Annotated in this window: 59 protein-coding genes (1 of these 59 running past the window's edge); 17 read left to right on the top strand and 42 right to left on the bottom strand. The window is 61.8% G+C overall.

What is annotated here, in order from left to right; all coding sequences use genetic code 11:
- Positions 1-81: 81 nt before the first annotated feature.
- From HX792_RS03520 to HX792_RS03555, 8 genes are all read right to left on the bottom strand, one after another.
- Complete coding sequence (locus HX792_RS03520; protein ID WP_176994790.1) at positions 82-1,083, bottom strand: PleD family two-component system response regulator; 1,002 nt, start codon at positions 1,081-1,083, stop codon at positions 82-84.
- Between the two features lie 51 nt (positions 1,084-1,134).
- Positions 1,135-2,145 (bottom strand): chemotaxis response regulator protein-glutamate methylesterase, encoded by a 1,011-nt coding sequence (locus HX792_RS03525; RefSeq protein ID WP_176994791.1) that lies wholly within the window; start codon positions 2,143-2,145, stop codon positions 1,135-1,137.
- Entirely contained in the window at positions 2,142-4,427 is a 2,286-nt protein-coding gene (locus HX792_RS03530) for a hybrid sensor histidine kinase/response regulator (RefSeq protein WP_176994792.1), read from the bottom strand. The genes HX792_RS03525 and HX792_RS03530 overlap by 4 nt, the downstream gene beginning before the upstream one ends.
- Positions 4,424-5,125 carry a chemotaxis protein CheW gene (locus tag HX792_RS03535; protein WP_176994793.1) on the bottom strand — a complete coding sequence of 234 codons (702 nt, stop codon included), beginning with the start codon at positions 5,123-5,125 and terminating at the stop codon, positions 4,424-4,426. Before HX792_RS03535 ends, HX792_RS03530 begins: the two co-directional genes overlap by 4 nt.
- On the bottom strand, positions 5,122-6,384 hold the full coding sequence (locus tag HX792_RS03540) for a protein-glutamate O-methyltransferase CheR (protein ID WP_176994794.1): 1,263 nt from the start codon (positions 6,382-6,384) through the stop codon (positions 5,122-5,124). Before HX792_RS03540 ends, HX792_RS03535 begins: the two co-directional genes overlap by 4 nt.
- Entirely contained in the window at positions 6,381-6,893 is a 513-nt protein-coding gene (locus HX792_RS03545; RefSeq protein ID WP_176994795.1) for a chemotaxis protein CheW, read from the bottom strand. The genes HX792_RS03540 and HX792_RS03545 overlap by 4 nt, the downstream gene beginning before the upstream one ends.
- Positions 6,893-8,515, bottom strand: coding sequence for a methyl-accepting chemotaxis protein (locus HX792_RS03550; RefSeq protein WP_176994796.1), 1,623 nt, complete (start codon positions 8,513-8,515; stop codon positions 6,893-6,895). The genes HX792_RS03545 and HX792_RS03550 overlap by 1 nt, the downstream gene beginning before the upstream one ends.
- 212 nt (positions 8,516-8,727) lie before the next feature.
- On the bottom strand, positions 8,728-9,435 hold the full coding sequence (locus HX792_RS03555; protein WP_176994797.1) for a tellurite resistance TerB family protein: 708 nt from the start codon (positions 9,433-9,435) through the stop codon (positions 8,728-8,730).
- Between the two features lie 168 nt (positions 9,436-9,603).
- On the opposite strand from HX792_RS03555, the gene HX792_RS03560 reads away from it, so the two are divergent.
- From HX792_RS03560 to HX792_RS03600, 9 genes are all read left to right on the top strand, one after another.
- The gene (locus HX792_RS03560; protein ID WP_101267138.1) at positions 9,604-10,515 is read left to right on the top strand and encodes a LysR family transcriptional regulator; all 912 of its coding nucleotides are present in this window, start codon (positions 9,604-9,606) and stop codon (positions 10,513-10,515) included.
- Positions 10,516-10,648: 133 nt separating this feature from the next.
- Positions 10,649-12,106 (top strand): gamma-aminobutyraldehyde dehydrogenase, encoded by a 1,458-nt coding sequence (locus tag HX792_RS03565; protein WP_176994798.1) that lies wholly within the window; start codon positions 10,649-10,651, stop codon positions 12,104-12,106.
- Between the two features lie 71 nt (positions 12,107-12,177).
- Positions 12,178-13,329, top strand: a complete 1,152-nt coding sequence (ydcS, locus tag HX792_RS03570) for a putative ABC transporter substrate-binding protein YdcS (protein ID WP_176994799.1) — start codon at positions 12,178-12,180, stop codon at positions 13,327-13,329.
- Between the two features lie 216 nt (positions 13,330-13,545).
- On the top strand, positions 13,546-14,580 hold the full coding sequence (locus HX792_RS03575) for an ABC transporter ATP-binding protein (RefSeq protein WP_176994800.1): 1,035 nt from the start codon (positions 13,546-13,548) through the stop codon (positions 14,578-14,580).
- A gap of 1 nt (position 14,581) precedes the next feature.
- Positions 14,582-15,511, top strand: a complete 930-nt coding sequence (locus tag HX792_RS03580; protein ID WP_176994801.1) for an ABC transporter permease — start codon at positions 14,582-14,584, stop codon at positions 15,509-15,511.
- Positions 15,501-16,310 carry an ABC transporter permease gene (locus HX792_RS03585; RefSeq protein WP_176994802.1) on the top strand — a complete coding sequence of 270 codons (810 nt, stop codon included), beginning with the start codon at positions 15,501-15,503 and terminating at the stop codon, positions 16,308-16,310. Before HX792_RS03580 ends, HX792_RS03585 begins: the two co-directional genes overlap by 11 nt.
- A gap of 149 nt (positions 16,311-16,459) precedes the next feature.
- Entirely contained in the window at positions 16,460-17,884 is a 1,425-nt protein-coding gene (locus HX792_RS03590; RefSeq protein WP_176994803.1) for a gamma-aminobutyraldehyde dehydrogenase, read from the top strand.
- A gap of 135 nt (positions 17,885-18,019) precedes the next feature.
- Entirely contained in the window at positions 18,020-19,882 is a 1,863-nt protein-coding gene (locus HX792_RS03595) for an FAD/NAD(P)-binding protein (RefSeq protein ID WP_176994804.1), read from the top strand.
- A gap of 296 nt (positions 19,883-20,178) precedes the next feature.
- Positions 20,179-21,804 (top strand): glucan biosynthesis protein D, encoded by a 1,626-nt coding sequence (locus HX792_RS03600; RefSeq protein ID WP_176994805.1) that lies wholly within the window; start codon positions 20,179-20,181, stop codon positions 21,802-21,804.
- Between the two features lie 110 nt (positions 21,805-21,914).
- On the opposite strand, the gene HX792_RS03605 is transcribed toward HX792_RS03600, so the two are convergent.
- The 4 genes from HX792_RS03605 to HX792_RS03620 form a co-directional block, all read right to left on the bottom strand.
- Positions 21,915-22,100 carry a hypothetical protein gene (locus HX792_RS03605; protein WP_176994806.1) on the bottom strand — a complete coding sequence of 62 codons (186 nt, stop codon included), beginning with the start codon at positions 22,098-22,100 and terminating at the stop codon, positions 21,915-21,917.
- A gap of 195 nt (positions 22,101-22,295) precedes the next feature.
- The gene (locus HX792_RS03610) at positions 22,296-22,841 is read right to left on the bottom strand and encodes a GNAT family N-acetyltransferase (protein ID WP_176994807.1); all 546 of its coding nucleotides are present in this window, start codon (positions 22,839-22,841) and stop codon (positions 22,296-22,298) included.
- 102 nt (positions 22,842-22,943) lie between these two features.
- Positions 22,944-24,050: an NADH:flavin oxidoreductase/NADH oxidase gene (locus HX792_RS03615; protein ID WP_176994808.1), complete on the bottom strand. Its 1,107-nt coding sequence runs from the start codon at positions 24,048-24,050 to the stop codon at positions 22,944-22,946.
- 123 nt (positions 24,051-24,173) lie between these two features.
- Positions 24,174-26,075, bottom strand: coding sequence for a potassium transporter Kup (locus tag HX792_RS03620; protein WP_176994809.1), 1,902 nt, complete (start codon positions 26,073-26,075; stop codon positions 24,174-24,176).
- Between the two features lie 289 nt (positions 26,076-26,364).
- Between HX792_RS03620 and rimO the strand changes: the two genes are divergently transcribed.
- The 5 genes from rimO (at position 26,365) to tsaA (ending at position 30,411) form a co-directional block, all read left to right on the top strand.
- Positions 26,365-27,705, top strand: coding sequence for a 30S ribosomal protein S12 methylthiotransferase RimO (gene rimO / locus HX792_RS03625; protein ID WP_017254931.1), 1,341 nt, complete (start codon positions 26,365-26,367; stop codon positions 27,703-27,705).
- Between the two features lie 110 nt (positions 27,706-27,815).
- Positions 27,816-28,310: a GNAT family N-acetyltransferase gene (locus HX792_RS03630; protein ID WP_176994810.1), complete on the top strand. Its 495-nt coding sequence runs from the start codon at positions 27,816-27,818 to the stop codon at positions 28,308-28,310.
- Between the two features lie 159 nt (positions 28,311-28,469).
- Entirely contained in the window at positions 28,470-29,180 is a 711-nt protein-coding gene (locus tag HX792_RS03635; protein ID WP_176994811.1) for an rRNA pseudouridine synthase, read from the top strand.
- A gap of 70 nt (positions 29,181-29,250) precedes the next feature.
- Positions 29,251-29,712, top strand: a complete 462-nt coding sequence (locus HX792_RS03640; protein ID WP_071487504.1) for a DUF1456 family protein — start codon at positions 29,251-29,253, stop codon at positions 29,710-29,712.
- Positions 29,713-29,715: 3 nt separating this feature from the next.
- Complete coding sequence (tsaA, locus tag HX792_RS03645) at positions 29,716-30,411, top strand: tRNA (N6-threonylcarbamoyladenosine(37)-N6)-methyltransferase TrmO (protein ID WP_176994812.1); 696 nt, start codon at positions 29,716-29,718, stop codon at positions 30,409-30,411.
- A 163-nt stretch (positions 30,412-30,574) separates the two neighbouring features.
- Here tsaA and fpr read toward each other — a convergent pair whose 3' ends face one another.
- The gene (gene fpr, locus HX792_RS03650; protein ID WP_003189055.1) at positions 30,575-31,354 is read right to left on the bottom strand and encodes a ferredoxin-NADP reductase; all 780 of its coding nucleotides are present in this window, start codon (positions 31,352-31,354) and stop codon (positions 30,575-30,577) included.
- 124 nt (positions 31,355-31,478) lie between these two features.
- Between fpr and HX792_RS03655 the strand changes: the two genes are divergently transcribed.
- On the top strand, positions 31,479-32,405 hold the full coding sequence (locus HX792_RS03655) for a LysR family transcriptional regulator (protein ID WP_010212678.1): 927 nt from the start codon (positions 31,479-31,481) through the stop codon (positions 32,403-32,405).
- Positions 32,406-32,408: 3 nt separating this feature from the next.
- Here HX792_RS03655 and HX792_RS03660 read toward each other — a convergent pair whose 3' ends face one another.
- The 3 genes from HX792_RS03660 to HX792_RS03670 form a co-directional block, all read right to left on the bottom strand.
- Complete coding sequence (locus HX792_RS03660; RefSeq protein WP_017137081.1) at positions 32,409-32,771, bottom strand: diacylglycerol kinase; 363 nt, start codon at positions 32,769-32,771, stop codon at positions 32,409-32,411.
- Positions 32,772-32,846: 75 nt separating this feature from the next.
- Complete coding sequence (gene erdR / locus HX792_RS03665) at positions 32,847-33,497, bottom strand: response regulator transcription factor ErdR (protein ID WP_176994813.1); 651 nt, start codon at positions 33,495-33,497, stop codon at positions 32,847-32,849.
- A 252-nt stretch (positions 33,498-33,749) separates the two neighbouring features.
- The gene (locus tag HX792_RS03670; protein WP_176994814.1) at positions 33,750-34,469 is read right to left on the bottom strand and encodes a tRNA-uridine aminocarboxypropyltransferase; all 720 of its coding nucleotides are present in this window, start codon (positions 34,467-34,469) and stop codon (positions 33,750-33,752) included.
- 179 nt (positions 34,470-34,648) lie between these two features.
- On the opposite strand from HX792_RS03670, the gene HX792_RS03675 reads away from it, so the two are divergent.
- Both HX792_RS03675 and HX792_RS03680 read left to right on the top strand, forming a co-directional pair.
- Positions 34,649-35,089, top strand: a complete 441-nt coding sequence (locus tag HX792_RS03675) for a PA3611 family quorum-sensing-regulated virulence factor (protein ID WP_176994815.1) — start codon at positions 34,649-34,651, stop codon at positions 35,087-35,089.
- A gap of 293 nt (positions 35,090-35,382) precedes the next feature.
- Positions 35,383-36,495 carry a TIGR00730 family Rossman fold protein gene (locus HX792_RS03680; RefSeq protein ID WP_176994816.1) on the top strand — a complete coding sequence of 371 codons (1,113 nt, stop codon included), beginning with the start codon at positions 35,383-35,385 and terminating at the stop codon, positions 36,493-36,495.
- Positions 36,496-36,558: 63 nt separating this feature from the next.
- Here HX792_RS03680 and recX read toward each other — a convergent pair whose 3' ends face one another.
- From recX to HX792_RS03810, 26 genes are all read right to left on the bottom strand, one after another.
- Positions 36,559-37,026 (bottom strand): recombination regulator RecX, encoded by a 468-nt coding sequence (gene recX / locus HX792_RS03685; protein WP_176994817.1) that lies wholly within the window; start codon positions 37,024-37,026, stop codon positions 36,559-36,561.
- A gap of 8 nt (positions 37,027-37,034) precedes the next feature.
- Positions 37,035-38,093, bottom strand: coding sequence for a recombinase RecA (recA, locus tag HX792_RS03690; protein ID WP_016970800.1), 1,059 nt, complete (start codon positions 38,091-38,093; stop codon positions 37,035-37,037).
- 84 nt (positions 38,094-38,177) lie between these two features.
- Positions 38,178-38,678, bottom strand: a complete 501-nt coding sequence (locus HX792_RS03695) for a nicotinamide-nucleotide amidohydrolase family protein (protein WP_176994818.1) — start codon at positions 38,676-38,678, stop codon at positions 38,178-38,180.
- An 81-nt stretch (positions 38,679-38,759) separates the two neighbouring features.
- On the bottom strand, positions 38,760-39,260 hold the full coding sequence (locus HX792_RS03700; RefSeq protein WP_176994819.1) for a lysis system i-spanin subunit Rz: 501 nt from the start codon (positions 39,258-39,260) through the stop codon (positions 38,760-38,762).
- A complete protein-coding gene (locus tag HX792_RS03705; protein WP_176994820.1) occupies positions 39,248-39,799 on the bottom strand; it encodes a glycoside hydrolase family 19 protein in 552 nt (183 codons plus the stop codon). The genes HX792_RS03700 and HX792_RS03705 overlap by 13 nt, the downstream gene beginning before the upstream one ends.
- Before the next feature lie 18 nt (positions 39,800-39,817).
- On the bottom strand, positions 39,818-40,195 hold the full coding sequence (locus HX792_RS03710) for a phage tail assembly chaperone (protein ID WP_176994821.1): 378 nt from the start codon (positions 40,193-40,195) through the stop codon (positions 39,818-39,820).
- Between the two features lie 8 nt (positions 40,196-40,203).
- The gene (locus HX792_RS03715; RefSeq protein ID WP_176994822.1) at positions 40,204-41,418 is read right to left on the bottom strand and encodes a carbohydrate-binding protein CenC; all 1,215 of its coding nucleotides are present in this window, start codon (positions 41,416-41,418) and stop codon (positions 40,204-40,206) included.
- An 11-nt stretch (positions 41,419-41,429) separates the two neighbouring features.
- On the bottom strand, positions 41,430-42,029 hold the full coding sequence (locus HX792_RS03720; protein ID WP_176994823.1) for a YmfQ family protein: 600 nt from the start codon (positions 42,027-42,029) through the stop codon (positions 41,430-41,432).
- Positions 42,017-43,057 (bottom strand): baseplate J/gp47 family protein, encoded by a 1,041-nt coding sequence (locus tag HX792_RS03725; protein ID WP_176994824.1) that lies wholly within the window; start codon positions 43,055-43,057, stop codon positions 42,017-42,019. Before HX792_RS03725 ends, HX792_RS03720 begins: the two co-directional genes overlap by 13 nt.
- On the bottom strand, positions 43,047-43,445 hold the full coding sequence (locus HX792_RS03730) for a phage GP46 family protein (protein ID WP_176994825.1): 399 nt from the start codon (positions 43,443-43,445) through the stop codon (positions 43,047-43,049). Before HX792_RS03730 ends, HX792_RS03725 begins: the two co-directional genes overlap by 11 nt.
- On the bottom strand, positions 43,445-43,954 hold the full coding sequence (locus HX792_RS03735; protein ID WP_176994826.1) for a phage baseplate assembly protein V: 510 nt from the start codon (positions 43,952-43,954) through the stop codon (positions 43,445-43,447). Before HX792_RS03735 ends, HX792_RS03730 begins: the two co-directional genes overlap by 1 nt.
- Before the next feature lie 16 nt (positions 43,955-43,970).
- Complete coding sequence (locus HX792_RS03740; RefSeq protein WP_176994827.1) at positions 43,971-45,008, bottom strand: phage baseplate assembly protein; 1,038 nt, start codon at positions 45,006-45,008, stop codon at positions 43,971-43,973.
- A 3-nt stretch (positions 45,009-45,011) separates the two neighbouring features.
- Positions 45,012-46,250, bottom strand: a complete 1,239-nt coding sequence (locus HX792_RS03745; protein WP_176994828.1) for a DNA circularization protein — start codon at positions 46,248-46,250, stop codon at positions 45,012-45,014.
- Positions 46,237-47,412 (bottom strand): hypothetical protein, encoded by a 1,176-nt coding sequence (locus HX792_RS03750; protein ID WP_176994829.1) that lies wholly within the window; start codon positions 47,410-47,412, stop codon positions 46,237-46,239. Before HX792_RS03750 ends, HX792_RS03745 begins: the two co-directional genes overlap by 14 nt.
- Before the next feature lie 130 nt (positions 47,413-47,542).
- Positions 47,543-47,839 carry a phage tail assembly protein gene (locus tag HX792_RS03755; protein WP_176994830.1) on the bottom strand — a complete coding sequence of 99 codons (297 nt, stop codon included), beginning with the start codon at positions 47,837-47,839 and terminating at the stop codon, positions 47,543-47,545.
- Complete coding sequence (locus HX792_RS03760) at positions 47,836-48,183, bottom strand: phage tail tube protein (RefSeq protein WP_176994831.1); 348 nt, start codon at positions 48,181-48,183, stop codon at positions 47,836-47,838. Before HX792_RS03760 ends, HX792_RS03755 begins: the two co-directional genes overlap by 4 nt.
- 64 nt (positions 48,184-48,247) lie before the next feature.
- Positions 48,248-49,744, bottom strand: a complete 1,497-nt coding sequence (locus HX792_RS03765; RefSeq protein ID WP_176994832.1) for a phage tail sheath subtilisin-like domain-containing protein — start codon at positions 49,742-49,744, stop codon at positions 48,248-48,250.
- A complete protein-coding gene (locus tag HX792_RS03770) occupies positions 49,744-49,926 on the bottom strand; it encodes a DUF2635 domain-containing protein (RefSeq protein WP_176994833.1) in 183 nt (60 codons plus the stop codon). Before HX792_RS03770 ends, HX792_RS03765 begins: the two co-directional genes overlap by 1 nt.
- Complete coding sequence (locus HX792_RS03775) at positions 49,923-50,507, bottom strand: hypothetical protein (RefSeq protein WP_176994834.1); 585 nt, start codon at positions 50,505-50,507, stop codon at positions 49,923-49,925. Before HX792_RS03775 ends, HX792_RS03770 begins: the two co-directional genes overlap by 4 nt.
- 63 nt (positions 50,508-50,570) lie before the next feature.
- Positions 50,571-51,578, bottom strand: a complete 1,008-nt coding sequence (locus tag HX792_RS03780; RefSeq protein WP_176994835.1) for a contractile injection system protein, VgrG/Pvc8 family — start codon at positions 51,576-51,578, stop codon at positions 50,571-50,573.
- A gap of 9 nt (positions 51,579-51,587) precedes the next feature.
- Entirely contained in the window at positions 51,588-51,800 is a 213-nt protein-coding gene (locus HX792_RS03785; RefSeq protein ID WP_176994836.1) for a tail protein X, read from the bottom strand.
- Positions 51,793-52,176, bottom strand: a complete 384-nt coding sequence (locus HX792_RS03790; protein ID WP_176994837.1) for a phage tail protein — start codon at positions 52,174-52,176, stop codon at positions 51,793-51,795. Before HX792_RS03790 ends, HX792_RS03785 begins: the two co-directional genes overlap by 8 nt.
- Complete coding sequence (locus HX792_RS30280; RefSeq protein WP_256349796.1) at positions 52,176-53,453, bottom strand: hypothetical protein; 1,278 nt, start codon at positions 53,451-53,453, stop codon at positions 52,176-52,178. The genes HX792_RS03790 and HX792_RS30280 overlap by 1 nt, the downstream gene beginning before the upstream one ends.
- 128 nt (positions 53,454-53,581) lie before the next feature.
- Positions 53,582-54,154 (bottom strand): phage tail assembly protein, encoded by a 573-nt coding sequence (locus HX792_RS03800; protein ID WP_176994838.1) that lies wholly within the window; start codon positions 54,152-54,154, stop codon positions 53,582-53,584.
- Between the two features lie 181 nt (positions 54,155-54,335).
- Positions 54,336-54,842 (bottom strand): phage major tail tube protein, encoded by a 507-nt coding sequence (locus HX792_RS03805; RefSeq protein ID WP_176994839.1) that lies wholly within the window; start codon positions 54,840-54,842, stop codon positions 54,336-54,338.
- On the bottom strand, positions 54,842-55,390 hold the final stretch of the coding sequence (locus tag HX792_RS03810; protein WP_176994840.1) for a phage tail protein. 618 nt of this gene lie beyond the right edge of the window; 549 of the gene's 1,167 nt are visible here — the last part of the coding sequence; its start codon lies off the right edge, out of view — the gene reads right to left on this strand; the stop codon is at positions 54,842-54,844. The genes HX792_RS03805 and HX792_RS03810 overlap by 1 nt, the downstream gene beginning before the upstream one ends.

Below are 55,390 nucleotides of genomic sequence, written 5' to 3' on the forward strand. Positions count from 1 at the left end.
GCTCTATCAAAAGTGAGCCGCCGTAAGGGCGGAACCCATATCAGCCGTTACCGCAGCAACGGATATGTACTCAAAGGCGCCCTACTCAATCCCCACCTGATTACGCCCATTATGCTTGGCCGTATACAACCCCTTATCCGCCGCCATGATCAGTTGCCGGCAATCGGTCCCCTGCTGCGGGGTCACCGTCGACAAGCCAATGCTGATAGTCAGGCTGGAACCCTCGGCCGGGGCAATATGCGGAATCTTCAACGCCGCCACCGCCATGCGCAGTTTCTCGGCGACCAACCGCGCACCACCCGGCGAGGTGTTCGGCAATACCAGGGCAAACTCTTCACCACCATAACGCGCCGGCAGATCCGAAGGCCGGCTGCTGGCTTCACGGATGGTCGCCGCGACCTTGCGCAGCGCCTCATCACCTTCGACGTGGCCGAAGCTGTCGTTGTAGGTCTTGAAGAAGTCCACATCGATCATCAGCAGCGACAACTGGGTCTGGTCACGCATGGCACGACGCCACTCCAGCTCCAGGTACTCGTCAAAGTGGCGACGGTTGGACAGCCCGGTCAGGCCATCGGAGTTCATCAGGCGTTGCAGCACCAGGTTGGTGTCGAGCAGTTGCTGCTGGCTGACCCGCAACGCACGGTAAGCCGCGTCACGCTGCAACAGGGTCATGTAGGAGCGCGAGTGATAGCGAATGCGCGCCACCAGCTCGATGTTGTCCGGCAACTTCACCAGGTAATCGTTGGCCCCGGCCGAGAACGCCGCGCTCTTGATCAGCGGGTCTTCCTTGGTGGACAGCACGATGATCGGGATATTGGCCGTGGCCGGGTGGTTGCGGTACTCGCGCACCAGCGTCAGGCCGTCCAGGCCGGGCATCACCAGGTCCTGCAGGATCACGGTCGGCTTGATGCGGATCGCCTGGGCAATCGCCTGGTGCGGGTCGGCGCAGAAGTGGAAGTCGATGTTTTCTTCGTGGGCCAGGCCACGCCGCACGGCTTCGCCGATCATGGCCTGGTCGTCGACCAGCAACACCATGGCGGCGTTTTCGTCGGTCTTGATGTCGTCGATCTGTAAATCATTCATGTGCAGTCACCTGAATTACTACCAGCAAGCCAGCACTGCGGGAGGTCGCGTTCATTTTGCAAAGACCTCCATCAGTCGGGGCGCAATTCTATCCAGTGGGCGAATTTCAACAGCAGCGTCAATCGCCGCCGCCGCTTTGGGCATGCCATACACCGCCGAGCTCTGCTGATCCTGGGCGATGGTCAAATATCCTTGTTCACGCAGCAACTTGAGGCCCTGGGCACCGTCGCGCCCCATGCCCGTCAGCAGTACGCCGACGGCGTCACCGTCCCAATGGCTGGCGACGCTCTCGAAAAACACGTCGATGGACGGCCGGTAAATCTCGTTCACCGGCTCTGCGGTATAGGCTAGCGTGCCATTTTTCAACAGGCGAATATGATGGTTGGTGCCGGCCAGCAACACTACGCCGCTTTGTGGCGGTTCGCCTTCGCGGGCCAGGCGTACCGGCAGGCCGGAGGCGCTGCCCAGCCACTCGGCCATGCCCGCAGCGAACACCTGGTCCACATGCTGCACCAGCACAATGGCGGCCGGAAAGTCCCGGGGCAACCCCTTGAGCAGGATTTCCAGGGCAGCCGGGCCGCCCGCCGAAGAACCAATGGCCACCAGGCGCTGGCGTTTGCCGCCGGTGCGCTGAGGCGCGGTTTCGGCGCGCACGCGGCTGCCACGCTGGCCGATCAGCCAGCCAATATTGAGGATCTTGCGCAACAACGGCGCCGCCGCATCCTTGGGGTTGCCCACGCCGAGCGCCGGGGTGTCCACCACGTCCAGCGCGCCGTGGCCCATGGCCTCGAATACCCGGCTCATATTGGCCTGGCGGTCGACCGTCACCAACAGAATGGCGCACGGCGTCTCGGCCATGATCTGTCGGGTGGCCTCCACACCATCCATCACCGGCATGATCAGGTCCATCAGGATCAGATCCGGGGTCAGTTCAGCGCAGCGTTGCACGGCCTCCAGGCCATTATTGGCCACCCAGGCCACCTCGTGCGCGGGCTCGAAACTCAGGGCACGACGCAACGCCTCTACTGCCAGGGGCATGTCATTGACGATCGCAATCCTCATGCCCGGGCTCCTCCAATCAGCTCGACCACGGCGTCCAACAGGGCGTCATCGTGGAAACTGGCCTTGGCTAAATAATAGTCGGCACCGGCGTCCAGTCCACGGCGCCGGTCTTCTTCGCGATCCTTGTACGACACCACCATCACCGGCAACGATTGCAGGCGACTGTCACGGCGCAAGAGTGTGACCAATTCAATACCGTCCATACGAGGCATATCAATGTCAGTGATGAGCAGGTCGAAGTCTTCGGACCGCAACGCGTTCCAGCCGTCCATGCCATCGACCGCAACGGCCACTTCATAACCACGATTAAGTAACAATTTGCGTTGCAGCTCGCGCACAGTCAGCGAGTCATCCACCACCAGCACGCGTTTGCGCGGCGCCTCGGTGGCCTGCTGGCTACGCCGGGCGATGCGTTCCAGGCGCCCGGTGTTGAGCAGCTTATCCACCGAACGCAGCATATCTTCAACGTCGACGATCAACACCACCGAGCCGTCGTCCAGCAACGCCCCGGCAGAAATATCCTGGACCTTGCCCAGGCGATCATCCAGCGGCAACACCACCAACGTGCGTTCGCCGATAAAGCGCTCCACCGCAATGCCATACACCGCGTCGCGCTCGCGGATCACCACCACCTTCAGCGTTTCTTCATTGCTCTGCCCCGCCGGGCGCTGCAACAACTGGCTGGCGGCAACCAGGCCGACATGCCGGCCCTCATGCCAGAAGTGCTGGCGGCCTTCCAACTGCACAATGTCATCGGGTGCCAGGTCGCACATGCGTTCGATATGCGCCAGCGGGAAGGCATAGGCCTCTTCGCCGACTTCCACCACCAGGCTGCGCACCACCGACAAGGTCAGCGGCACCTCCAGGTGGAAGCGGCTGCCCTGCCCTGCCGTCTGCTCCAGCACCACGGCGCCGCGCAGCTGGCGGACCATATGCTGCACCGCATCCAGGCCCACGCCACGCCCGGACACTTCGGTGACTTTGTCACGCAGGCTGAAGCCCGGCAGGAACAGGAACGTCAGCAGCTCCTCTTCGCTCAGGCGCAACGCCGTTTCCAGCGGTGACAAGTGCCGGTCGACGATAGTGCCGCGCAGGCGCTCAAGGTCGACACCATTGCCATCGTCGCTCAACTCCAGCACCAGCAAGCCGGCCTGGTGGGAGGCGCGCAGACGAATCAGGCCTTCCGCCGGCTTGCCCGCCAGTATCCGTTGCTCAGGCATTTCGATGCCATGGTCGACGGCATTGCGCAGCAAGTGGGTCAGCGGCGCTTCGAGCTTTTCCAGTACATCACGGTCGACCTGGGTCTTTTCGCCCTCGATCTCCAGGCGCACCTGCTTGCCCAGGCTGCGGCCGAGGTCGCGCACCATGCGCACTTGCCCGGCCAGCACATCGGCAAACGGGCGCATGCGACAGGCCAGCGCGGTGTCGTAAAGCACCTGGGCACGCTGCCCGGCCTGCCAGCCGAACTCATCCAGCTCGGCGGTTTTTTCCGCGAGCAAGGCCTGGGCCTCGCTCAACAGCCGACGGGTATCGGCCAGGGCTTCCTGGGCTTCCAGGTTCAGGTCCAGTGTCTTGAGCTGGCCATCCAGGGTGTCCAGGGCACGTACACCCTGGCTCTGGATACGCTTGAGGCGCTGCATGCTGGCCAGGTAAGGCTTGAGCCGTTGGGTTTCCACCAGGGACTTGCTGGACAAATCCAACAAGCTGTTCAAGCGCTCGGCAGTGACCCGCAACACCCGCTCGCCACCTTCGGTCATGCGCTTGTTCTGGCGCGCCGGTTCGCTGCTGACCGGCGGCGCCGGTTCTGGCTCCGCGGGCAGCTCCTCAACAACAGGCGCCGAGACCGGCGCCGGCTCGGGCGGCGGGGGTGCAACGGTTGGCACCGGCGCCTGGGACGGGTCGAGCAAACGCTCCATCAGCGCGACATAGCCTTCAATGTCTGCCGGCCCCACATCGTTGCCGGGGGTGGCGATACGCATCAGCAGGTCGGTGCCTTGCAGCAGCGCATCGATATGTTCGGGTTGCAGGTACAGGCGGCTTTCCTGGGCACTGACCAGGCAGTCCTCCATCACGTGGGCCACGCTGACCCCGGCGTCCACCCCGACAATCCGCGCCGCGCCCTTGAGCGAGTGCGCCGCACGCATGCAGGCTTCAAGCTGGTCGGCCTGGGTGGGGTTGCGTTCCAGGGCCAGCAGACCCGCGCTCAACACCTGGGTCTGCGCATCGGCTTCCAGGCTGAACAGTTCCAGCAGCGAGGCGTCGCGCATCTGGTCGGGGGTCATGTGAGGCTCCGGGTCACGGCAGACAACAATTGCGCCTCATCCAGCCAGCGCAGGCTGCGGCCTTTCCACTGCAACACACCCTGGGTGTAACGCGCACTGGCCTGGGTGCCCGAGGCCGATGCGGCTTTTAGTGTGCGTTCGTCGATGGCATGGATACCGTCGACTTCATCCACTGGCACTACCACCGGGCCATCCTGCGCGGCGATGATCAACATGCGTGGCATGACGCGTCCGCCCGTGGTGCCGGGGCTGGTGCTGTCCAGGCCAAGCAATTCCACCAGCGACAGGCACGCCACCAGCGCACCGCGCACGTTGGCCACGCCGAGCAAGGCACGGGAGCGTTGGTGCGGCAGGGAGTGAATCGGCTGCAACGGCGCCACTTCCACCAGGCAACGTGTGGCGATACCCAGCCACTCCTCGCCGAGGCGGAACATCAACAGGGAACGAGTGACCACATCCGTGGCCACTTCGGCCTCGGCCTGGGGGCGACGGTCGTCCTGTTGCAGGGCATAACGGTCCAGCAGGCGCGTGGCCGCCGCCGAATACACCGCGCAGTTACGGCAGTGAATGTGCTCCGCCAGCAACGGGCAGGACTTGTCACCGTGGATGCCGATGCGGTTCCAGCAGTCGTCGATGGCTTGGGTGTCGGCCAGGGTCAGGTCCAGGCCTGCGGTATCGAGCGCGTCGGGGCTACTCATCGTTTGGACTCACTGTCAGCTCGCTCGCTACGGGCGGCCCGCGCCTGCAGCCGGCGTGCCCCCGCACTGTCGCCCTGGGACTCGAGCAACGCAGCCAGGTGCATCAAGGCCTGCGGATGCTGGGGTTCCAGGTACAAGGCTTTTCGGTAATACCCCTGGGCTTCCAGGGCGCTACCGGCCACATCGCTGAGCAGCCCGAGCCAGTAGAACACCTGGGCGGCAGGCGGGTGGTTGCTTAAATACTGTTCACACGCCGCACGGGCCTCGGCACTTTTGCCTTCGTTGGCCAGGGTGGCGATCTGGCTGAGCAGGTTACCCGCATCGGTTTGCGCGGTTTTGATCGGCGTCACGGGGGGCGTGACGAGGCTGAACGGTCGCGGCTTGGGCGCAATCGGCGCCGCACTGCGCTGCTGCGGCACCGGCGCGGGCATCGGCACGAACACCGGCTCGGCCTTGACCGGCTCCGCATGCCGGCTGAACGCGAAAGACTGCGGCACGCCAATCGAGCGCATGCCGTGGCGCCCCAGCAGGCTGCCCTCGGCCGGGCCGATAAACAGCACGCCGTCCACATGGGTCAGGCCCTTGAGCACGTCGAACACTTGTTTCTGGGTCGGCTGGTCGAAATAGATCAGCAGGTTGCGGCAGAACACAAAGTCGTAGGTGGGCTCATTGGCCAACAGGGTCGGATCCAGCAAGTTGCCGACTTGCAGGCGCACCTGCTCGCGCACGCGGTCGTCGATGCGATAGCCGTCGGCCTGTTCGGTGAAATGGCGCTCACGAAAGCCAATATCGCCACCGCGAAACGAATTCTTGCCGTACACCCCACGCCGGGCGCGCTCCACCGACAGCGGGCTGACGTCCAGGCCCAGCACCTTGAATTGGTGCGGCGCCATCCCGGCATCCAGCAACGCCATGGCGATCGAATAGGGTTCTTCGCCGGTGGAGCACGGCAGGCTCAAAATGCGCAAGGCGCGCATCTGCTTGATCTCGGCCAGGCGCGCCACCGCGAGCCGGGCCAGGGTGGCAAATGATTCGGGGTAACGAAAGAACCAGGTCTCGGGGACGATCACCGCTTCGATCAGCGCTTGCTGTTCGTCATGGGAGCTTTGCAGGTGCTGCCAGTACTGGTCGGCCGTCTGCGCTTGCAGGGCCTGGCTGCGCTGGCGCACCGCACGGTCGATGATCGCTTCACCCACCGAGGCCACGTCCAGGCCGATGCGTTCCTTGAGGTAGGCCGAAAAGCGCGGGTCGCTGCTCATAGGCTCAGCTCGGCAGAAAACAACAGGGTACGCACGTCGTCGTTCAACAAGTCGTTGACGCCGATCCACTGCATCAAACCCTGGGCATCTTCGCGCACCGGGCCCAGGTACGGCGCCTGCGGGTTATCCAGGCCGTAGGGCTGGAACTCGGCGGGGTCGCAACGCAGGGTGTCAGTGGCTTGTTCCAGAATCAGCCCCAGCCAGCGGGCTTCGAGCCACGGTTGCGGCTGATAGTTGACCAGCACCAGGCGAGTGCTGGTGCGGGCCTGGGCGGCAGCACCGAACGTGAGGGCGCTGAGGTCGATGACCGGCACCAGCACGCCCCGGTGGGCAAAGATTCCCGCCACCCACACCGGCGCATGGGCGATGGGTTTGAGGGGCAGGCGAGGCAATACCTCGGCCACTTCCGTGGCCTTGAGGGCATAGCGCTCCTGGCCGATCCGAAACACCAGGTACAACGCCTTTTTCGCTGCCGGGACGGCGCCGCGTTTAGCCGCGAGGTCGCTCATCAGACTTTGAAACGCGACACGCCGCTGCGCAGACCGACCGCAACCTGGCTCAGTTCATCAATGGCAAAGCTGGCCTGGCGCAGCGACTCCACGGTCTGGCTGCTGGCATCGCCCAACTGCACTAGCGCGTGGTTGATCTGCTCGGCACCGGTGGCCTGGGCCTGCATGCCCTCGTTGACCATCAACACCCGCGGCGCCAGCGCCTGGACCTGGTGGATGATCTGCGACAGCTGTTCGCCCACTTGCTGCACTTCAAACATGCCACGGCGGACTTCTTCGGAGAACTTGTCCATGCCCATCACGCCCGCCGAGACCGCCGACTGGATCTCGCGCACCATTTGTTCAATATCGTAGGTGGCCACGGCGGTCTGGTCAGCCAGGCGGCGCACTTCGGTGGCCACCACGGCAAAGCCGCGCCCGTACTCACCGGCCTTCTCGGCCTCGATGGCCGCGTTGAGCGACAACAGGTTGGTCTGGTCGGCCACCTTCACGATGGTCACCACCACTTGGTTGATGTTGCCGGCCTTCTCGTTGAGGATCGCCAGCTTGGCGTTCACCAGGTCGGCGGCGCCCATCACCGAGTGCATGGTTTCTTCCATGCGGGCCAGGCCTTGCTGGCCGGAACCGGCGGCCACCGAGGCCTGGTCGGCGGCGGTCGACACTTCGGTCATGGTGCGCACCAGGTCCTTGGACGTGGCGGCAATCTCGCGGGACGTGGCACCAATTTCGGTGGTGGTGGCAGCGGTTTCAGTAGCGGTGGCCTGTTGCTGTTTGGAAGTGGCGGCAATCTCGGTGACCGAGGTGGTCACCTGCACCGAGGAGCGCTGGGCCTGGGACACCAGTGCGGTCAGCTCGGTCATCATGTCGTTGAAGCCGGTTTCCACCGCGTTGAACTCGTCTTTGCGCTCCAGGTTCAAGCGCTTGCTCAGATCGCCGTCACGCATGGTGCCGAGGATCGACACGATGCGCTGCATCGGCGCCATGATTGCGCGCATCAGCAGCAGACCGCACAGGCCGGCAGCGAGGACGGCGAACGCCAGCGACACAAACATGCTGACCTTGGCGGCGGCCACAGCGTCATCAATGGCGTTGGTCGCACGGTCAGCGACGTCCTTGTTTTCAGTGATGATGTCATTGAGCTTCATGCGCCCTGCCGTCCAGGCGGGCGTTAGAGTCGTGTTGAATTCCTTGCGCGCAGCGGCGAGGTCATTGCGCTGCAGGCTGTCGAGCACCACGGCCAGGCTCTTGTTGTAGGCCTGGTGCATGGCTTCGAATTTATCGAACTCGGCCTGATCGTCACGCCCGTTGATGGTTTTCTGGTAATTGGCCATCTGCGTCAGGATGCGCGCTTCGTAGGACTTGAAGTCGGCCTTGTCGGCGTCGGTCAGGCCCTTGTCGTCGCGCAGGCCGAGCAATTCCAGGGTTTGCAGGTAGCTGTCCACCCAGGCACTGCGGATCATCGAACTGAGATAAACCCCCGGCACGGCGTCATCGCGCACCGCCTCCTCACTGACCTCGATCTTGAGCAACCGTGAATAGGAGACCACAACCATTAACAGCATGATGGCGATAATGACCGCAAAGCTTGCCAAGATCCGTTGGCGCAAGGTCCAGTTCTTCACAGTAATTCCTCGAAGGGCCGATCAAATGCCGGGGAGTATAGCTGAGCAGAAGCCCTCATTTATCAATGGGTTTTGATGTAGCGATCACAGAAAGCAAATGTGGCAGCGGGCTTGCTCGCGAATGCGGTGGACCAGTCGGTAGATAGATGACTGATAAACCGCATTCGCGAGCAAGCCCGCTCCCACATTTTTGATCGGCGCGAGTCTGGAGTTTACTGATTCAGGCGCACCTGTTTTTCCAGTTCGGTCTTGAGGCCGGGCTCAAGCCTGAGCTGGCGCGCCAATTCGTCGAGGTAGGCCTTTTCCATGAAGTTTTCCTCATCCACCAGCATCACGCTGGCGATGTACATCTCGGCCGCCATTTCCGGGGTGCCCGCCGCTCGCGCCACGTCGGCCGGGTCCAGGGGCTTGTTCAGCTCGGCGTGCAGCCAGCTTTGCAGCTCACGGTCGTTATCCAGCTTGGTGAATTCGCCTTCGATCAGCGCACGTTCACGTTCATCCACATGGCCGTCGGCCTTGGCTGCCGCCACCAGTGCCTTGAGGATCGCCTGGCTGTGCTGCTCAACCTGGGCCGGCGGCAGGCGGTCGAGGGTCTGCGGCTCGCCCTTCGGCGCATTCGCCTGCTGCGCCTGCCAGTTGCCATAGGCCTTGTAGGCAATCACGCCCAGCGCTGCCAGCCCCCCGTAGGTCAGGGCTTTTCCGCCAAACTTGCGGGCTTTTTTATTGCCCAGCAGCAGCCCCATGGCGCCCGCCGCCAGGGCCCCGCCACCGGCGCCGCCGAGCAGGCTGCCCAGCCCGCCACCGCCGAGCAAGCCGCCAAGGGCGCCTTTATCCTCCTGTTTACGCGAGTCCCCGGCCTTGTTCTGCAGCATGTCCTGACCGGATTTGAGCAACTGATCGAGCAATCCACGGGTGTTCATAAGGAGCCTCCAGGCACTTGGGTACGTAGGACTAATAGGCCCCCAGCGTAAAACCAAGTGCCAAAAAGCCCCGATCTAGAGTGCTTCCAGATGTAACGCCACGGCCTTTCGATTAAAACGATATACACTCGAACAAATCTATAAAAATACCCCACTGGTAATTCCAGCATGATGACCTTGCGTCAAATCCGGCACTTTATCGCCGTGGCCGAGACAGGCTCGATCTCCGCCGCCGCGCAGACCGCCTTCATTTCCCAGTCGACCCTGACCCTGGCGATCCAGCAACTGGAGCAGGAAATCGGCGTCAACCTGTTCAACCGCCACGCCAAGGGCATGACCCTGACCCACCAGGGCCACCAGTTCCTGCGCCAGGCGCACTTGATCCTCGCCACCGTCGACAACGCCAAACGCAGCCTGCAACAGAGCACCGACCAGGTAGCCGGGCAGTTGATCATCGGCGTGACCAGCCTGGTGGCCGGCTATTACCTGGCTGACTTGCTCACCCGCTTCCAGCGCGCCTACCCCAATGTGGAAATCCGCGTGATGGAAGACGAGCGCCCGTATATCGAGCATTTGCTGGTCAGCGGCGAAATCGATGTGGGTGTGCTGATCCTCTCCAACCTCGAAGACCGCCACGCCCTGCAGACCGAAGTGCTCACCCACTCGCCCCACCGCCTATGGCTGCCGGCGCAGCACCCACTGCTGGAGCACGACAGCATCAACCTGGCCGACGTCGCCCGCGAGCCGCTGATCCAGCTGAACGTCGACGAAATGGGCCATAACGCCCAGCGCATGTGGGCCGGCGCCGGCCTGCAACCGCGCGTCACGTTGCGTACCGCCTCTACCGAAGCCGTACGAAGCCTGGTGGCGGCAGGGCTCGGCGTGTCGATCCAGCCGGACATGACTTACCGCCCGTGGTCGCTGGAGGGGGACATCATTGAAGCGCGACCGATTGCCGACCTCAGCCAGACCCTCGATGTAGGCTTGGCCTGGCGCCGTGGCACTGCGCGGCCGGCGCTGGTGGACCCGTTCCTGACGGTCGCCCGCGAACAGCCGCACCCACGCAAGCCATCTATTTAATCGAATGCTGCATTCAGTATTTAGTATTTGTTGACCTCGCGCCTGACCTCTAGTCTCTGCTTATCCCATAAGAGAAAGGTCAGGCGCTCGTAAGAGAACGCCCATGGCCATACAAGAAAAGAGATCGCGAAAAATGTCCGGCGCGCCCACCCCGCTGCTCACTGCGTTGCTGATCGACGGCGAACTGGTCCAGGGCCTGGGCTTTGCCGAGCCGATCCTCAACCCGGCCACCGGTGAAGTCCTCACCCAGATCGCCGAAGCCAGCACCGAACAGGTGGAAACCGCGATCCTCGCCGCCCACCGCGCCTTTGCCGGCTGGTCGCGCACCACGCCCCAACAACGTTCGAACATCCTGCTCGGCATCGCCGACGCCATCGAAAAACAAGCCGACTATTTGGCCCGCCTGGAATCCCTGAACTGCGGCAAGCCGTTGCACCTGGCGCGCCAGGATGACCTGAGCGCCACGGTCGACGTGTTCCGTTTTTTCGCCGGCGCCGTGCGCTGCCAGACCGGGCAACTGAGCGGCGAATACCTGCCGGGCTATACCAGCATGGTGCGCCGCGATCCTATCGGGGTGGTGGCGTCGATTGCGCCGTGGAACTACCCGTTGATGATGGCCGCATGGAAGATCGCGCCGGCCCTGGCCGCCGGCAATACCCTGGTGTTCAAGCCGTCGGAACATACGCCGCTGTCGATCCTGGCCCTGGCCCCCGCGCTTAAAGAGCTGTTGCCACGCGGCGTGATCAACATTCTGTGTGGCGGCGGCGAAGGCGTCGGCAGCCATCTGGTGAGCCACGCCAAAGTGCGCATGGTCTCGCTGACCGGCGATATCGTCACCGGGCAAAAGATCCTGCAAGCCGCGTCGAAAACCCTTAAACGCACGCACCTGGAACTGGGCGGCAAGGCCCCGGTGATCGTGTGTAACGACGCCGACCTGCAAGCCGTGGTCGAGGGCGTGCGCGCCTACGGTTATTACAACGCCGGCCAGGACTGCACCGCCGCGTGCCGCATCTACGCCCAGGCGGGTATCCACGACAAGTTGGTCGCCGAACTCGGCGCCGCCGTGAGCAGCCTGCGCTTTGCCGGCAAACGCGACGCCGACAACGAACTGGGCCCGCTGATCAGCACACGCCAGCGCGACCGCGTGGCCAGTTTTGTCGAACGCGCCCTCGGCCAGCCGCATATCGAACGCATCACCGGCGCCGCCGTGCATTCGGGCGCGGGCTTCTATTACCAGCCGACCCTGCTGGCCGGGTGCAAGCAGAACGATGAAATCGTGCAGCGCGAAGTGTTCGGCCCGGTGGTCACCGTGACCCGCTTCGACGAGCTGGAACAAGCCGTGGACTGGGCCAACGACTCCGAATACGGCCTGGCCTCGTCGGTGTGGACCCAGAACCTGGACAAGGCCATGCAAGTGGCCGCACGCCTGCAATACGGCTGCACCTGGATCAACAGCCATTTCATGCTGGTCAGCGAAATGCCCCACGGCGGCTTGAAGCGCTCGGGGTACGGGAAAGATCTGTCCAGCGATTCGCTACAGGACTACAGCGTGGTGCGGCACATCATGGCCCGCCACGGCCAGCATCTTTAAAACAACAACTAAGCTCATGCGTCACGGCTTCACACACTGCCCCGACCATAATTAAAGAAGAGGGAATCCCCATGTCTGCGCACAAGACCGCACTGCTCAGTGCCCTGACCACCGCGCTGCTGGCCAGCGCCAGCCTCCAGGCCGCCGAACCGCTCAAGGCGGTCGGCGCTGGCGAAGGCCAACTGGATATCGTCGCCTGGCCCGGCTACATCGAACGTGGCGACAGCGACAAGGCCTACGACTGGGTCACCGGGTTCGAGAAGGAAACCGGCTGCAAGGTCAATGTGAAAACCGCCGCCACCTCTGACGAAATGGTCAGCCTGATGGCCAAGGGCGGTTATGACCTGGTCACCGCTTCGGGCGACGCGTCGTTGCGCTTGATCGGTGGCAAGCGTGTGCAGCCGATCAACACGGCGCTGATTCCCAACTGGAAGAACATCGACCCGCGCCTCAAGGATGCACCGTGGTACGTGGTCGGCCAGCAGACCTACGGCACCCCGTACCAGTGGGGCCCGAACGTGTTGATGTACAACACCAACGTGTTCAAGACCGCGCCCACCAGCTGGAATGTGATTTTCGACGCGCAGAACCTGCCGGACGGCAAGCCGAACAAAGGTCGCGTGCAGGCCTATGACGGCCCGATCTACATCGCCGATGCGGCGCTCTACCTCAAGAGCACCAAGCCGGAGCTGGGTATCCAGAACCCCTATGAACTGACCGAAACCCAGTACAAGGCCGTGCTTGAACTGCTGCGTGCCCAGCAGCCGTTGATCCACCGCTACTGGCACGACACCACCGTGCAAATGAGCGACTTCAAAAATGAAGGCGTGGTGGCCTCCAGCGCCTGGCCGTACCAGGTCAACGGCCTGGTCAACGAGAAGCAGCCGATTGCCTCGACCATTCCGAAGGAAGGCGCCACCGGCTGGGCGGACACCACCATGCTGCACACCGACGCCAAGCACCCGAACTGCGCCTACAAGTGGATGGACTGGTCGCTGCAGCCGAAGGTCCAGGGTGACGTCGCCGCCTGGTTCGGCTCGTTGCCGGCGGTACCGGCGGCCTGCAAGGAAAGCGAACTGCTGGGCGCCGAAGGCTGCAAAACCAACGGTTTCGACCAGTTCGACAAGATCGCTTTCTGGAAAACCCCGCAGGCTGAAGGCGGCAAGTTCGTGCCGTACAGCCGCTGGACCCAGGATTACATCGCGATCATGGGCGGCCGCTAGCTCCTGGCTCCCCTGTGGAAGCTGGCTTCTGTGGGAGCTGGCTTGCCTGCGATGGCATCACCTCGGTGTAACAGACACACCGAGGCGCCTGCATCGCGGGCAAGCCCGGCTCCCACAGAAAAGCACCCATATTTGAGTTGCGATTACAGATTTTGTTTTTTCAGAAGTCCAGGCCGGGCCGCTGCGACGACCCGCGCCTTTTTGGAGCACCGCACCATGACGCTTGCAGTCCAATTCACCCACGTTTCCCGTCAGTTCGGCGAAGTGAAAGCCGTTGACCGGGTTTCCATCGATATCCAGGACGGCGAGTTCTTTTCCATGCTCGGCCCTTCCGGCTCCGGCAAGACCACTTGCCTGCGCCTGATTGCCGGTTTCGAGCAACCGAGCGCAGGCTCGATCCGTATTCATGGCGAGGAAGCCGCGGGCTTGCCGCCGTACCAGCGTGACGTGAACACCGTGTTCCAGGATTACGCGCTGTTCCCCCACATGAACGTGCGCGACAACGTGGCCTACGGCCTCAAGGTCAAGGGCATCGGCAAGACCGAACGCCTGAACCGCGCCGAAGAAGCCCTCGGCATGGTCGCCCTCGGTGGCTACGGCGACCGCAAGCCGGTGCAACTGTCTGGTGGCCAACGCCAACGGGTCGCCCTGGCCCGCGCCCTGGTCAATCGTCCACGGGTGTTGCTGCTGGATGAGCCGCTGGGCGCCCTCGACCTCAAGCTGCGCGAACAAATGCAAAGCGAGCTGAAAAAGCTGCAGCGCCAGCTCGGTATCACCTTTATTTTCGTGACCCACGACCAGACCGAAGCGCTGTCGATGTCCGACCGCGTGGCGGTGTTCAACAAGGGCCGCATCGAGCAGGTCGACACCCCGCGCAACCTGTACATGAAGCCCGCCACCGCGTTTGTGGCCGAGTTCGTCGGCACCTCCAACGTGATTCGCGGCGAACTGGCTCAACGCCTCAGTGGCAGCGCGCAAGCGTTCTCGATCCGCCCCGAGCACGTGCGTTTTGCCGAAGGCGCGCTGGGTGCCGGCGAAGTGGAAGTCAGCGGCCTGCTGCATGACATCCAGTACCAAGGCAGCGCCACCCGCTATGAACTCAAGCTGGAAAACGGCCAGGCGCTGAACATCAGCCAGGCCAACAACCAGTGGCTGGACACCAGCAGCGGCTACCAGGTGGGCCAGTCCATCACTGCACGCTGGGCACGGGAAGCAATGACGACCCTGACCGACAGCGCAGGTGAGGTGTGACATGAGCCTGGCCCTTTCCCAACCGCCGATGCGCAGGTTTTCCAACCTGCTGTACCGCAAGCCCAACCTGTACCTGGCGATGTTGCTGGTGCCGCCGCTGATCTGGTTCGGCGCCATTTACCTGGGCTCGTTGCTGACCCTGCTGTGGCAAGGTTTCTACACCTTCGACGACTTCACCATGGCGGTCACGCCGGACCTGACCCTGGCCAACTTCGCCGCGCTGTTCCAGCCGTCGAACTTCGACATCATCGTGCGCACCTTGAGCATGGCGATCGTTGTATCGATCGCCAGCGCCGTGGTCGCCTTCCCGATCGCCTACTACATGGCGCGCTACACCACGGGCAAGACCAAGGCGTTTTTCTACATCGCGGTGATGATGCCGATGTGGGCCAGCTACATCGTCAAGGCCTATGCCTGGACCTTGCTGCTGGCCAAAGGCGGTGTGGCGCAGTGGTTCGTGCAGCACCTGGGCCTGGAGCCGGTGTTGCAGTTCGTGCTGGGCATTCCGGGTGTGGGCGGCAGCACCTTGAGCACTTCGCACCTGGGGCGGTTCATGGTGTTCGTCTACATCTGGTTGCCGTTTATGATCTTGCCGATCCAGGCCTCCCTGGAGCGCCTGCCACCCTCCTTGCTGCAGGCTTCGGCCGACCTGGGCGCCAAGCCGCGTCAAACCTTCATGCAGGTGATTCTGCCGCTGTCGGTGCCGGGAATTGCGGCCGGTTCGATCTTCACCTTCTCGCTGACCTTGGGCGACTTCATCGTGCCGCAGCTGGTGGGCCCGCCCGGCTATTTCGTCGGTGGCATGGTGTACGCCCAGCAAGGCGCCATCGGCAACATGCCCATGGCCGCAGCGTTCACCCTGGTGCCCATCGTGCTGATCGCGGTTTACCTCTCCATCGTCAAACGCCTGGGGGCCTTCGATGCACTCTGAGAAATCATCATTAGGCCTGAAGATCGCAGCCTGGGGCGGCTTGGTGTTCTTGCACTTCCCGATCCTGATCATCTTCCTCTACGCCTTCAACACCGAAGAAGCCGCGTTCAGCTTTCCGCCCCAGGGCTTCACCCTGAAGTGGTTCAGCGTGGCCTTTGCCCGGCCGGACGTGCTGGACGCGATCAAGTTGTCGCTGCAGATCGCGGCGATTGCCACGCTGATCGCCATGGTGCTCGGTACCCTGGCCTCAGCGGCGCTGTATCGCCGTGAGTTCTTCGGCAAACAAGGCGTGTCGTTGATGCTGATCCTGCCGATTGCATTGCCGGGGATCATCACCGGTATCGCACTGCTGGCAACGTTCAAGACGCTGGGCATCGAGCCCGGGATGTTCACCATCATCGTCGGCCACGCGACCTTCTGCGTGGTGATCGTCTACAACAACGTGATCGCGCGTTTGCGCCGCACCTCCCACAGCCTGATCGAAGCCTCGATGGACCTGGGCGCCGACGGCTGGCAGACCTTCCGCTACATCATCATGCCCAACCTGGGCTCGGCACTGCTGGCCGGCGGCATGCTCGCCTTTGCGCTGTCGTTCGACGAAATCATCGTCACCACCTTCACCGCCGGCCACGAGCGCACCTTGCCGCTGTGGCTGCTCAACCAGCTGAGCCGCCCACGGGATGTGCCGGTGACCAACGTGGTGGCGATGCTGGTGATGCTGGTCACGATGTTCCCGATTCTCGGTGCCTATTACCTGACACGCGGTGGTGAAAGCGTGGCGGGGAGTGGCGGTAAATAACGGACAACACATAGCCACTGTTGAAACACGGTCATTGTAGGAGCCGGCTTGCCGGCGATCGCGGTGGGTCAATTGAAACCGCCATCGCTGGCAAGCCAGCTCCTACAGGTGAACCGGTTTCTTCAGGGAATTTTGAGGAGGATTGAACCATGCAAACCAAATTACTGATCAACGGCCACCTGGTCGCAGGCGAAGGCCCGGCCCAAGCCGTCTTCAACCCGGCACTCGGCCGTGTGCTGGTAGAAATCAACGAAGCCAGCGAAGCCCAGGTCGACGCCGCCGTGCGTGCTGCCGATGCGGCGTTTGAAAGCTGGTCGCAAACCGCGCCCAAGGACCGTTCGCTGTTGCTGCTGAAACTGGCGGACGTGATCGAAGCCCACGGCGAAGAGCTGGCCAAGCTGGAGTCGGACAACTGCGGCAAGCCCTACAGCGCCGCGCTGAACGATGAGATCCCGGCAATTGCCGACGTGTTCCGCTTCTTCGCCGGTGCCAGCCGTTGCATGAGTGGCTCGGCCGGTGGGGAATACCTGCCGGGGCACACCTCGATGATCCGCCGCGACCCGGTGGGCGTGATCGCCTCCATCGCGCCGTGGAACTACCCCCTGATGATGGTCGCCTGGAAAATCGCCCCCGCCCTCGCAGCCGGTAATACCGTGGTGCTCAAACCGTCGGAACAAACCCCGCTGACTGCGCTGCGCATGGTCGAGTTGGCCGCTGAAATCTTCCCGGCCGGCGTCCTCAACCTGGTGTTCGGCCGTGGGCCAACCGTGGGCAGCCCGCTGGTGAACCACCCGAAAGTGCGCATGGTGTCGCTGACCGGCTCCATTGCCACCGGTGCGAACATCATCTCCAGCACCGCCGACAGCGTGAAGCGCATGCACATGGAACTGGGCGGCAAGGCGCCGGTGATCATCTTCAACGACGCGGACATCGACGCTGCCGTGGAAGGTATTCGCACCTTCGGTTTCTACAACGCCGGCCAGGATTGCACCGCGGCGTGCCGCATCTATGCCCAAGCCGATATCTACGACGCGTTTGTCGAGAAGCTTGGCGCAGCGGTCGCCAGCATCCAGTACGGCTTGCAGGATGATCCGGCCTCCGAGTTGGGCCCGCTGATCACCGCGCAACACCGCGACCGCGTGGCCGGTTTTGTCGAGCGCGCGGTGGCGCAACCGCACATTCGCCTGGTCACCGGGGGCAAGGCGGTGGAAGGCAATGGCTTCTTCTTTGAACCCACTGTATTGGCCGATGCGCAGCAGGACGACGAAATCGTACGTCGCGAGGTGTTCGGGCCAGTGGTGTCGGTCACCAAGTTCAATGACGAAGCACAGGTGCTCGGCTGGGCCAACGATTCGGACTACGGTTTGGCGTCGTCCGTCTGGACCGCCGATGTCGGCCGTGCCCACCGCTTGGCCGCACGCCTGCAATACGGCTGCACGTGGGTGAACACCCACTTCATGCTCGTCAGCGAAATGCCTCACGGCGGTCAGAAACTGTCGGGCTATGGCAAGGACATGTCCATGTACGGGCTGGAGGACTACACCACCGTTCGCCATGTGATGTTCAAGCACTGACCCGCAAAACGCCCTTGTAGGAGCCCGGCTTGCCGGCGATGAGGCCCTTGAGCCTTGTGGTGTTCTTGCGAATGCCATCGCCGGCAAGCCGGGCTCCTACGGGCTCACATAACAATAAAATTCAGGTTCTTCCCCATGGATATCACCCGCCGCGACTTCCTCAACGGCGTCGCCATTACCGTTGCCGCCGGCATGACCCCGCTGCAACTCTTGCAAGCCGCGCCCGATGGACGCTACTACCCTCCCGCCCTTACCGGCCTGCGCGGCAGCCATGTCGGCTCGTTCGAGGTGGCGCACCAGATGGGCTGGGAAAAGAAGGTGTTCGATACCGAGAAACTGCCGATCACCGAGGACTATGACCTGGTGGTGGTCGGCGGCGGCTTGAGCGGTTTGTCGGCGGCGTGGTTCTACCGCGAGAAGCACCCCAAGGCGAAGATCCTGATCCTGGAAAACCACGACGACTTCGGCGGCCACGCCAAGCGCAATGAATTCCAGGCCGGTGGTCGCATGATCATCGGCTACGGCGGCAGCGAGGCGTTCCAGTCGCCGAACCATCTGTACAGCAAGCAAGTGAATGGCCTGCTGAAAAAACTCGGGGTGAACATCAAGCGCTTTGAAACCGCCTTCGACCGCCAATTCTATCCGGGCCTGGGGCTGTCGCGCGGGGTGTTCTTCGACAAGGAAAACTTCGGCGAAGACAAGCTGGTGACCGGCGACCCCACGCCGATGGTGGCCGACGATATCGCGCCAGACCAACTGAACGCGCGCGCCCTCCGCGACTTCATCAATGACTTCCCATTGCCACAGGCCGATCGCCAGGCCTTGATCGAGCTGCACACGGCGCCCAAGGACTACCTGCCGGGCAAGACCGCCGAGGAAAAGGCCAGCTACCTCGCGGCCACCAGCTACCGGGATTTCCTGCTGAAAAACGTGGGCTTGTCGGAAGGTGCGGTGAAGTACTTCCAGAGCCGTACCAACGACTTCATGGCCCTGAGCATTGATGCCGTGGCGTCGGCTGACGCCTACAACGTGGGCTTCCCAGGCTTTGGCGGGATGAACCTGGCGCCGATCAGCGAAGAAGCCGCTGCGGAAATGGAAGAACCCTACATCTATCACTTCCCGGATGGCAATGCGTCGGTGGCGCGCTTGCTGGTGCGCAGCCTGATCCCAGGCGTGGCGCCGGGGCACACCATGGACGATATCGTGCTGGCGGCCTTTGACTACGCCAAGCTGGACCAGCCCAAGGCCTCCGTGCGGTTGCGCTTGAACAGCACCGCCGTCAGCGTGCGCAACGTCGGCGACGGCGTGCATATCGGCTACAGCCGTGGTGGACAACTCGCACAGGTGCGCGGCAAACGCTGCATCCTGGCCTGCTACAACATGATGATCCCCTACCTGCTCAAGGACTTGCCGGCGCCCCAGGCCCACGCTCTGAGCCAGAACGTGAAATACCCGCTGGTGTACACCAAGGTGGTGATCCGCAACTGGCAGTCGTTCCAGAAACTGGGGGTGCATGAGATTTATGCAGCGACCCAGCCCTACAGCCGGATCAAGCTGGATTACCCGGTGAGCATGGGCGGCTACGACCACCCCCGCGACCCGACGCAGCCAATCGGTTTACACATGGTCTACGTGCCCACCAGCCCCAACAGCGGCATGAACGCCCGCGACCAGGCCCGCGCCGGGCGGGGCAAGTTATATGGGCAGACCTTCGAGCAACTGGAAGCACAGCTGCGCGACCAGTTGCAGCGCATGCTGGGCCCGGGCGGTTTCAACCATGAGCGCGATATTCTGGCGATCACTGTCAACCGCTGGTCACACGGTTATGCGAGCTTCTCCAACAGTTTGTATGACGATGCGGATCAGACCGAAGCGTGGATGAAACTGGCGAAAAAACCGCTGGGGCATGTGAGCATCGCCAACTCGGATGCCGCATGGAGCGCGTATGCCCATGCGGCGATTGATGAGGCTTACCGGGCAGTCGGCGAAATCGCCTAACCCTTGTAGGAGCCGGCTTGCCGGCGATGGCGACCTTGAATGTTGCGCTGACGTCAAGGGCCTCATCGCCGGCAAGCCGGCTCCTACAGTGGAATTGTGTCAGTTGGAAATGTCTTGTCGCACTTGCAACGCCATCGTCCCGCCATCAATCATTTTTCCTACGTCACCGAACCGCTTAAGCTATCCGGCGTCTGTTTATTGTTCGTTGCGTTTGGTCGAAGGCATGTCCGAACCGTAATTTCTGATCCAGTACGTGCCAGGAACGGCGCAGGATTTGCTCACGACAGGTTGTCTCTATGCACCGCAGGAATTTGCTCAAAGCGTCCATGGCCATTGCGGCTTACACCGGTTTATCGGCCAGCGGCCTGCTCGCTGCGCAAGCCTGGGCCGGCAACCGCGCCGCCGACGGCAAGGCCATCGCTTTCGATTTTGAATCGCTCAAGGCCCAGGCCAAGCAATTGGCCGGCACGCCTTACAAAGACACCAAACAGGTGCTGCCGCCGACCCTGGCGACCATGACCCCGCAGAATTTCAACGCCATCGGCTACGACGGCAAGCACTCGCTGTGGAAGGAATTGAACGGCCAACTGGACGTGCAGTTCTTCCACGTCGGCATGGGTTTCAAGACGCCGGTGCGCATGCACAGCGTCGACCCCAAGACCCGTGAAGCCCGCGAGGTGCATTTCCGCCCGTCGCTGTTCAACTATGAAAAAACCACCGTCGACACCAAGCAACTGACGGGCGACCTGGGTTTCTCCGGCTTCAAGCTGTTCAAGGCGCCTGAGCTGGACCGCCATGACGTGCTGTCGTTTCTGGGCGCCAGCTACTTCCGTGCCGTGGATTCCACCGGCCAGTACGGCCTTTCTGCCCGTGGCCTGGCCATCGATACCTACGCGAAAAAACGCGAGGAATTCCCTGACTTCACGCAGTTCTGGTTCGAAACCCCGGACAAGGACGCGACCCGCTTTGTGGTCTACGCCTTGCTCGACTCGCCAAGCGCCACCGGTGCCTACCGCTTCGACATCGACTGCCAGGCCAACCAGGTGGTGATGGCCATCGACGCGCACATCAATGCGCGTACCGCCATCGAACAACTGGGCATCGCGCCGATGACCAGCATGTTCAGCTGTGGCACCCATGAACGCCGCATGTGCGACACCATCCACCCGCAGATCCACGATTCCGACCGCTTGGCCATGTGGCGCGGCAACGGCGAGTGGATCTGCCGCCCGCTCAACAACCCGGCCAAGCTGCAATTCAACGCCTTTGCCGACAAAGACCCGAAAGGCTTTGGCCTGGTGCAGACCGACCATGAGTTCGCCAGCTACCAGGACACCGTGGACTGGTACAGCAAGCGTCCAAGCCTGTGGGTAGAACCAACGACGGCGTGGGGCGAAGGCTCGATCGACCTGCTGGAAATCCCGACTACCGGCGAAACCCTGGACAACATCGTGGCCTTCTGGACCCCGAAAACGCCGGTGGCTGCCGGTGACTCGCTGAACTACGGCTACAAGCTGTACTGGAGCGCCCTGCCGCCTGTGAGCACGCCGCTGGCACAGGTCGATGCAACCCGTTCCGGCATGGGTGGCTTTACCGAAGGTTGGGCACCGGGCGAACACTACCCTGAGGTGTGGGCACGTCGCTTTGCCGTGGACTTCAAGGGGGGCGGCCTCGACCGCCTGCCGGCCGGCACCGGGATTGAGCCGGTAGTGACCTGCTCCCACGGCCAGGTGAAGGATTTCAGCGTGCTGGTGCTCGACAACATCAAGGGCTACCGCATCCTGTTCGACTGGTACCCGACCAGCGACAGCGTGGAACCGGTGGAACTGCGGCTGTTCATCCGCACCCAGGACCGCACCTTGAGCGAGACCTGGTTGTATCAATACTTCCCGCCAGCGCCAGAGGCGCGTAAATACACCTGATACCCCCTTGTAGGAGCTGGCTTGCCAGCGATGCAGACACCTCGGTTTCTCGGCTGTACCGAGGCGATGCTATCGCGGGCAAGCCCGCTCCCACAGTGATGCCCCTTCATCTAGAACCGCGAAACACTCTTCATCGCCCCAATCAAATAGCGCATCGCCACCTGATCGTTTTCGGTCAACGCCCGGTACTGCGCCAGCAATTCAGCTTCATCGGAACTCAGCCTTCGCCCCCACAACGACAACCTGCGACCCACATAAGCCGCCACCGCACCCGCTACACCATAGGACTTGGCCATGGACCGTTACTCCTGATATCGATCAAATACTGTCGGTGCCCATCACCCGCCTCCCGCAAAGCGCAATGCCTGCGTGAACAAACCGACTGACTCCCTGGGCCAGAAATCAGACTTACCCTAAGCGTAGAAACTATCTCGCCAGACGTGGGATTTTTTTAGAGTATTAACTTAAAAAAATTCAGCGGTAACAAAGACCTACAGCCCTTTCTCACGCAATGGCCGATACAGGTGAATGTCGTGGGGTTCCTGTGCAAACAGTCCGGGGTCGGGGTGTTGCAGCCTCTGGCAGCCATGACGCAGGTAAAAGTCCACGGTATTGCGCGACTCCGTAGCCGATACATACAGGCCATCGATGCCAGCCTTTCGCCCCTGCTCACACGCCAGGGCAAACAACCGCCCTCCCAGCCCGCGCCCTCGCGCCCGATGGCTGACGTGCAGGAACTTCAACTGCTGCAGGAGCAAGCCCCGGTTGTGGATGGGGCGATTGTCCACCACCACTGCAGCCACCAGGATGGGCCCGTCGAACACACCCCATAACCACCCGCCCCGCTCAAGGCAGGCGAGCAGTGCAATGGCGTCCTGTTCAGCCTCGCCTTCGGGCCAGCCGCGCATGTCGTGGAAGTCGGGGTACAGCACCAGCTCGCCGTCCTCGACGCGGTAGCACTCGTGTACAAGTTCCGTGCGGTCGATGGTGGCCAGCAAAGGGATATCGTTTTTAGTTAACGCTCGTTCGACCGACATGGTGGCCTCCTGCTTTTGAGCGCCAAGCATCGGGGTTGCGTGAACCGCGGGCAAGAAAAAACCCACCGGGCCAGGGTGGGTTTGTATTAAGCGACTGTAGGATCAATCCCTGAGATCGGACTCGTGAATCGGCTGGTCGCGATGGGTCGCCCGTTGGTACTGCGCTGGCCAGATGGCCTTGCGCCCGCCCAGGTCGTCGTCGGCATGCAGCGGCCAGTACGGGTCGCGCAGCAGTTCACGAGCCAGGAAAATGATATCGGCCTGGCACGTGCGCAGGATGTGCTCGGCCTGGGCCGGCTCGGTGATCATGCCGACGGTACCGGTGGCCATGCCGGACTCCTTGCGCACACGCTCGGCAAAGCGCGTCTGGTAGCCGGGGCCGGTGGGGATCTCGGCGTTGGCGGCGGTGCCACCGGAGGACACGTCGATCAGGTCTACGCCCAAGTCCTTCAGGCGGCGTGCCAGCTCCACCGTTTCGTCGGGGTTCCAGCCGTCTTCCACCCAGTCGGTGGCCGATACGCGCACGAACAACGGCAGCTCCTGGGGCCAGACGTCGCGCACGGCCTTCGTCACTTCCAGCACCAGGCGGATGCGGTTTTCAAAGGAGCCGCCATATTGATCCTGGCGCTGGTTACTGATGGGCGAGAGGAATTGATGCAACAGGTAACCGTGGGCCGCGTGGATCTCCACCACTTCGAAACCCGCCGTGAGTGCGCGTTTGGCGGCGGCGACAAAGTCGGCGATAACCTGCTGGATCTGCGCGTCATCGAGTGGCTTGGGTTGCGTGTGGTTGGGGTCAAAGGCAATCGGTGACGGCCCCACCGGCACCCAGCCACCGTCTTCGGGTTTGACGCTGCCATGCTTGCCGATCCAGGGCCGATGGGTGCTGGCCTTGCGCCCGGCGTGGGCAAGTTGAATACCTGCGACCGCCCCCTGGGCCGCAATAAACCGGGTGATGCGTTGCAGCGGTTCGATCTGTGCGTCGTTCCACAGGCCCAGGTCCTGGGCGGTGATGCGGCCATCGGCGGTCACGGCGGTGGCTTCGGTGAAAATCAGCCCGGCGCCCCCCACCGCGCGACTGCCCAGGTGGACCAGATGCCAGTCATTGGCCAGGCCATCATCCGCAGAGTACTGGCACATCGGCGAGACGGCGATGCGGTTAAGCAGGGTCAATTGACGGAGGGTATAGGGTTCGAGCAGCTGACTCATGGCGCACCTCTTCTGGGTTCTATGGGCACTCAACGGTGCTTAGAGCCTAGTCGACAACGCGCGATTGCACAGGGTTCAGAATGGAACACGGGAGCCGATTGCCGGCTCCCGTCTTGCAGCCGCTTACATTTCGACCTGGGTGCCCAGCTCGATCACGCGGTTGACCGGTAGCTTGAAGAAACGCAGGTTGCCGTTGGCGTTCTTCAACATGAACGCGAACAACGCCTCGCGCCAGCGCGCCATGCCCTTGATCCGGGAGGCGATGACGGTCTCACGGCTAAGGAAGTAGGTGGTGCGCATCGGGCTGAAGTCCAGATCGTCCAGATGGCACAGCTTCAGGGCTTCGGGCACGTCCGGCTCGTCGGCAAAACCAAAGTGCAGGATCACCCGGAAGAAGCCTTCGCCGTAGGCATCCACTTCGAAGCGACGCGAGGTGGGCACCCGTGGAATGTCTTCGTAGACCACCGTCAGCATCACCACCTGCTCATGCAACACCTGGTTATGCAGCAGGTTGTGCAACAGCGCGTGGGGCACCGCGTCAGGCCGCGCGGTGAGGAACACGGCGGTGCCCTGCACACGGTGCGGCGGCTGCACGCGGATACTGCCAATAAAGATCGGTAGCGGCAGGCCGCCTTCGTCGAGGCGATCCACCAGCAATTGCTTGCCGCGCTTCCAGGTGGTCATCAGCACGAACAACACGATCCCCGCCAATACCGGGAAGGCACCGCCCTGGATGATTTTCGGCACGTTGGCCGCAAAGTACAGGCCGTCGACCAACAGGCAGCAGACCAGTACCGGCACTGCCAGGATCGGCGGCCATTTCCACAGCAGCAACATCACCGCCGACACCAGGATAGTGGTCATCAGCATGGTGCCGGTCACCGCCACACCGTAGGCCGAGGCCAGGGCGTTAGAGGACTCGAAGCCCAGCACCAGCAGGATCACGCCGACCATCAACGACCAGTTCACCGCACCGATATAGATCTGGCCCTGCTCGGCGCTGGAGGTGTGCTGAATGTGCATGCGCGGGATGTAGCCCAACTGGATCGCCTGGCGCGTCAACGAGAACGCACCGGAAATCACCGCTTGGGACGCAATCACGGTCGCCAGGGTGGACAGCACCACCAGCGGGATCAACGCCCAGCTCGGCGCCAGCAGGTAGAACGGGTTGCGCGCCGCTTCCGGATCACCCAGCAGCATGGCGCCCTGGCCGAAATAGTTCAGCACCAGCGCCGGCAGCACCAGCATGAACCAGGCGCGGGCGATGGGCTTGCGGCCAAAGTGGCCCATGTCGGCGTACAACGCCTCGGCCCCGGTCAATGCCAGGACCACGGCGCCGAGAATGGCCACGCCAATCCCCGGGTGGGCCTGGAAGAAACGCACGCCCCACAGCGGATTCAACGCGCTGAGCACTTCAGGGTGCAGCGTGATGCCATACACCCCCAGGCCGCCCAGCACCAGGAACCAGGTGACCATCACCGGCCCGAACAGCTTGCCGATGCGGTCGGTGCCGTGTTTCTGGATCAGGAACAACGCCACCAGCACGATCAACGCGATGGGCACGACCCATTTTTCAAGGCCGTCGAACGCCAACTCCAGGCCTTCGATAGCCGACAACACGGAAATGGCCGGGGTGATCATGCTGTCGCCGTAGAACAGCGCCGCACCGCACAACCCACACACCACCAGGAAACTGCGCAGTTTCTTGCGCTCCCCTGCCGCCCGACGCGCCAGTGCCGTCAGGGCCATGATGCCGCCCTCGCCCTGGTTGTCGGCGCGCAGCACGAACAGCATGTACTTGATCGACACGACCCAGATCAGCGACCAGAAGATCAGCGCCAGGATCCCCAGCACCCCATCATGGTTGACCTGAACCCCGTAACCGCCAGTGAACACTTCTTTTAGGGTATAGAGCGGGCTGGTACCGATATCGCCGTAAACCACCCCGACCGCCGCCACCAGCATGCCAATCGGCTTTGCGTTGGAATGCTCGGCACCTGCTGCCTGACTACTTGCCTGACCCATCAACCACTCCTGCCCTTTGACCTGAGGTCTTTTATAAACAGCGCGTCTAAGCTGACCCTAGCATGCGCTGTTTTACTTCTCGTAACAGACGTTTTATTGACCTCGGGGTTTTACCCGTGTGCAACGGCGCGAAGCATAGCGCAGCACTCGTCGTATTTCCCTGCATAAAGCTGGTCAAGTGCGTTGCCCGTCGCTAGAATTGCGCACTTTTTGATCAGAGGCGCACCAAGCGCCCGTCTACCGCCTTGTCGTGCCCGACTGGCGGCGTCATTCAATACCGAGGTTAGACATGTCCACCACTCCCGCGACGGCCAATCCCAAGGTCGGCTTTGTATCCCTGGGCTGCCCCAAGGCCCTGGTCGATTCCGAACGCATCCTTACGCAATTGCGTATGGAAGGCTACGACGTCGTGTCCACCTACCAGGACGCGGACGTGGTGGTGGTCAACACCTGCGGCTTCATTGACTCGGCCAAGGCTGAGTCCCTGGAAGTGATCGGCGAAGCGATCAAGGAAAACGGCAAGGTCATCGTGACCGGTTGCATGGGTGTGGAAGAAGGCAATATCCGCAACGTGCACCCAAGCGTGCTGGCCGTGACCGGCCCGCAGCAGTACGAGCAGGTGGTCAACGCCGTGCACGAAGTGGTGCCACCGCGCCAGGATCACAACCCGCTGATCGACCTGGTGCCGCCGCAAGGCATCAAGCTGACCCCGCGTCACTACGCGTACTTGAAGATTTCCGAAGGCTGCAACCACAGCTGCAGCTTCTGCATCATCCCGTCGATGCGCGGCAAGCTGGTCAGCCGCCCGGTGGGTGACGTGCTGGACGAGGCCCAGCGCCTAGTCAAATCCGGTGTGAAAGAGCTGCTGGTGATCTCCCAGGACACCAGCGCCTACGGCGTTGACGTGAAATACCGCACCGGTTTCTGGAACGGCGCGCCGGTGAAAACCCGCATGACCGAGCTGTGCGAAGCCTTGAGCAGCCTGGGCGTGTGGGTGCGCCTGCACTACGTGTACCCGTACCCGCACGTGGACGAGCTGATCCCGCTGATGGCTGCCGGCAAGATCCTGCCGTACCTGGACATCCCGTTCCAGCACGCCAGCCCGAAAGTCCTGAAAGCCATGAAACGCCCGGCCTTTGAAGACAAGACCCTGGCGCGCATCAAGAACTGGCGCGAGATCTGCCCGGAGCTGATCATCCGTTCCACCTTCATCGTCGGCTTCCCTGGCGAAACCGAAGAAGACTTCCAGTACCTGCTGGACTGGCTGACTGAAGCCCAACTGGACCGCGTCGGCTGCTTCCAGTACTCGCCGGTAGAAGGCGCCCCCGCCAACCTGCTGGACCTGGCCGTGGTGCCGGATGACGTCAAGCAAGACCGTTGGGAGCGTTTCATGGCGCACCAACAAGCGATCAGCTCGGCGCGCCTGCAACTGCGCATCGGCAAGGAAATCGAAGTGCTGATCGACGAAGTCGACGAGCAAGGCGCCGTTGGCCGTTGCTTCTTCGACGCGCCGGAAATCGACGGTAACGTGTTCATCGACGATGCCAGCGGTTTGAAGCCAGGTGACAAGGTGTGGTGCACCGTGACCGACGCCGACGAGTACGACTTGTGGGCTGAAAAGCGCGACTGAATCGCGCCTGCGTAATAATTTGAAAAAGCCCCGCCTCTGGACAAGATGCGGGGCTTTTTTCGGTCTATCGTTTGCCCATCGGCGCCATTCATCGGCAAGGGGCAGCGGGCATGCGTCAGCGTTCGGTCATCCACACACCTAAAACCAGCGACTACGCGGAGTTGGCGCGCCTTTGGGAGGCCTCGGTGCGGGCGACCCATGACTTTCTGCCGGACAGTTACATCCTGTTGTTGAAAAACCTGGTGCTGACCCGCTATCTGGATGCCGTGATGCTGATCTGTACGAAGGACGCGCGTCAGAACATTACCGGATTTGCCGGGGTGGCGGCGGGCAAGGTCGAGATGCTGTTTATTGATCCGCAGCACCGGGGTGAAGGTTTGGGCCGGCAATTGCTGAAGTATGCGATCGAGCATTTGAACGCCGATGAGCTGGATGTGAACGAACAGAACCCCCAGGCGCTTGGTTTCTACTTCAAGCAGGGGTTCGAGGTTATCGGGCGTACGGAGCATGATGGCCTCGGCCAGCCTTACCCACTGCTGCACATGCGCTTGCGCGCTTCTGTAGGAGCTGGCTTGCCGGCGATGCAGGCACCTCGGTCTGCCTGATGTACCGCGTGGAGGCAATCGCAGGCAAGCCAGCTCCCACACAAGCCAGCTCCCAGCAAAGCCAGAGCCCCCACAAAAAACACCCGCACTGAAATGGAGCCGGGATTAACCGGCGCCAGGCAGGTACAATAGCCGCCCCCTTTTGTTACGGCCCTTGTCATGACTGACCCCATACGCCTCTCCAAACGCCTTATCGAACTGGTCGGTTGCTCCCGTCGGGAGGCTGAGCTGTTCATCGAAGGCGGCTGGGTCTCGGTGGACGGTGAAGTGATCGACGAGCCGCAGTTCAAGGTCACCACCCAGAAGGTCGAGTTGGACCCGGAGGCCAAGGCCACCGCGCCCGAGCCGGTGACTATCCTGCTGCACGCGCCGGCTGGCGTGGACGCCGAAACGGCCATGGCCTCGATCAGCGCCGAAACGCTCTCGGAAGAACACCGCTTCGGCAAGCGACCGCTCAAGGGCCACTTCCTGCGCCTGACCGCCAGCGCCGACCTGCAAGCCAAGGCCAGCGGCCTGCTGGTGTTCACCCAGGATTGGAAGATTCTGCGCAAGTTGACCGCCGATGCCGCCAAGATCGAGCAAGAATACGTGGTCGAGGTCGAAGGCGACATGGTTGCCCACGGCCTCAACCGCCTGAATCACGGCCTGACCTACAAAGGCAAAGAGCTGCCGCCCGTCAAAGCCAGCTGGCAGAACGAAAACCGCCTGCGCTTTGCGATGAAAAATCCGCAGCCCGGCGTGATCGCCCTGTTCTGCGAAGCGGTTGGCCTCAAGGTCATCGCCATACGCCGTATTCGTATCGGCGGCGTGTCCATCGGCAAGGTGCCGGTCGGCCAATGGCGTTACCTGTCCGGCAAAGAGAAGTTCTAAGCCGCCACCCTTTTTCTCGACACTGCCGGGTTTCGGCGGTGTCCTCAGTTGAATACCAGGATTGCCCACCATGATTCACAACGACGTACTGCGCAGCGTGCGCTACATGCTCGACATCAGCGACAACAAGATGGTCGAGATCATCAAGCTCGGCGGCATGGACGTGACCAAGGACGATCTGCTGACTTACCTCAAGAAAGACGAGGAAGAAGGCTTCGTGTTCTGCCCGGATGAAGTCATGGCGCACTTCCTCGATGGCCTGGTGATCTTCAAGCGCGGCAAGGACGAAAGCCGTCCGCCGCAGCCGATCGAGACGCCGGTGACCAACAACATCATCCTCAAGAAACTGCGCGTGGCCTTCGAACTGAAGGAAGACGACATGCACGCCATCCTCAAGGCCGCTGAGTTCCCGGTGTCCAAGCCGGAGCTGAGCGCACTGTTCCGCAAATTCGGCCACACCAACTACCGCCCGTGCGGCGACCAGTTGCTGCGCAACTTCCTCAAGGGCCTGACCCTGCGGGTTCGCACCTAAGCCATGAGCTACAACGTCTCTCCCGTCGGTTTCGTGCGTTCCTGCTTCAAGGAGAAGTTCGCCATCCCGCGCCAACCGCAACTGGCGCCCGCCGCCCGTGGCGTACTGGAGCTGGTGGCGCCGTTCGACGGCGGCGAGGCGGTGCAGGGCCTGGAGCAGGTCAGCCATGTGTGGCTGTTGTTTTTGTTCCACCAGGCCCTGGAAGACAAGCCCCGCCTGAAAGTGCGCCCGCCCCGCCTGGGCGGCAATGCATCCATGGGCGTGTTCGCCACCCGCGCCACCCACCGACCCAACGGCATCGGCCAGTCGGTGGTGAAGCTGGACAAGGTGGAACCCGGCAAGCTGTGGATTTCCGGGATCGACCTGCTCGATGGCACGCCGGTGCTGGATATCAAGCCGTACGTGCCGTATGCCGACATTGTCGACATCGCCACCAACGGCATCGCCAGCGCCGCGCCGCAGCTGATTCCGGTGCAGTGGCTTAAGACCGCCCTGCAACAGGCTCAAAGCCATGCCGAACGCCTTGGCGAACCCTTGGTGGCGTTGATTGATCAATGCCTGGCGCAGGACCCACGGCCGGCGTACCAGACACCAGGGCCGGAGCGTGAATACGGCGCGCAGTTCTGGGATGTGGATGTGCGCTGGCACTATCCCGAGGCTGGGGTGATTTGTGTGTTGGAAGTGCTCGCGGCGAAATAAACGCTGAAACGACTGTGGGAGCTGCTTGTGTGGGAGCTGGCTTGTCGGATCGCCGCACCGCTGCGATAGCATCACCTCGGTTCAACTGAATGACCGCGGCGTCTGCATCGCAGGCAAGCCAGCTCCCACACAAGCCAGCTCCCACAATTTTTTGTATCGGTGTTTATTTTTCGACGAACGCGCGTTCGATCAGGTAGTCACCTGGCTCACGCATGCGCGGCGAAACCTTCAGGCCGAAGCTGTTCAGCACTTCGCTGGTTTCGTCCAGCATGCTTGGGCTGCCGCACAGCATGGCGCGGTCGTCTTCAGGGTTGATCGGCGGCAGACCGATGTCGCTGAACAGCTTGCCGCTGCGCATCAGGTCGGTCAGGCGGCCTTCGTTTTCGAACGGCTCGCGGGTCACGGTCGGGTAGTAGATCAACTTGTCACGCAGGGCCTCGCCGAAGAATTCGTTCTGCGGCAGGTGCTCGGTGATGAACTCGCGGTAGGCGACTTCGTTGACGTAACGCACGCCGTGGCACAGGATCACTTTTTCAAAGCGCTCGTAGGTTTCCGGGTCCTGGATCACGCTCATGAACGGCGCCAGGCCAGTACCGGTGCTGAGCAGGTACAGGTGCTTGCCCGGCTTCAAATCGTCAAGCACCAGGGTGCCTGTCGGTTTTTTGCTGATAATGATCTCGTCGCCTTCCTTTAAGTGCTGCAATTGGGAAGTCAGCGGGCCATCCGGGACCTTGATGCTGAAGAACTCCAGATGCTCCTCCCAGTTCGGGCTGGCAATGGAGTAAGCACGCATGAGCGGGCGGCCGTTGGGCTGTTGCAGGCCGATCATCACGAACTGACCGTTCTCGAAGCGCAGGCCCGGATCGCGGGTGCACTTGAAGCTGAACAGAGTGTCGTTCCAGTGATGAACACTGAGGACACGCTCGTGGTTCATGTTGCTCATGTACGGGGGACTCCTGGAAATGGGTCTGCGCCAAAGATGGGATGCGCAATTGCACAGCATTCTAATGGCGGCGACAATATCTGTTAACTGGATTATTAAGATAAGGGTTATCGGTTATATCGATATGCGATTTACTCTCCGTCAACTGCAAGTTTTCGTCGCCGTCGCCCAGCAGGAAAGCGTCTCCCGCGCTGCTGGCCTTCTGGCATTATCTCAATCCGCCGCCAGCACGTCGATCACCGAGCTGGAGCGTCAATCCAGCTGCCAATTATTCGACCGCGCGGGCAAGCGCCTCAGCCTCAACGCCCTCGGCCATCAGCTGTTACCCCAGGCGGTGGCGCTGCTGGACCAGGCCAAGGAGATCGAGGACCTGCTCAACGGCAAGTCCGGCTTCGGTTCCCTGGCAGTCGGGGCCACGCTGACCATCGGCAACTACCTGGCGACCCTGCTGATCGGCAGTTTCATGCAGCAGCACCCCGAGAGCCAGGTGAAGCTGCATGTGCAGAACACTGCCCATATCGTGCACCAGGTGGCGCACTACGAAATTGACCTGGGTCTAATCGAAGGTGACTGCAGCCACCCGGACATCGAAGTGCAAACCTGGGTGGAGGACGAGCTGGTGGTGTTCTGCGCGCCGCAGCATCACCTGGCCAAGCGGGGTGTGGCGAGCATGGACGAGTTGACCCATGAGGCGTGGATCCTGCGGGAACAAGGCTCGGGCACGCGCCTGACGTTTGACCAAGCCATGCGCCATCACCGCAGCGCGCTGAATATCCGCCTGGAGCTGGAACACACCGAGGCGATCAAGCGGGCGGTGGAGTCCGGTTTGGGGATTGGCTGCATCTCCCGGCTGGCGCTGCGCGATGCATTCCGCCGTGGCAGCCTGGTGCCGGTGGAAACCCCGGACCTGGACCTGGCCCGGCAGTTCTACTTCATCTGGCATAAACAGAAGTACCAGACCTCGGCGATGCGTGAGTTCCTGGAGCTGTGCCGCGCCTTTACCGCCGGGGTTCAGCGCAGCGACGAAATCGTGTTGCCGAGCATCGCCTGAGGCTTAGATCAGGATAACGGCCCAGACCAGGGTGATCATGGTCAGTGCCACAAATTGTGCGGCGCTGCCCATGTCCTTTGCGTTCTTGGACAAGGGGTGGCGGTCCAGGGAAATACGGTCGATCGCCGCTTCCACCGCTGAGTTGAGCAGCTCGACGATCAGGGCCAGCAGGCACACCGCGATGAGCAACGCGCGCTCGACGCGACTGACGTGCAGGAAAAAGCTCAGCGGGATCAGGATGACATTCAGCAACACCAACTGACGAAATGCCGCCTCGCCGGTGAAAGCCGCACGCAGACCATCCAGGGAATAGCCCCCTGCGTTGAAGATACGTTTGATACCGGTTTGACCCTTGAAAGGCGACATAGATGTAGGCAACTGAACCAAAGGAGTGGGGAAACTAGTTCACGCAAAGTCAAAAAAGCGTGAACCGGTGACATCTTAATGCTGCGAAATTGACTCAAGTTGTTGCAAGAGCAGCGCCGCCTGGGTGCGCGTGCGTACGCCGAGCTTGCGGAAGATCGCCGTCACGTGGGCCTTGATGGTCGCTTCCGACACGTTCAACTCGTAGGCAATCTGCTTGTTCAACAAGCCTTCGCACACCATGGTGAGCACGCGGAACTGCTGGGGCGTGAGGCTGGCCAGGCCATCACGGGCGGCCTTGGCTTCGTCGGACACATTGATTTCTTCAAACGCCTGGGGCGGCCAAGACACGTCGCCGTCGAGTACCGTGCGCACGGCGTTCTGGATATCTTCCATGGCGCTGGACTTTGGAATGAAACCGCTGGCGCCAAACTCCTTGGAGCGCACCACCACGTCGGCCTCTTCCTGGGCCGAGACCATCACCACGGGGATCTGCGGGTATTGACCGCGCAGCAGCACCAGCCCGGAAAAACCGTAGGCACCGGGCATGTTGAGGTCGAGCAGCACCAGGTCCCAGTCGGATTTTTCGGTGAGGCGGGCTTCCAGCTCGGCAATGCTGGCCACTTCGACCAGGCGCACGTCCGGGCCGAGGCCCAGGGTCACCGCCTGGTGCAGCGCACTGCGAAACAGCGGGTGGTCATCGGCTATCAGGATGTCGTATGTGGCCATTGATTAAATGATCCTGTTTTTTATGGGAGCCCTGATGGGTTCAGGGTTCGCCAGTACACAAGGCGACGGCCAGGCAGCCATCGCCACAGGGCACACTCAGCGTCAAAAACACCTGGAACGACGCTGAAAATTCACGGTTACGCCCCAATCGGCGCCCAGCATGCCCAGCGTAGCCTGGGGGGTCAAGCACTACGCCCGTGGGCATTTTAGCGGGTTACCGGTTTGCTTTGCCATCATGCAAACGTCGTCTGGTTATACCGCCGGGATATAGGGTGCAAGACGAGTATGGACGATGTCCGCAGGGTCCAGCGGCAGTTGGAACTTGGCCGCCAGGTAGTGGGTGCTGAACACATCAAGGTAGGCATCCAGCACTTCACTGGCGGTTTGGTCGTCGGCCAACTCCAGGCACAGCGCTGCCACTTCAGCGGTACAGAAATGATCATCGCGCTTCGATCGGCGCAGCTTGTACCGCGACAGCTGTTCCGAGGCCAGGCTCAGAACCGGCAAGTGCTCCAGGTACGGGCTCTTGCGAAACATCTTGCGCGCTTCGCTCCAGGTGCCGTCCAGCAGGATGAACAGCGGGCGCTTGCCCGTCTCCACCGTGACCTCGCTGACCACCCGCTCCGGCGCAACAAATTCGCCGGGAAACACGATGTAGGGTTGCCACTGCGAGTCGGCCAGCAAGGTCAGCAGCTCAGGGTCGACCTCGGTGCGGGACCAGGCGAACGCGGTGGTGTCATCGATCACATCGGCGATCAGCCAGCCGGTGTTGCTGGGTTTCATGGGTTCCACGTCATGCATCAGCAGGCACATCGCGGACCGCGCCTGAACCTTGGGGCGCCAGACACACAGGCAATACTCGGGGATGACCCGACAGCCGGGGCAACGTTCGGCGCGGGAGCCACGGTTGAGGAACGGCCGGACGGCACGGGCCAGGCGCTGGGCGCGCAGGCGGGAGACGGCGTGGCTCATCGGATGCGCCGTTGGGACGGGTAAATCGACACGGTGAAAACTCGTGGAGGGCTTAAGTGGCCGCAGTTTACCAGCGATACGCCTGGCTGTAGTGGCAAGGGGTCACCTATAATTGCGCGCCACTGAACGCACAGCGCAGTGGCTGGTCTATGCACCAGTAACCGAATCAGGAGAGTTTCATGCTGCGTTCCATGCTGCGCCTTGTTGTTCCATCCGTCGCCTTGGCGCTGGTCTTGCCCATGGGCGCCCAGGCTGCCTCGTTGCTGGAGGCCCAAATGAACCGCAAGCTGCAAAGCGTTGCGGCTGAGAGCAACAAGGACCTGCCCCGGGAAATCGATGAAAAGACACTGGAAGTGGCCTACACCGTCGAAGGCATGCAGCTGATCGACCACCTCAGCGTGCAGCCTGATCGGGCCGAACAGATGCGCGCCAACCCCAAGGCTGTGTATTTCCAGCTGGGCCAGAGCGTGTGCCTGAACAAGGGCTACCGCGAGCTGATGGCCAAGGGCGCAGTGATGCGCTACGACATCACCGAGAACAAGACCAACCGCCCCGTGGCGTCGGTAAAGTTCATCGAGGCTGACTGCCCGGCACCGGCTGCAGCGAAGAAGAAAAAGTAACCTCGTGACCTGCGCGCACTGCCGTCCGGCGGTGCGCACGCCCCCCCGCTTCAAGTCCTCTCCAGCAGCTAGACTCCCTATCAAGCGGCCAATTAAGTGGTTGCCAGCCAAGGGTTTTCCGGCCCATGATCAAGTCATCCCAACCGTTCAATCACAGCGCTTTTCATGCTGTTCTGTAACATTTTCAGGGCAAAAGAAGGTTGCCCCCTGCGGCAAGCAACGACACATGCAGTGTCGTCGCCTCCGGCGAATGGCTCGTCGGCCACCCGGGCCCTGCAAAAAGGAGAAGTTGAATGCCTTACGAATCGAATGACCGCCTATTACGGCACTTTGAAGAAAACGGGGCCGACCTCACGCAGCAGGTCGACGCACAACTCCAGCTGATCGCCCCCAACAGCCCGAACATCCCCCTTTATCGCGACATGATCCTGACTGTGCTGCGCATGGCCCAGGACGACCGCAACCGCTGGAACGCCAAGATCACCCTGCAAGCGATCCGCGAGTTGGATAACGCTTTCCGCGTCCTGGAGCAATTCAAGGATCGCCGCAAGGTCACGGTGTTCGGCTCAGCACGCACCCCCGTCGAAAGCCCACTGTATGCCCTGGCCCGGGAAGTGGGCGCCATGCTGGCGCAATCGGACCTGATGGTGATCACGGGCGGCGGTGGCGGCATCATGGCCGCTGCACATGAAGGTGCGGGCCTGGAACACAGTTTGGGGTTCAACATCACCCTGCCGTTCGAGCAACACGCCAACCCGACCATCGATGGCACCGACAACCTGTTGTCGTTCCACTTCTTCTTTACTCGTAAGCTGTTCTTCGTCAAGGAAGCCGATGCGTTGGTGCTGTGCCCGGGTGGCTTTGGCACCCTGGACGAAGCGCTGGAGGTGCTGACGCTGATCCAGACCGGCAAGAGCCCGCTGGTACCGGTGGTATTGCTGGACGCACCGGGTGGAGGTTTCTGGCAAGGCGCCCTGGACTTCATCCGTAGCCAGTTGGAGGCCAATCGCTACATCTTGCCCACCGACCTCAAGCTGGTACGGCTGGTGTACAGCGCACAAGAAGCGGTGGAGGAGATCAACCGGTTTTATGCCAACTTCCACTCCACTCGCTGGCTGAAACGTGAGTTTGTGGTGCGCATGAATCATCCGCTCAGTGATCGGGCATTGGCTCATCTGCAGAGCGAGTTTGCCAGCCTGCGATTGAGTGGGGAGTTCCAGCAGCTGGCGTATACGGGTGAGGAGCATGATGAAGCGCGCTTCAGCCATTTGACGCGGTTGGTGTTCAACTTCAATGGACGGGATCAGGGGCGGTTGCGGGAGTTGGTGGATTACATCAATTTGCCGGAGAACTGGGCGCAGGCTCAGGGGAAGGCGCAGCAGCGGGTGGCGCCGGAGACGGCGTGACTTTTTGAAAGCCGAAAAAAAAGGCCCACTATTTTCATAGTGGGCCTTTGTTTTTTGGTTTGCTCAGTCGTCCAGATCTCGGCCGCTCAAGAGGCGGTTGATCATTTCCATCGAGAAACCGCGATAACTCAGGAAGCGCCCTTGTTTGGCGCGCTCCTTGGCATCGATCGGCAGATGGCCGGAAAACTTGCGACGCCAAGTGTCTTCCAACTGCGCCTGCCAGCTGATACCGCACTCACGCAGGGCAAGGTCGATATCGGCACGCTGCAGGCCACGCTGGCTCAGCTCTTCACGAATTCGCGCAGGGCCGTAGCCAGAGCGCGCTCGGTAGGAAACGAAACTTTCGAGATAACGGGCTTCCGACAGCAGCCCCTCTTCCGTCAAACGGTCGAGGGCACTTTCGATCATCTCAGGCTCTGCGCCGCGCTGACGCAGCTTACGCGTCAGCTCGACTCGACCATGCTCGCGGCGAGCGAGCAGGTCCATTGCAGTGCGCCGAACGGCGACGAGTGTATCCAGTACAACGGTCATCGTTTGCTTCAGATATCAGTGTCGACTTCTTCCATCTCGTCAACCGGCTCACGGTTGGCGGCCGCTTTCACGTCTGGTGCGGCGGTCAGCAGCTTGTCGCGGATCTGCTTCTCAAGCGTGGCAGCGATATCCGGGTTGTCTGCCAGGAACTTGGCCGAGTTGGCCTTGCCCTGACCGATCTTGCTGCCGTTGTAGGCATACCAGGCACCGGACTTCTCGACGAAACCGTGCAGCACGCCCAGGTCGATCATCTCGCCGTTCAGGTAGATACCCTTGCCATAGAGAATCTGGAACTCGGCCTGACGGAAAGGCGGGGCCACTTTGTTCTTCACGACTTTAACGCGGGTTTCGCTACCGACAACCTCGTCACCTTCCTTCACCGCGCCAGTACGGCGGATATCCAGACGGACCGAAGCATAGAACTTCAACGCGTTACCACCGGTGGTGGTTTCCGGGCTGCCGAACATTACGCCGATCTTCATACGGATCTGGTTGATGAAGATCACCAGGCAGTTGGCGTTCTTGATGTTACCGGTGATTTTACGCAGCGCCTGGGACATCAGACGGGCTTGCAGGCCCACGTGCATGTCACCCATTTCGCCTTCGATTTCAGCCTTGGGTACCAGGGCCGCCACGGAGTCGACCACGATCACGTCGATGGCGTTGGAGCGCACCAGCATGTCGGTGATTTCCAGGGCTTGCTCACCGGTGTCCGGCTGCGAAACCAGCAGGTCGTCAACGTTGACGCCCAGCTTGCCGGCGTACTCGGGGTCCAGGGCGTGCTCGGCGTCGACGAACGCACAGGTGGCGCCCATTTTCTGCGCCTGGGCGATCACCGACAGGGTCAGGGTCGTTTTACCGGAAGATTCAGGACCGTAGATTTCAACGATACGGCCTTTTGGCAGGCCGCCAATGCCGAGCGCGATGTCCAGACCCAGAGAGCCAGTGGAAATAGCCGGGATCGCCTGACGGTCGTGATCGCCCATACGCATTACGGCACCCTTGCCGAATTGACGTTCGATCTGACCCAGGGCCGCAGCCAAGGCTTTCTTCTTGTTGTCGTCCATTAAAGTCCTCACGTAATCAATAAGGCCTGGTCGGCCAACACCTGTATAAGTAGACAGTATTGTTCCACAAAGATCCGGGATCGCCTACCCCTGATTTTCGATTTCTGCTGCAGCTCGTCGCAACAAGCCCTCCAGGGCGGCCTTTACCGTTTGTCGGCGGACCTCGTCGCGGTTGCCGGTGAAGTGCTCACGCTCAGCCGTCACCTCATCACCCACGCCAAAAGCCAGCCATACGGTGCCCACCGGTTTGTCCGGCGAACCACCGTCCGGCCCCGCTACACCGCTGACTGCCACGGCAAAACGCGCCAGGCTTTTCTCCTGGGCGCCACGGACCATCGCTTCCACCACTTCCTGGCTGACGGCGCCCACTTTTGGAAACAACGTTTCCGGCACATTCAATTGCCGGGTCTTCTGGCGATTGGAGTAAGTGACATAGCCCGCCTCGAACCACGCCGAACTCCCTGGAATCCGCGTGATGGCTTCGGCAATACCGCCACCGGTGCAGGACTCGGCAGTGGTGACATGGGCATTGAGCACCTGCAAGCGGCGACCCAGTTCAGCGGCCAGTTGAGTGATTTCCTTCACGGTCGTCTCCAGGAATGGGCGGGGGTTCGACTACCCTACAGGAGCCCATTGGCCATGCAAGTTACAGAGTGCATCAAGACGCTAATGCGCGACGGCCTGCACATATGCCTGGCAGGCACGCAGGGCGATCAGCGCACTGTCGCCGTCGTCGGTGATGGCGAGAATTCGTTGAGCATGCGCCGGGTCAAGTTGGGCTCGCGGGGCTGCATGAACCACGCCGCCGGCGGGGGTGGCGGCTGGCACTGCGCAACCACGGGAGGTGTCGGCGGTGTCGAGAAGGACTGACAACCGCACATCAGCAGTGGCCAGGCGGTCACGCAGAGCCGCCTGATGACGTTGGGCATCGTTCAATTCCTGGGCATGTTGTTGGTCGCTGGCACTGAGCTGTTGCTCCAGCGCCAGCCGTTTTTCCTGCTGTATCTGTTGCTGGTGCAGGGCAGACGCAGATTGCTGACTAAGCGCCTGCACCTGTGCAGCCGCTTGCTGCTCAAGCTGCGCGCCATAACGCCAGGCCTGGATTTGCCACACAACGGCCATCAGCAGGCAAACGCCGACCACGCGACAACCGACTAGGAAACGCATAGCACCGCCTTCGCCCGCGCCCACCGTTGCAGGCGATCCTCCAAGCCATTGAGCCCGCCATTGATCCGCCGCGTGATCGTGGTGAACTGGTCCTTGTCGGCCAATTCATTCAAGCCGTTGCTTTGCCAGAACCAGGCGGCGGACTCGCAGGCCCATTGCGGTTGCTCCAGCAGCTCGGGCTGTCGCAGCAAGCGATCATCACCGAACAACGCCTGGCTGCACGCCAGGTAATTACGCCGACCGGTAATCTGTATCAGCCCCCTGCCCCGGTACAGCTGGCCATCGCCGTCGGCTTGCGGGGTATTACCCAGACGTATGGCCAAGGTGCCGGTGTCGTATTTGCTCAGGTATTGATCACTGCCCAGCTCACGCACATAGCGCAACTCGCCGGACTCGTGGCCGATTTGGGCGAGGAAGGCGGCGATGCGTTTGGGGGTAGTGATTTGATAGTGGGCAATGGCCGCGTTCAGGGCAGATATGAAAACGCCGGCTCGTGGGCCGGCGTTAAGCAATATTGCCTGGAGTTGCGAGATCTGCATGAGGAGCTCCTTCAGGCACTATTTAACTTGCAGTGCAATCCAACCCGGAGCCGCTGGGCGCTTGTCCATTGATGGGAACTCTGCCGCTTGGGGCCAATCTCGAAGCTGTTGCAAATAGACAAGCAACTCAGAAAACTGTGCGTCGTTCAACTTCGTGTTGAGAGCCATATCGGCCTCATCGCGGTGGCGCTCGCGAAGCCACTTTACACTTTCAATCTGAACGTCACGCCATTCACGCTCCAATCTCTGGGGGTCAGGCCCATCCAGGGGCAAAGGAATACCACCCTGCGACAACCATTCTTCGTATTCAGACCAGTAGCGATGAGCACGCGGGACAGTTGCTTTATCTAGCAAACGTAAAACAGTATCGGGATCGTGTGTCAGTTGATAGCTCATAAAACCTCCTAAAGTTCGGCATCAGCCGTTGCATGGATATAGTAGGTCTGCACAGTAAGCGCAGTATCCGAGTTATCAACCCAAAGCCCGCGGGTAGACGTGGTTAGTGTTCGAGCACTGACCGATGAATACTGATCGCTGCCTGAACGCCATTGCCCTATGGGACCATTATTGTTGACGCGATAAAGTGTGACGCTCGGAATAGCGCGCTTTTCAACTTTAAAAGGCCAGTGAGCTAACGGCTGAGCCGTATAAGCAGCCTGACCTTGTTTCACTGTGGAAATAAGAGACCCTACGTAAGTGTTGGCTGAGTCACTCGGTATCACATCATAATTAAACGTTTTCTCATAAAATCGTTGGCACAAAATCAACTCTTCTGCGATTGGACGCCGCTCAAAGATTGTGGCAGCAGGTCCTTCTTCCAACTGAATCTGTGCTAAATCGATAGTCTGCAGAGTATTAAGCGGTAGATCGATTTCAATCCGCAAACAGTCATTGTCTGCGGTGCCTAATGTTTTTCCAGCGATGGACGGAATCTGAAATGTTGCCTGACACCGTGACCAGCCGCTCGTTAACAGAAACGAGTTGATCAACGTAGTAACAGGGGCAGAACCACCACTGCCGAAGTTCTGCGTGATAGAACAAGATACACGGCGTGTTGCATCCCCACGTGCCCAAAAGGAAATCGTCGCAACTTTGCCAGCTAACGACCTTACCGACTCGATTTTTTGTGACACTTTATGGATTGTTGATCCGGCCCCAGTCGAGACCTGCTGCCAACGAAAGAAGAACCGCGGCTCATTCGGCACATCAGTCTGGCCGAGTGCAAAGCTCTGCCGGGAAATATTCACTCCCGCGGCACCATCCCAATCAGAGCGAAATCGATCGGCAAGAAAACCACCGACGGAAGGGCTTACATTGACACCCCCCCTTTGCCATATATCAAACCCGCCATTGATGACTAAGTTCTTGCGATACACCTGAGCAGGAAAACTCTGCTGCGGATCGAGCTTGGCCAGCTCTTTAATCGCCTGGGTGAGCTGATTATTCTGAGATTCATTTGGCACCATCCCAGCGGCAGTAATCGCATTGATTATTTCCTGCGTCACCCCATTCCCCCAACTCGCCGGCACCAGGCTTCCTGGCGTCCCGGTCACGGGGTTCTCGTCCACAAACTTGCCATTTACCAGCCCAACGCTGGGCACACTTTTTGGGTAATCCACTGTTTTATCCCCTAGTCATAATTAATGTTCACCTGCGTGTGTGCAGGTGCGCTGCGATGGATCAGGCATTCCAGGGCACTGCCCGGGTCGGCGCCGAAGCGTTCGCCCCAATAGCTCGCGCCGAACCGACGGCCCAGGTGTTGTCGCCCGCCCGTGTTAAGGGTCCACATGAAGTGAGCGCGCCAGGTGCCGAAGCACGCGGCGCCAAAGCGGGCGTGGCCCATGCGCGGTGCGCGCAGTTCGGTGACGCTGGCGTCGGGGTAGCCCTGACTGCGGGCGATGTCGATGTAGTACGCGGCACGCTGGTTGCCCACGGCCAGCAAGCGTCGACGTACTGCCAGGCGTCGGTCGTCGTAGAGCGGGCTGAGGCCCAGGCACGGGTCAGGCAGTTGCATCACCTGTTCCCATTCGGGCACCAGTTCGCTGACGTTGGCCGGGTCCATTTCGTTTTGCAGGGCCCAGGCACGGGCGTCGACGCGGGCCAACTCCTCGGCAAGCCCGCTGAGCACCTGGCCCAGTTGCGGCACCGTCTCCAGGTCCCAGGCCGGGCCGCTGGGCAGCAGGTCGACCAGTTGCTGCCGATACTGTTCCGCCGTTCTCATCCCACCCATGTGATACCTCCAAACACCAGCAGTTGGTTATTGGCAGCGGTCACATCCGCCACGGGGCTCGCCAGTCGATGATCGGTCTCGCCGGTCGCGCTGCTGATGGCTTCTGCGATGTGGCTGAGCAACAGGGTGTCGCCCAACCCCGCCTCGCGGCTGTGCAGGTCGCGCAACTGGGCTTCCACCGCCGCGCGCACCGCCGTCGTGTCCGGGGTCAGCCGCAGTTGGTAGCTCACCGGTTTCATCACCGGCGCCAGCACATACACATCTGCCGTCACCGGGCGCAGGGGTTCGATATGGGCCTGTACCGCTGCCAGTTGGGCTGCATTGGGGATGGGCTGCGCATCGTCATCACGCATCACGAAGACACCTACCGTGCCCGGTCCCAAATAATTGCCTTGGCACCAGGCTCGGGTGACGCCGGGCACTTCCAGCGCCCAGGTCTCGTAGTCCTGGGCCGAGCCCCCTTGGGGAATCACGCGGTAGGAACGAATCACCCGAGTGCGCAGCGCCTCCAGGCTTTCCCGTGCAACACCGCCGGTCAGCCCCGGCGCCAGCACGGTGAAGGTCGAGCCAATGCCTTGCAGCGGCTGCACCGCCACCAGGTTCAACCCGGCGTCAGCGTTGCCAAGAAGGCCCGCGTCCACCGCCTGCACGGTGGTGGTGTTGAGCCCGGCCTGGGTCGTCACCGCAGCCGTCACGACGTAACCGCGCCCGTCGCTGGCTTGCAATACGCGGCCCACGTCCAGCACCGCACCGGCCGCGGCGGTAAAGCTCACGCTGCCGCTGGCGGCCGTCGCAGCCTTGCGTGGCTGGCTCAAACGCAGTACGGCCATGCGCTCCAGGGTCGCTTCGTCGGCGGTGTCCGGCAGGATCTGCTCGGCGATCCAATCGAGGTAGCCATACAGGCCAAACGCGGCACCGCTGAGGGTGCGCGCCAACACCTGGGCATCGGACTGGCGCAGCGAATCGCTGGCCAGGTCGCTTTGGGTGCGGTTGATCAGCACCGGCAGCGAAGGGGTTTCAAAGGGCATAGATCACCTGCCAACTGTTATCAGGGTTGATGTCCAGGCGCTCGCCGTCGGCCAGGGTCAATTGCGTGCGCAGGTTGAGGCGCTGGGCGTCGATGCGTTCGCTGAGGACCTCAATGGCGCGGCAATGACCGTCGTCGATCAGCCATTGCAGCGCCTCGCGGGCATAGAATTCAGCATCCAGACGGGTTTGGCGGGTCAACTTGACCCGCCTGAGCAACCACAGCCTGGAGCCAATGCGGTCATCGGCCACACTGGGGAAACTGTCGCCCCACCAGCCGAAGCGTTCGTCGTCTTCAACCGGGTCATCGGGTGCCGCACGGCGCCAGGTGAACAGGCTGATCAGCACCGCCCGGGTCAGGGCATTTTTCAAGGTGTCGGATACAAACATCACGGCCCTCCTACCGGCGCACCGGTCTGGCCGTTGCCGGGTTGCACGCCGGGATGCAGGTGCTGGATCTGGCTGATACCGCCCGCCACCTGGTCGCCCTTGGAAACGATCTGCCCACTCTGGGTCAGCGTCGGCGTATCAATGTTCACCGCCGTGCTCGCGCGGATATTCAAAGTGCCGGTCTCAATGTCGATCACCCGCCCACGCTTGAAGTGAATGCGATCACCTTCGTCGGTGTAGATCGCCACTTCGCCCGCGGCCAGCGACTGCAAGCGATAGCGACGGTCGGCCACCACCAGCACCACCGCATGGGAGCGATCCCCCCCGAGAAAGGTGGCGATTCCCTCGGCACCTGCCAGCGGGTTGCTGGTGAAACCGTAGGGTTCGAAATGCTCCATGTCGTCATTCACTTCGCCTGCGGTCAGGCGCATCTGCAGGGTTTGCAGCTTGGAAGCCGACTGGGCGAGCACGACGGTGCCGCGCGCCAGCAGGCGTGTCAGTAGGCTCATACAGGTTCCTTGAAGGTCAGGCAGGTGGCGCCGGGTTGGCGTCGAAGGTGGAAGGCGGCGCCACCTGCAGGGTGGTGATCGAGCCGCTGTCGGACAGCGAGTAAGTGACCTTTGAAATCAGCAGGTCCCTGTCGAACCCCAGCACCGGATCGATCACGCGCACCAGTCGGTTGTGTCGCCAGAGTTCCCCGTTGGATTGGCGCCAGCCCTGCACCCGATAGGTGGTGGTCAGGGCTTTTCCGGTCCGCGTGGCACGCTCCCAGTTCGCACGTTGCTGGGCCATTTCCGGGGTGATCTGCGTGGCTTCGCTGATGACCGTGATGCGTTTGCGCGCGGCCTTGTCGTCCACCGAAACGCCATACACTTCGCTGATCGCCGCCGCACTTTTCTGGTCGTCACCCTTGTGCTGACCAATCACCCGGTATTCGGAAAACACACCGCCAAAGTCCCGGGGCGCATCGGCCGAGAGAATATTCTTGCCCAGCGCCAATGCGTCACTGGCGCGTCCGCCGCTGCCCGGTTGCGCCAGCACCAGGCGGCCTTGTTCGTCATCGGTGGAGAACAGCCGGTACAACGTCAGCAAGCGATCAATAGACTGAAACACCGTCTCACCGGGCACCACGCTGTGGGTATGCAGGCGTGGGGTTTCAGGGATTTCGCTGCGCACCTCGATGCCATAAGGCGCGGCCAGGGCGCGAACAATGCTCGGCAAGGTTTGCCCGCGCCATTGGCCGGGCGTGTTGATGGCCGCGCAATCGACCAGGTCCTGGGTCAGCGAACTGCCCTCAAGGGCCAGGCTGATGCTGTTGCCGTCGTAGGTGACCGGCGCCTTGAACACATAACCGCTCAGCACCAGGTCACAGCCGATGCGCACCTGGCAACGTGCGCCAGGCTGGATCGGCACCTCCAGGGTTTGCCCCGGCCATTGCCAGGTGATGCTCAGGTTGAAGGTGCGGAACTGGCGCTCCAGGTCCGCGGTGATTTCCACGCTTTTCCAGCCACCGTACTCCAGGCCGTCAACGGTCAAGGTGACGGCATTGTCCAGGTCATTCATGGCTTACTCCCGAACCACTTGCAGGTCCGCCGGTGGTAGGAACCCCGGGTGAGCCACCCGGTTGCGCTGCACCACTTCACCCACGCGGGTGGCATCGCCGAAGCGCTGATACGCCAGCACCAAAGCCGGCATGCTGCGCATCGGCGTGAGATTGACCAGGCGCACACCGGACGATGCCACCGCGTTGAGGTGGGCAAACAGTTGCTGGCGCAGGTCATTGAGCGCCACGTAATGCCCGGCATCGGCCTTGAGCGCGGCGTGCCACAGGGCTTCGTTGAGTTGATCACGCAGCGCCAGCACATCGTCGGCCACCGGTACTTCGCGACGTTGCACCGGCTGCGTCGCCTGTTGCGCCAGTGTCGGCGTGGTGGTGAGGGTGACGGCCTTGGTTGCGACCGGGGTGTCCGCCAGCCAATGGGCTATTTGCACCCAGAGCGCGTCCTGCACCAGGTTGGCCGTCGCTTGCACGGCGGCAACACTGTCCTTGCCGGTGGTCAGTTTCGGCGCATCAATGCGCCGCGCTGCCTCCACCTGCTGCGAAACGTTGGCCAGCATGCCGCGATAGCCACTGCGGGCAAACTCGCCCAGTTCCTTCACATCGCCGAGCAGGCCCTTGAACTCGGCACTCAGTTCCCGAGGCAGTTCCTTGATGCCTTTGACCAGCGCATTCACATCCCCGTACAACTCGATCAGCGGCGCGAATTGATGCTCGATCACCTGGTAGACATCGGCCAAGCCATTGCGCAGCGCTTGTATGCCGACACGCGCCTGCTGAACAAGCGCCGTCGCCTGCTCAAAACGCAGCATGGCTGAACCCAACAGGCTGTCGGCCGACACCAGCAATTGCTGGCGGGTATTCACGGCAGCGGTGGGAAACTTGAGGGGCGCGTCGGGGTAGAACTTCAGTGCAAACGTCACCAGCCCGCCATCCTGTCGGGTCTGGGTCATCTCGCACTCGCCCACCTTGACCTGCAAGCGTCCCAGCCACGGGTGTACCAGTTCACCCGCGCCTTCTTCCAGCGCCTTGAGCAGCTTGTCGCGCTGCTCCAGGCAATCCTCACCCACCACAAACGCGGTCAGTTCATGCACCCGCGACTGCTGCCCCAGGCGCTCGAAAAACGGTTCGTCGCGCTGGGGGTATTCGTGCAACTGGCCCTTCTTGCCGACCGGGGTTTTCGCCTGGTCGACCCAAAACCCGACGCCGCGAAACGACGCCGGCAACAAACGATCACGCCAGCTCATTGGAGCCTCCAAGGGACAGCGAGCGGTAGCCGACGCGCGGCGTCACGCTCAAGCCCGGTTGATTGGTCTGCGGCGGGCTGACCCGCAGGTCCGCCGGCGCATTGTCGAAGCTCACCCGCAGGTCGCCGTTGAGTTGGGTACGGTTATTCGCGGCGCTCTGCTGCAGCAACGAATGGGAGGTCGATGCCAAGTGCGTTGAGGTCAGCGAATGGCTGTTGGATACCCGGCTCGACGACGTCATCGCCACCGCAGCCGGCGGCAGCAACGAAGCGCCCTGCTCACCCGCCAGCCCCGGCCGCGCAGCGTTGTGCGTGACCTGCACGTCACCGCCCGTGAACAGCGCCATCCAACTGCCCAGGGTTTGCGAAAAGGCTTGTCGGATCGGCTCGAGGATCGCCTTGAGCTTTTCCCAGAGCGCCGAAAACCACCCCAGCACCGGTTCCCAGACTTGGGCGAGCGTTTCCAGCGGCGATTGGCTGAATATCGTCTGGAAGAACTCGACGGCGGGCATCGCTGCCGCCTGCAAGCTGCCCCACAGGTTGGAGAAGAACGCCGAGATCGGTGTCCAGTTGGCGACAATCAGGCCGGCCGCCACCGCAAAGGCCACGGCAACCAGCGCAATGGGGTTGGCCGCCAGCACCAGGTTCATGAAGGCCAGGGCTTTAGAGGCCCCGGTGACCGCCGCCTGAACCACGGAAAACGCCGCGGCACCGGCTGCCAGACCCTGCACCAGTTGCGGGTTGTCAGTCAGCACCTGCGTGACCTTGCCAAGCAACGGCTCCAGCCCAACCGTGACCGCCCCCACCGCCGGCAATAACGCCGTGCCAATGGTCACCGAAACCTTGTCCATCGACGCGCTGAAATCCTTGAGGTTCTGCGCAGCCACTTGCGGCACACTCGGCAGCACGGTGGCCTTGGCCTTGGAACTGACCGAAGCCACTTGTTCCTTGAACGCCACTGCCGACTTGATGCCGCTGACAAAGGGGGCCGCCAACCCGCCACCCTTGACCAACCCGGACACATCCAGGCTACCCAGCCCGCTTTTCGTCTGGTTCTGCTTGAAGCGCTCTACGGTGGCACGCAGCCCGGCGAGTTTGGGCGACAGTTCATCAACACCGGTCAGGCGCACCGCCTTGGTTTTTTTCTTGCGAGATTTGGCCATCACTGCACCTGCTGCGTCGCGTTGATTCGTTGCGCATGCTCCAGGCATTCCCGGAGCACATCCAAAGGCCTGGCCAGCATCTGTTCGGGGTCAACCTTCCAGAACCAGGCCAGGTCATAGGCCACCGCAATCAGCTCGGCGACGGTGCCTGCGCCGCACTCATGAAAAAACCGGCGACCGCCCAGCTCAGGGTGTTGAAGTCCACCAGATCCAACTGGTTGACCGACGATGGCGGGATGCCGGCGCACACGGCGATGTATTTGGCCGCCACGTCGAGGTCCAGGCTGACGTCCTCGCCCTTGTCGATCTTGTACGGCAGCGCCTTGATCGCCCGCACTTCCTGCACCGTCGGGCGGCGCAGAGTGAGTTCACGCAGGGGCTCGCCGTGGGCCTCGATGGCCACTTGCAGGGTTACCGTGTCAGTCATTGCCAGGTCCCCTTGATGCCTTCGAATTTCAGCTCGATCACTGCGTCGTCGCCCTTGGCCACCGGCTCCTCCACCAGGTAGGCGCCGGCCAGCACGTAGACTTTGCCGTTGCTGAATTCGCAGGTGACGGTCATGTCGGTACCGGCGACCAGTTGCTTCAACGGGAAGTCCGGCGTGTGCAATGCACTGACCTTGAACGAGGGGGCGATGTCGGTTTCCTTGTAGAAACCCGGTACCACGGTTTCCCGCTTGATGCTCAACAGCGGTGCTTCACAGCCGCCGCTGATGGTCAGTTGAGCGCCGTCCACTTTGACGTAGCAGGTGCCCGCAATCAGTTGACCCATGATGTTTCTCCCAAAAATAAGCCCGCACGCGGCGGGCTGGAATCAGTTGCGAAAAGCGCGGGGCTTAGAGCGCCGCGTCGTACTGCAAGCGGAATTGGTTGAGCAGCGCAAACACCCGCAGCCCATTGATGTAGTCCGGCGGGAACAGCACGTTGACCCGGCTCGGATCCTGGCTGTCGCGCTCCACGATCAGGTGTTCGGCGAACAGCTCGGCGTTCTCCACATGACCTTCCAGCTCCAGCTTGGCGTACTGGGCGATCAACTCACCGCGGATCGTGCTCGGGGTCACGATCGGCTGGCCGGCACCGAACCGCGTGCCGTCGCTGGCCAGTTTGTGGCGCCCGTATTTGCTGGTGATCACGCTTTGCAGGCGGCGCACGATAAAGGCCGACTGGTGCAGGGTCTCGCTGTCCAGGTAGGAGTTGTCGGCCTGGCCGAACGCGTTCTTCTGGTAGGTGGTGATTGCCCGCTGGATACGCACATAACCGCCTTCGTAGTAGGCGGTGGCGATGCCGTAGTTGAGCAGCGACTGACGCTCGGTCAGGGTGAAACGCTCGCTCGCAGCGGCCGGATCAAGGCCAGGCAGGCTACCGCTCTGGGTCGGGCGGCTGGCGTCTGCCGAGATAAACACTGCGGTGCGTGCGGCCAGGGCGGCGGCTTGTACCCAGACCGGTTGCGGCACACCCGGCTCCATGGCCTGGAGGGTCACGTGCTGATCGTTGCGGGCCTGGCCAGCCGCTACCAGCGTGCCGACCGTGCCGCGCTTGGCGGTGTACACGTGACCGAACAGTTGCTTGGCCCAGGACCAGCGACCCGTGTTGTCATCCATCACCGCCTGCCAGGCATTCAGGCTGGCGGTGTCAGCCCACGGCATGCAGATGAATTCAAACGGTTCATCGCCCAGGGCTGCCAGCGCCGCCAGTTGATCAGGTACACCGGTGCCCGTCGCCATTTTGCCCAGGGTCGCCGTCAAGCCGTCGGGGATCTGCTCCCCATTGCTCTGGCCCAGGCGGTTGAGTTGCAGGCTGATGTCGTTGCCGCTGTCGCCAGTCCATTTCGCCGCCAGTGCGACGGTGCCGTCCACGGCGACCGCTGTCACCGGCAGGTCGTTACTGGCGTTGATTTTCACCGCCAGCGCACTGGCCGCGACGGCGGCGGTCGCCCCATTGATGACGCTGGCCTGCACGCGCACACCGCCGACATACAGGTTGAGCACGCCGCCCTGGGTGGCGGTGCCGGCGAGCTTGAGCTCGGCCTTGGCCACGCTGCCTTCCGTGCTGTGCAGGGGCAGGCACCAGATCTCTCCCACCGGATCGCTTTTGCGAAAGGTCTCGTACATCGCCGCCAGCATCGAGCCCGAGCCGCCAATACGCTTAGCCATCGCCGCGCTGGACACCAGCACCAGGCTGCCGACTTCGGCGCTGGTCACGTTGTCGTTGACCTGGCCCACGATCAACCGGCGCAAGGCCGAGCGGGCACTGTTGGCTGCCGAATTGTCCATCTCGGCGTAGAACAGCGGCACACGAATGTCCGCTGGAATTTGACTGAATCCAATCGCCATTATTTGGCTCCCTTTGGTTTTGCCGCCTTGGCGGCTTTGGTGATGATGTCGCCATCAGCCAGACGTCGACGCCACCAGGCGTTGTCCGGGACTTCACGACCCTCGGCCGGCAACAAGTCGCCAGCCTGCGGGTCGGGTACGGCACGGCCGGCAACCGGCAGTACGGTGATACGTGTGCTCATGGTGTTACCTCGGCAGAAAACGTCAGTTCCAGGCGCCCGTCGGGGCCTGGGCGTTGCAGGTTGGGGTCGGCCGGGTCAATCGCATCGACCCGCACCGTGGCCCCGTTGAAGGACGGCAAAGCGTCCAGCTCAAGCTCGTGCCAGGTTTCCGCCGGCTGCGTGCTGAGGTTACGGCCGAGCTGGAACCCGGCAGAAAAACGCAGGCGATACAGGCCCCGCGTCTTGTTCAACAGCAGCCAGTGGCCGCCGTCATACCGGATGGGCTCGTAGAAACGTTCCGGTTTGAACCCCACCAGCGCGCGCCAGACTTCGGCGCGCAGGGTATGCAGTTGGTCCATCGCCTGGGCCTGTTGGCCGTCCACCAGGTCGATCACCAGCACCACGCCAAAACGCTCGCGAATCACTTGGCGCAGGGTGTTCTGTGAATGGCTGGGGGCAGCTGCATCGGCGATAGGGGTCACCACCGCTGCCGGCGTGCCGACCAGCGCTTGCAGGCTTTCGAGGTCGAGGCCGGCATGAAGATGCGGGGTGAGGCTGGGGCAGTGGTCGTGCAGGTGGGTGAGTAAGGGCGTGATTTTCATGGGACTTTCCAGGCAATAAAAAGCCCGCTCGTGAGCGGGCCTTGGGGGCGACACCAATACCAACTAAAGCGCCAGGCCACTGGCGGTGATCGTGCTTCGGTAGCCCTTTGCGTCACTGCTATGGACCACCTTGTCGATTGACCAGCGCCCTCGCATATACACCGGCCAGGACTCATCCAGCAGCACCAGGCCTTCGGCAGACAGCAGCGGATTGCCGGGACAATCGATGGCCATCGTCAGCCCTTGCTGGCCGACTCGGCGCAATTCGCCTTCGGCCACCGCTCGTGCTTCCGCTTCGTTCTGATAGCGTTGGCGCAGGGTCTTGAAAGGAGCGATACCTACCTGTACCACCCGCTGCTTACAGGCGGCGCCATCCCACCAGTTGACCCGGCACCCCTGGTATTTTGACCGGGCCTTTTCGTCGATCTTGGCCGTGGTAAACGCCTGGCTTCCCGGCCGATTGTCTTGGGTCACCGACAGGCTGACATCGGGCAACTGCTGACCAGACAGCGACTTGACTTGCCCGCTTTGAGCCAGCACATACAACTCGTTGATCGGCTTGCACACGGCGTTGTAACGACTCGCGAGCCGTGTGATAAAGCCCATGTCAGTCTCGTTGGACTGGTCGATATGAGGGATCGAAATACCTTCCAGGGCGGGCGCAACGCGAGGTGAATAGCCATGACGCGTTGCCAGTTGACGAAACAGCGCGCCCAACGTCGTAGGGCCATGGCTGACAGAGCGTCGCTGGCGATAGCCACTGGCATCCAACACACTGAATGGCGCGGCAGAGGCCACGATGTGCAGGCGCATGGGAAACAGCACCGGCGTGCGCTGGGTCACCACAAACTCGCCCTTCTCCACCAACCCGGATTCCAGGTAGCCGACCCGCAGGCCGATTTTGCCACCCAGGCTCGGCAACCCGTCCAGCCCCTCGATGTTGATCGTCAGTTCCAAGCGGTCAGACTCGATACCGGCCGCATCGGTATGGGTCCAGCTCATCACCCGTTGATTGAGCAGCGCCGCATTGGCGCCGTAAAACTCCACGCTCGGCGTAAATCCAAAGGGCATGTCGCCTCCTTAATCCCAGGCAGTAACAGGGCGCGCAGCGGCCGGCTGCGGCGGCACTTCGGGCACGCTTATCCAGACGCCCGCCGGCAATACCGGGCCTTGCTCCGCAAGGTCGGGGTTCAAGCGCCAGAGGAGTTCTTCAGCGGTATCGTCACAACGACCCAGCTCCCGATAGAGCAACAGGTTGACCGAATCACCGGCAATACTTCGTGCTCTACGCATTGACGAACTCCTCTAACGTGAGTGTCCAGCCGATGAGCATGGCCGTGCCGTCATCGATCACGGCGCTCTGGCTTTCTGCAATCGTATTGATACGCCACAGGCCCCAGTTACGGCCAATACCATCAACCAAGGGCAATGGCCGGCGTTCGTTTTGCAACGCCCGCAACTCATCCAGGCGCTGCATGCCGGTGCCGTACATGGCTTTGCCAGTGAAGGTCAGGGTTTCAGCCTTTTGCCCGGATTGCCGCGTTTGGGGTTTGCTGGCAATGATCTCCAGGCTGGTCCAGCCGCCATCAGAATTGCGCGTGAGCGTGTCATAGGAAAACTCGCGGGAGAGTCCGAAAATAAAATTGCCTAACACCATTTGTTGTCGCATCAGACCCTCACATCGTTCATGGCAGCACCGCTGCGCGTACCTAACAGATCACTCATCGACAGCGGGTTGAACTGCGCTTCGATCTGCTGAACCACCAGGGTGGCGAGTTCTTGGTGGCTGGCCTGTTCAGGCGCGTTGATCGTGATCTGGGGCGCGAAATTGATTGCGCCGCTGTTGGTTTGCGCGCCATTGAGACCTTTGCTGACGTCCGCAGGCGTGGGCAGCCGATCGGGTGTGCCGATAAATTTTTCGCTCAGCCATACGCCGAGGTCACTGCCAACAAAATTGCCGACGGCGCCACCAACAGTCTTACCCACTGCGTTGCCCAGCACACTGCCCAACACCCCACCTAGTAATGTCCCGGCACCGGGAATGATTGAACCGAGGGCAGCACCGGCGAGCCCGCCAATCCTTGCCCCAACGACTGAACCAACAGCACTGCCCGTGTAACCGCCTGCCACGGCACCGCCCGCTGAGGCCACACCGGCACCGACAGTTTTCATGTCACCTGACGCAAGCCCACGGCCAATATCAGCACTTGCGCTGACCAGCAGTAGCGGCAATGCAGCTTTACTCACTGCACTCCCAACCCTGGCCACCTTACCGAACAAGCCCCGGCGGCCCGGCGCTATCGAGGCGCCTTTGTTATCACCCGGCTTGTTTTCAGCCGTTTTGCCTGCCGCCCCGGGGCTCGCCGATGAGGCACCACCGCCCAGCACCTTCTCGGCAACTTTTTCGTAAACCTTGTCCGTGACAGCACCGAAAACGCCAGAAACAAGAGGCGCCAACGCTGCACCGGCCAAGCTGATCGCGGCAGTGGTTTTGGGCAAAACCCCAGCCAGTGCAGTCAAACCATCGATCACCTCGGTCAGGATCATCAACGAAGTATCCACCACCGGCGCCTGTGCTTTATCGACAGCAGTGGAAAGGCGCGTGGTACTCGCCTCATACGCTTGACGCCTAGCTTGTGTAGATTCCGGCTCCGTGGAGGCCTTTTTCTCGGCGGGGCTGCCATCGGTCGTCTGCCGCAGATCATTCAGCTTGAGTAACGAGGCATTGAACGTTTCAAGCGTTCCCCTGAGCAGCACCTGCTCCACTGCCAAGCGATCAATCACAATACTGGCGTTGGCCAGCGCAAGGCTCAGGCTCGAGAACGGCAGTTGCGCGGCATCCAGAGATGAAGGCCCTGTGAGACTTTGCTGCTGGGGTGGTGCGTCATCCATGACACTCGCGCTGTACATCAGCCCGGCCGACGCCAGCGAATAATTGATTTGCATACCGCTCTACTCCTGTTTAACGCCAAGGCGAGTCATCGCGATGTCGTAGCGGCGCAATGCTTTTGCGGCATCCCATTCCAGGATCTCCGCTTCGGTTACCGAGTAAACCAGCGGCACCACATCGAGGATTACGTCGATGTCGCGTTGCGAAAGAAGGCCGCCGGTTGATTTAAAAAATCGTCGATGCGCTCCTGCAGTTCGGTCCAGTCGGGCACGGTCAGCTGGGCGAGGTCGGGGATCATCAGGCCGGTGCAGTGAGCAGTGATGAACTCGGCGCGCTCTTTGTTGGTGGTGAGTTTTTTCATCACCTTGGTAGCACGCAGGGCGGGCATTTCCAGGGGCAGTTCGGTGAGGGTACGGCCAGCAGCGTCGAGGGGCAGCAGCAGCTTGACCTGTTCGTGGGAGGACGCCTCTTCCGCTTCGCCGAGGAAGAACGACGCAGGGCGGGTAGACATCTCGTGTACGTAGTGGGCGATGGTCACGTAGTCCGGGCGCTTGAGTTGGTCGAGTTCTTTTTCCGACAGGCCGGTGGCGAGTTTCGCCAGTTCGAAGAACTGGTCGTCCTCGTCATCACCGGCCCGGGCCAACGCGTCTTTTTGCGCGGCGTAGTGCAGCGGTTTGAGCTGGACCTGCTCGATCGTCGCGCCGGTGTCGGCGGTGATCGGCGAGAGCAGGCGGTGCAGCGGTGGCATCCAGGCCATGGGGCAATTCCTTGGTCAGCAACTGTTGAAGAAAACGCAGATAAAAAGATGAGCGCAGTCAATGTGGGAGCCGGGCTTGCCCGCGAAGGCATCACCGCGGTGTAGCAGGTAAACCGAGTCGCCTGTATCGCAGGCAAGCCAGCTCCCACATTGACCGTGCCCACCTCAGATCGCGGGGTCTTTAAGGCATGAGTACGGCGCGGCGGGCGTCGCCGAGAATGTCGACGCCGTTGAGTACAAACTTCTGGGTGCGCACGTCGATGTCGATCACCGAGATGCCATTTTCCAGGCGGTTGTAGGTGCGGCAGGACAGCTCCAGGGTGGTGGTGGGCTTGGCGTTCATCGTCAACGCTGTCTCGGTCAACGATTTGAGCTTGCCGCCGACGGTGTGGTAGGTGAAGTAGGTCTTGCCGTCCTGGTCCTGGCCGGCTTCCCGCACGTTCAACAGAATGTCGTCACCGAGGCGCACGCCCAGGGCCAGCATGATTTCCGGACCGACACCTTGCAGGGCCAACGTGGCGGTCAAGGGCTTGCCGCTCTTGGCCATTTCTTCGGCGATGAAGCGGCCACCGGTCATGGCCTCCATCTCGAACTCGACCTTGGGCGGCGTGAAGGAATCCACCGTCGCGGACAACGGCAGGCCTTGCAGGGTGGCCGCAATGGCCTGTCTTACACGGTTGGTAAACATTAGAGAACGTCCTCCAGGAACTGCTCGATGATTTCATCGCGGGCATTGAGTTGATAAATCATGTGTTCGTTCGGCGCGTAGCGGCCGTAGTCGATGACGATGTACCAGGTGCCGTTCTTGTACTTCTCGACACTGTTGAGTTCCGGGTGCAGGTACACGCTGCCGCCCGGGATGGTTTCGTCGGCCACCAGGGTTTGCAGCCAATCGTTGATGCGCTTGACCTCCTGGTCCATGAAGGACTTGGTGAGGTTCTTGGCCATGGCTTTCTGGCCGGCCTTGACCAGCTTGCGGCTGATGGCGTCCTCCAGGCCGACGTAGCTGATGAACTTGCCGGTGATGGAACGGTTACCCAGCAGTGAAAAACCGCCAAGGATAGTGCGGGCGTAGTAGCTCACGCCGTAGCGGTTGAGCAGGTCGCCTTCGGTGGAGGTGTCGAGGATGTTGTACTCGACGACGCGGGATACGTCCTCGGCGAACGTCACCTGGTTGCCCGGGCTTTCCCACTGCTTGACCTTGGCCAGTGCGGCGATGGCCAGGGACGACGGCGA

It is taken from the genome of Pseudomonas sp. B6002 (assembly GCF_013385985.1).
Taxonomy (GTDB): Bacteria; Pseudomonadota; Gammaproteobacteria; order Pseudomonadales; family Pseudomonadaceae; genus Aquipseudomonas.

Excerpts from the sequence above, each read along its gene's own strand:
- HX792_RS03520 (WP_176994790.1), bottom strand. The coding sequence starts at position 1,083 with ATGAATGATTTACAGATCGACGACATCAAGACCGACGAAAACGCCGCC.
- HX792_RS03525 (WP_176994791.1), bottom strand. The coding sequence starts at position 2,145 with ATGAGGATTGCGATCGTCAATGACATGCCCCTGGCAGTAGAGGCGTTG.
- HX792_RS03530 (WP_176994792.1), bottom strand. The coding sequence starts at position 4,427 with ATGACCCCCGACCAGATGCGCGACGCCTCGCTGCTGGAACTGTTCAGC.
- HX792_RS03535 (WP_176994793.1), bottom strand. The coding sequence starts at position 5,125 with ATGAGTAGCCCCGACGCGCTCGATACCGCAGGCCTGGACCTGACCCTG.
- HX792_RS03540 (WP_176994794.1), bottom strand. The coding sequence starts at position 6,384 with ATGAGCAGCGACCCGCGCTTTTCGGCCTACCTCAAGGAACGCATCGGC.
- HX792_RS03545 (WP_176994795.1), bottom strand. The coding sequence starts at position 6,893 with ATGAGCGACCTCGCGGCTAAACGCGGCGCCGTCCCGGCAGCGAAAAAG.
- HX792_RS03555 (WP_176994797.1), bottom strand. The coding sequence starts at position 9,435 with ATGAACACCCGTGGATTGCTCGATCAGTTGCTCAAATCCGGTCAGGAC.
- HX792_RS03560 (WP_101267138.1), top strand. The coding sequence starts at position 9,604 with ATGATGACCTTGCGTCAAATCCGGCACTTTATCGCCGTGGCCGAGACA.
- HX792_RS03565 (WP_176994798.1), top strand. The coding sequence starts at position 10,649 with ATGTCCGGCGCGCCCACCCCGCTGCTCACTGCGTTGCTGATCGACGGC.
- ydcS (WP_176994799.1), top strand. The coding sequence starts at position 12,178 with ATGTCTGCGCACAAGACCGCACTGCTCAGTGCCCTGACCACCGCGCTG.
- HX792_RS03575 (WP_176994800.1), top strand. The coding sequence starts at position 13,546 with ATGACGCTTGCAGTCCAATTCACCCACGTTTCCCGTCAGTTCGGCGAA.
- HX792_RS03580 (WP_176994801.1), top strand. The coding sequence starts at position 14,582 with ATGAGCCTGGCCCTTTCCCAACCGCCGATGCGCAGGTTTTCCAACCTG.
- HX792_RS03585 (WP_176994802.1), top strand. The coding sequence starts at position 15,501 with ATGCACTCTGAGAAATCATCATTAGGCCTGAAGATCGCAGCCTGGGGC.
- HX792_RS03590 (WP_176994803.1), top strand. The coding sequence starts at position 16,460 with ATGCAAACCAAATTACTGATCAACGGCCACCTGGTCGCAGGCGAAGGC.
- HX792_RS03595 (WP_176994804.1), top strand. The coding sequence starts at position 18,020 with ATGGATATCACCCGCCGCGACTTCCTCAACGGCGTCGCCATTACCGTT.
- HX792_RS03600 (WP_176994805.1), top strand. The coding sequence starts at position 20,179 with ATGCACCGCAGGAATTTGCTCAAAGCGTCCATGGCCATTGCGGCTTAC.
- HX792_RS03605 (WP_176994806.1), bottom strand. The coding sequence starts at position 22,100 with ATGGCCAAGTCCTATGGTGTAGCGGGTGCGGTGGCGGCTTATGTGGGT.
- HX792_RS03610 (WP_176994807.1), bottom strand. The coding sequence starts at position 22,841 with ATGTCGGTCGAACGAGCGTTAACTAAAAACGATATCCCTTTGCTGGCC.
- HX792_RS03615 (WP_176994808.1), bottom strand. The coding sequence starts at position 24,050 with ATGAGTCAGCTGCTCGAACCCTATACCCTCCGTCAATTGACCCTGCTT.
- HX792_RS03620 (WP_176994809.1), bottom strand. The coding sequence starts at position 26,075 with ATGGGTCAGGCAAGTAGTCAGGCAGCAGGTGCCGAGCATTCCAACGCA.
- rimO (WP_017254931.1), top strand. The coding sequence starts at position 26,365 with ATGTCCACCACTCCCGCGACGGCCAATCCCAAGGTCGGCTTTGTATCC.
- HX792_RS03630 (WP_176994810.1), top strand. The coding sequence starts at position 27,816 with ATGCGTCAGCGTTCGGTCATCCACACACCTAAAACCAGCGACTACGCG.
- HX792_RS03635 (WP_176994811.1), top strand. The coding sequence starts at position 28,470 with ATGACTGACCCCATACGCCTCTCCAAACGCCTTATCGAACTGGTCGGT.
- HX792_RS03640 (WP_071487504.1), top strand. The coding sequence starts at position 29,251 with ATGATTCACAACGACGTACTGCGCAGCGTGCGCTACATGCTCGACATC.
- tsaA (WP_176994812.1), top strand. The coding sequence starts at position 29,716 with ATGAGCTACAACGTCTCTCCCGTCGGTTTCGTGCGTTCCTGCTTCAAG.
- fpr (WP_003189055.1), bottom strand. The coding sequence starts at position 31,354 with ATGAGCAACATGAACCACGAGCGTGTCCTCAGTGTTCATCACTGGAAC.
- HX792_RS03655 (WP_010212678.1), top strand. The coding sequence starts at position 31,479 with ATGCGATTTACTCTCCGTCAACTGCAAGTTTTCGTCGCCGTCGCCCAG.
- HX792_RS03660 (WP_017137081.1), bottom strand. The coding sequence starts at position 32,771 with ATGTCGCCTTTCAAGGGTCAAACCGGTATCAAACGTATCTTCAACGCA.
- erdR (WP_176994813.1), bottom strand. The coding sequence starts at position 33,497 with ATGGCCACATACGACATCCTGATAGCCGATGACCACCCGCTGTTTCGC.
- HX792_RS03670 (WP_176994814.1), bottom strand. The coding sequence starts at position 34,469 with ATGAGCCACGCCGTCTCCCGCCTGCGCGCCCAGCGCCTGGCCCGTGCC.
- HX792_RS03675 (WP_176994815.1), top strand. The coding sequence starts at position 34,649 with ATGCTGCGTTCCATGCTGCGCCTTGTTGTTCCATCCGTCGCCTTGGCG.
- HX792_RS03680 (WP_176994816.1), top strand. The coding sequence starts at position 35,383 with ATGCCTTACGAATCGAATGACCGCCTATTACGGCACTTTGAAGAAAAC.
- recX (WP_176994817.1), bottom strand. The coding sequence starts at position 37,026 with ATGACCGTTGTACTGGATACACTCGTCGCCGTTCGGCGCACTGCAATG.
- recA (WP_016970800.1), bottom strand. The coding sequence starts at position 38,093 with ATGGACGACAACAAGAAGAAAGCCTTGGCTGCGGCCCTGGGTCAGATC.
- HX792_RS03700 (WP_176994819.1), bottom strand. The coding sequence starts at position 39,260 with ATGCGTTTCCTAGTCGGTTGTCGCGTGGTCGGCGTTTGCCTGCTGATG.
- HX792_RS03705 (WP_176994820.1), bottom strand. The coding sequence starts at position 39,799 with ATGCAGATCTCGCAACTCCAGGCAATATTGCTTAACGCCGGCCCACGA.
- HX792_RS03710 (WP_176994821.1), bottom strand. The coding sequence starts at position 40,195 with ATGAGCTATCAACTGACACACGATCCCGATACTGTTTTACGTTTGCTA.
- HX792_RS03720 (WP_176994823.1), bottom strand. The coding sequence starts at position 42,029 with ATGGGTGGGATGAGAACGGCGGAACAGTATCGGCAGCAACTGGTCGAC.
- HX792_RS03725 (WP_176994824.1), bottom strand. The coding sequence starts at position 43,057 with ATGCCCTTTGAAACCCCTTCGCTGCCGGTGCTGATCAACCGCACCCAA.
- HX792_RS03730 (WP_176994825.1), bottom strand. The coding sequence starts at position 43,445 with ATGTTTGTATCCGACACCTTGAAAAATGCCCTGACCCGGGCGGTGCTG.
- HX792_RS03735 (WP_176994826.1), bottom strand. The coding sequence starts at position 43,954 with ATGAGCCTACTGACACGCCTGCTGGCGCGCGGCACCGTCGTGCTCGCC.
- HX792_RS03740 (WP_176994827.1), bottom strand. The coding sequence starts at position 45,008 with ATGAATGACCTGGACAATGCCGTCACCTTGACCGTTGACGGCCTGGAG.
- HX792_RS03745 (WP_176994828.1), bottom strand. The coding sequence starts at position 46,250 with ATGAGCTGGCGTGATCGTTTGTTGCCGGCGTCGTTTCGCGGCGTCGGG.
- HX792_RS03750 (WP_176994829.1), bottom strand. The coding sequence starts at position 47,412 with ATGGCCAAATCTCGCAAGAAAAAAACCAAGGCGGTGCGCCTGACCGGT.
- HX792_RS03755 (WP_176994830.1), bottom strand. The coding sequence starts at position 47,839 with ATGACTGACACGGTAACCCTGCAAGTGGCCATCGAGGCCCACGGCGAG.
- HX792_RS03760 (WP_176994831.1), bottom strand. The coding sequence starts at position 48,183 with ATGGGTCAACTGATTGCGGGCACCTGCTACGTCAAAGTGGACGGCGCT.
- HX792_RS03765 (WP_176994832.1), bottom strand. The coding sequence starts at position 49,744 with ATGGCGATTGGATTCAGTCAAATTCCAGCGGACATTCGTGTGCCGCTG.
- HX792_RS03770 (WP_176994833.1), bottom strand. The coding sequence starts at position 49,926 with ATGAGCACACGTATCACCGTACTGCCGGTTGCCGGCCGTGCCGTACCC.
- HX792_RS03775 (WP_176994834.1), bottom strand. The coding sequence starts at position 50,507 with ATGAAAATCACGCCCTTACTCACCCACCTGCACGACCACTGCCCCAGC.
- HX792_RS03780 (WP_176994835.1), bottom strand. The coding sequence starts at position 51,578 with ATGCCCTTTGGATTTACGCCGAGCGTGGAGTTTTACGGCGCCAATGCG.
- HX792_RS03785 (WP_176994836.1), bottom strand. The coding sequence starts at position 51,800 with ATGCGTAGAGCACGAAGTATTGCCGGTGATTCGGTCAACCTGTTGCTC.
- HX792_RS03790 (WP_176994837.1), bottom strand. The coding sequence starts at position 52,176 with ATGCGACAACAAATGGTGTTAGGCAATTTTATTTTCGGACTCTCCCGC.
- HX792_RS30280 (WP_256349796.1), bottom strand. The coding sequence starts at position 53,453 with ATGCAAATCAATTATTCGCTGGCGTCGGCCGGGCTGATGTACAGCGCG.
- HX792_RS03800 (WP_176994838.1), bottom strand. The coding sequence starts at position 54,154 with ATGGCCTGGATGCCACCGCTGCACCGCCTGCTCTCGCCGATCACCGCC.
- HX792_RS03805 (WP_176994839.1), bottom strand. The coding sequence starts at position 54,842 with ATGTTTACCAACCGTGTAAGACAGGCCATTGCGGCCACCCTGCAAGGC.